55 protein-coding genes, 1 tRNA gene and 1 pseudogene (1 of these 57 only partly in view) are annotated in these 56,343 nt (G+C 67.2%); 29 read left to right on the top strand and 28 right to left on the bottom strand.

Annotated features, from left to right (window positions below):
• Window positions 1-543, top strand: partial view of a taurine dioxygenase gene (gene tauD / locus ON43_RS29330; RefSeq protein ID WP_040812721.1) — the 3' portion only. It extends 381 nt beyond the left edge of the window; the window shows 543 of its 924 coding nt (coding positions 382-924); its start codon lies off the left edge, out of view; its stop codon occupies window positions 541-543.
• 12 nt (window positions 544-555) lie between these two features.
• Here tauD and ON43_RS29325 read toward each other — a convergent pair whose 3' ends face one another.
• On the bottom strand, window positions 556-996 hold the full coding sequence (locus ON43_RS29325) for a MarR family winged helix-turn-helix transcriptional regulator (protein ID WP_040812912.1): 441 nt from the start codon (window positions 994-996) through the stop codon (window positions 556-558).
• Between the two features lie 36 nt (window positions 997-1,032).
• Between ON43_RS29325 and ON43_RS29320 the strand changes: the two genes are divergently transcribed.
• Window positions 1,033-2,142: a substrate-binding domain-containing protein gene (locus ON43_RS29320; RefSeq protein ID WP_245568800.1), complete on the top strand. Its 1,110-nt coding sequence runs from the start codon at window positions 1,033-1,035 to the stop codon at window positions 2,140-2,142.
• A gap of 59 nt (window positions 2,143-2,201) precedes the next feature.
• On the opposite strand, the gene ON43_RS29315 is transcribed toward ON43_RS29320, so the two are convergent.
• A complete protein-coding gene (locus tag ON43_RS29315; protein WP_051179417.1) occupies window positions 2,202-3,887 on the bottom strand; it encodes a purine-cytosine permease family protein in 1,686 nt (561 codons plus the stop codon).
• A 222-nt stretch (window positions 3,888-4,109) separates the two neighbouring features.
• Here ON43_RS29315 and ON43_RS29310 point away from each other — a divergent pair, with 222 nt between their 5' ends.
• The 3 genes from ON43_RS29310 to ON43_RS29300 are packed head-to-tail and all read left to right on the top strand — an operon-like array spanning window position 4,110 to window position 7,552.
• Window positions 4,110-4,388, top strand: a complete 279-nt coding sequence (locus ON43_RS29310; protein ID WP_040812718.1) for an FmdB family zinc ribbon protein — start codon at window positions 4,110-4,112, stop codon at window positions 4,386-4,388.
• A gap of 18 nt (window positions 4,389-4,406) precedes the next feature.
• Entirely contained in the window at window positions 4,407-5,660 is a 1,254-nt protein-coding gene (gene fmdA, locus ON43_RS29305) for a formamidase (RefSeq protein WP_040812716.1), read from the top strand.
• A 53-nt stretch (window positions 5,661-5,713) separates the two neighbouring features.
• On the top strand, window positions 5,714-7,552 hold the full coding sequence (locus ON43_RS29300; protein WP_373283496.1) for an arabinofuranosyltransferase AftB family protein: 1,839 nt from the start codon (window positions 5,714-5,716) through the stop codon (window positions 7,550-7,552).
• Window positions 7,553-7,608: 56 nt separating this feature from the next.
• On the opposite strand, the gene ON43_RS29295 is transcribed toward ON43_RS29300, so the two are convergent.
• The 3 genes from ON43_RS29295 to ON43_RS29285 all read right to left on the bottom strand — a co-directional run bounded on the left by ON43_RS29295 (window position 7,609) and on the right by ON43_RS29285 (window position 9,212).
• Window positions 7,609-7,681 (bottom strand) — tRNA-Ala (locus tag ON43_RS29295).
• Window positions 7,682-7,769: 88 nt separating this feature from the next.
• Window positions 7,770-8,399, bottom strand: coding sequence for a TetR/AcrR family transcriptional regulator (locus ON43_RS29290; RefSeq protein ID WP_051179416.1), 630 nt, complete (start codon window positions 8,397-8,399; stop codon window positions 7,770-7,772).
• An 84-nt stretch (window positions 8,400-8,483) separates the two neighbouring features.
• Window positions 8,484-9,212 carry a uracil-DNA glycosylase gene (locus ON43_RS29285; protein ID WP_040812712.1) on the bottom strand — a complete coding sequence of 243 codons (729 nt, stop codon included), beginning with the start codon at window positions 9,210-9,212 and terminating at the stop codon, window positions 8,484-8,486.
• Window positions 9,213-9,332: 120 nt separating this feature from the next.
• Between ON43_RS29285 and ON43_RS29280 the strand changes: the two genes are divergently transcribed.
• The 7 genes from ON43_RS29280 (at window position 9,333) to ON43_RS29250 (ending at window position 17,101) form a co-directional block, all read left to right on the top strand.
• Complete coding sequence (locus tag ON43_RS29280) at window positions 9,333-10,007, top strand: trimeric intracellular cation channel family protein (protein WP_040812710.1); 675 nt, start codon at window positions 9,333-9,335, stop codon at window positions 10,005-10,007.
• A 138-nt stretch (window positions 10,008-10,145) separates the two neighbouring features.
• Entirely contained in the window at window positions 10,146-10,589 is a 444-nt protein-coding gene (locus ON43_RS29275; protein WP_040812708.1) for a GyrI-like domain-containing protein, read from the top strand.
• Window positions 10,586-11,020 carry an effector binding domain-containing protein gene (locus tag ON43_RS29270; protein WP_040812706.1) on the top strand — a complete coding sequence of 145 codons (435 nt, stop codon included), beginning with the start codon at window positions 10,586-10,588 and terminating at the stop codon, window positions 11,018-11,020. The genes ON43_RS29275 and ON43_RS29270 overlap by 4 nt, the downstream gene beginning before the upstream one ends.
• Before the next feature lie 187 nt (window positions 11,021-11,207).
• The gene (locus ON43_RS29265) at window positions 11,208-12,029 is read left to right on the top strand and encodes a hypothetical protein (protein ID WP_157514232.1); all 822 of its coding nucleotides are present in this window, start codon (window positions 11,208-11,210) and stop codon (window positions 12,027-12,029) included.
• Window positions 12,026-14,167 carry an Rv1355c family protein gene (locus tag ON43_RS29260; RefSeq protein WP_051179414.1) on the top strand — a complete coding sequence of 714 codons (2,142 nt, stop codon included), beginning with the start codon at window positions 12,026-12,028 and terminating at the stop codon, window positions 14,165-14,167. The genes ON43_RS29265 and ON43_RS29260 overlap by 4 nt, the downstream gene beginning before the upstream one ends.
• 16 nt (window positions 14,168-14,183) lie before the next feature.
• Window positions 14,184-16,058, top strand: a complete 1,875-nt coding sequence (locus tag ON43_RS29255; RefSeq protein ID WP_281033358.1) for a putative bifunctional diguanylate cyclase/phosphodiesterase — start codon at window positions 14,184-14,186, stop codon at window positions 16,056-16,058.
• A 164-nt stretch (window positions 16,059-16,222) separates the two neighbouring features.
• Entirely contained in the window at window positions 16,223-17,101 is an 879-nt protein-coding gene (locus ON43_RS29250) for an SDR family oxidoreductase (RefSeq protein ID WP_051179413.1), read from the top strand.
• On the opposite strand, the gene soxR is transcribed toward ON43_RS29250, so the two are convergent.
• Window positions 17,098-17,649 (bottom strand): redox-sensitive transcriptional activator SoxR, encoded by a 552-nt coding sequence (gene soxR, locus ON43_RS29245; RefSeq protein WP_174416506.1) that lies wholly within the window; start codon window positions 17,647-17,649, stop codon window positions 17,098-17,100. The genes ON43_RS29250 and soxR overlap by 4 nt on opposite strands.
• A gap of 28 nt (window positions 17,650-17,677) precedes the next feature.
• Between soxR and arcA the strand changes: the two genes are divergently transcribed.
• Window positions 17,678-18,907, top strand: a complete 1,230-nt coding sequence (gene arcA / locus ON43_RS29240; RefSeq protein ID WP_051179412.1) for an arginine deiminase — start codon at window positions 17,678-17,680, stop codon at window positions 18,905-18,907.
• Between the two features lie 7 nt (window positions 18,908-18,914).
• Entirely contained in the window at window positions 18,915-19,289 is a 375-nt protein-coding gene (locus ON43_RS29235; protein WP_040812701.1) for a GntR family transcriptional regulator, read from the top strand.
• A gap of 3 nt (window positions 19,290-19,292) precedes the next feature.
• Here the strand turns inward: ON43_RS29235 and ON43_RS29230 are convergent, their stop codons facing one another.
• Window positions 19,293-20,909 (bottom strand): dolichyl-phosphate-mannose--protein mannosyltransferase, encoded by a 1,617-nt coding sequence (locus tag ON43_RS29230; RefSeq protein ID WP_373283495.1) that lies wholly within the window; start codon window positions 20,907-20,909, stop codon window positions 19,293-19,295.
• A 439-nt stretch (window positions 20,910-21,348) separates the two neighbouring features.
• On the opposite strand from ON43_RS29230, the gene rsmI reads away from it, so the two are divergent.
• Window positions 21,349-22,203 (top strand): 16S rRNA (cytidine(1402)-2'-O)-methyltransferase, encoded by an 855-nt coding sequence (rsmI, locus tag ON43_RS29225; protein ID WP_040812698.1) that lies wholly within the window; start codon window positions 21,349-21,351, stop codon window positions 22,201-22,203.
• Here the strand turns inward: rsmI and ON43_RS29220 are convergent.
• Window positions 22,167-23,015, bottom strand: coding sequence for an MmyB family transcriptional regulator (locus ON43_RS29220; RefSeq protein ID WP_040812696.1), 849 nt, complete (start codon window positions 23,013-23,015; stop codon window positions 22,167-22,169). The two genes, rsmI and ON43_RS29220, sit on opposite strands and share 37 nt — an antisense overlap.
• A 91-nt stretch (window positions 23,016-23,106) precedes the next feature.
• Here ON43_RS29220 and ON43_RS29215 point away from each other — a divergent pair, with 91 nt between their 5' ends.
• Complete coding sequence (locus ON43_RS29215) at window positions 23,107-24,351, top strand: cytochrome P450 family protein (protein ID WP_051179411.1); 1,245 nt, start codon at window positions 23,107-23,109, stop codon at window positions 24,349-24,351.
• A gap of 200 nt (window positions 24,352-24,551) precedes the next feature.
• Here the strand turns inward: ON43_RS29215 and ON43_RS46880 are convergent, their stop codons facing one another.
• A complete protein-coding gene (locus tag ON43_RS46880; RefSeq protein ID WP_040812694.1) occupies window positions 24,552-25,691 on the bottom strand; it encodes an alpha/beta hydrolase fold domain-containing protein in 1,140 nt (379 codons plus the stop codon).
• A 27-nt stretch (window positions 25,692-25,718) separates the two neighbouring features.
• Here ON43_RS46880 and ON43_RS29205 point away from each other — a divergent pair, with 27 nt between their 5' ends.
• A complete protein-coding gene (locus ON43_RS29205) occupies window positions 25,719-26,372 on the top strand; it encodes a dihydrofolate reductase family protein (protein ID WP_083913814.1) in 654 nt (217 codons plus the stop codon).
• A complete protein-coding gene (locus ON43_RS29200; protein WP_040812690.1) occupies window positions 26,372-27,181 on the top strand; it encodes an alpha/beta fold hydrolase in 810 nt (269 codons plus the stop codon). The genes ON43_RS29205 and ON43_RS29200 overlap by 1 nt, the downstream gene beginning before the upstream one ends.
• Here ON43_RS29200 and ON43_RS29195 read toward each other — a convergent pair.
• From ON43_RS29195 to ON43_RS47230, 10 genes and pseudogenes are all read right to left on the bottom strand, one after another.
• On the bottom strand, window positions 27,127-29,265 hold the full coding sequence (locus ON43_RS29195) for an MMPL family transporter (protein WP_040812891.1): 2,139 nt from the start codon (window positions 29,263-29,265) through the stop codon (window positions 27,127-27,129). The genes ON43_RS29200 and ON43_RS29195 overlap by 55 nt on opposite strands.
• Before the next feature lie 235 nt (window positions 29,266-29,500).
• A complete protein-coding gene (locus ON43_RS29190; RefSeq protein ID WP_040812688.1) occupies window positions 29,501-30,685 on the bottom strand; it encodes a hypothetical protein in 1,185 nt (394 codons plus the stop codon).
• Window positions 30,686-30,719: 34 nt separating this feature from the next.
• Window positions 30,720-31,760, bottom strand: a complete 1,041-nt coding sequence (locus ON43_RS29185) for an SDR family NAD(P)-dependent oxidoreductase (RefSeq protein ID WP_040812687.1) — start codon at window positions 31,758-31,760, stop codon at window positions 30,720-30,722.
• A 16-nt stretch (window positions 31,761-31,776) separates the two neighbouring features.
• Window positions 31,777-32,046: a hypothetical protein gene (locus ON43_RS29180; protein ID WP_040812684.1), complete on the bottom strand. Its 270-nt coding sequence runs from the start codon at window positions 32,044-32,046 to the stop codon at window positions 31,777-31,779.
• Window positions 32,043-33,860, bottom strand: a complete 1,818-nt coding sequence (locus tag ON43_RS43420) for a fatty acid CoA ligase family protein (RefSeq protein ID WP_040812683.1) — start codon at window positions 33,858-33,860, stop codon at window positions 32,043-32,045. Before ON43_RS43420 ends, ON43_RS29180 begins: the two co-directional genes overlap by 4 nt.
• Entirely contained in the window at window positions 33,857-34,786 is a 930-nt protein-coding gene (locus ON43_RS29170; protein WP_040812681.1) for a beta-ketoacyl-[acyl-carrier-protein] synthase family protein, read from the bottom strand. The genes ON43_RS43420 and ON43_RS29170 overlap by 4 nt, the downstream gene beginning before the upstream one ends.
• An 11-nt stretch (window positions 34,787-34,797) precedes the next feature.
• On the bottom strand, window positions 34,798-35,850 hold the full coding sequence (locus tag ON43_RS29165) for a 3-oxoacyl-ACP synthase III family protein (RefSeq protein WP_040812679.1): 1,053 nt from the start codon (window positions 35,848-35,850) through the stop codon (window positions 34,798-34,800).
• A 388-nt stretch (window positions 35,851-36,238) separates the two neighbouring features.
• Window positions 36,239-36,883 (bottom strand): TetR/AcrR family transcriptional regulator, encoded by a 645-nt coding sequence (locus ON43_RS29160; RefSeq protein WP_040812677.1) that lies wholly within the window; start codon window positions 36,881-36,883, stop codon window positions 36,239-36,241.
• Between the two features lie 108 nt (window positions 36,884-36,991).
• Window positions 36,992-37,423, bottom strand: a complete 432-nt coding sequence (locus ON43_RS46415; protein WP_245568799.1) for a hypothetical protein — start codon at window positions 37,421-37,423, stop codon at window positions 36,992-36,994.
• A 3-nt stretch (window positions 37,424-37,426) separates the two neighbouring features.
• A pseudogene (locus ON43_RS47230) lies at window positions 37,427-37,660 on the bottom strand (TetR/AcrR family transcriptional regulator); the annotation flags it as partial.
• A 146-nt stretch (window positions 37,661-37,806) separates the two neighbouring features.
• Here ON43_RS47230 and ON43_RS29150 point away from each other — a divergent pair.
• Genes ON43_RS29150 through ON43_RS29140 form a run of 3 tightly spaced genes read left to right on the top strand, consistent with a single transcriptional unit; the run spans window position 37,807 to window position 40,266 of the window.
• The gene (locus tag ON43_RS29150; protein WP_040812675.1) at window positions 37,807-38,625 is read left to right on the top strand and encodes a helix-turn-helix domain-containing protein; all 819 of its coding nucleotides are present in this window, start codon (window positions 37,807-37,809) and stop codon (window positions 38,623-38,625) included.
• Between the two features lie 7 nt (window positions 38,626-38,632).
• Complete coding sequence (locus ON43_RS29145; RefSeq protein WP_040812673.1) at window positions 38,633-39,460, top strand: MmyB family transcriptional regulator; 828 nt, start codon at window positions 38,633-38,635, stop codon at window positions 39,458-39,460.
• Entirely contained in the window at window positions 39,460-40,266 is an 807-nt protein-coding gene (locus tag ON43_RS29140) for an MmyB family transcriptional regulator (protein WP_040812672.1), read from the top strand. The genes ON43_RS29145 and ON43_RS29140 overlap by 1 nt, the downstream gene beginning before the upstream one ends.
• A gap of 275 nt (window positions 40,267-40,541) precedes the next feature.
• Here ON43_RS29140 and metG read toward each other — a convergent pair whose 3' ends face one another.
• Window positions 40,542-42,101, bottom strand: a complete 1,560-nt coding sequence (gene metG, locus ON43_RS29135) for a methionine--tRNA ligase (protein WP_040812670.1) — start codon at window positions 42,099-42,101, stop codon at window positions 40,542-40,544.
• Between the two features lie 88 nt (window positions 42,102-42,189).
• On the opposite strand from metG, the gene ON43_RS29130 reads away from it, so the two are divergent.
• A complete protein-coding gene (locus tag ON43_RS29130) occupies window positions 42,190-43,017 on the top strand; it encodes a TatD family hydrolase (RefSeq protein WP_040812668.1) in 828 nt (275 codons plus the stop codon).
• A gap of 210 nt (window positions 43,018-43,227) precedes the next feature.
• On the top strand, window positions 43,228-44,355 hold the full coding sequence (locus ON43_RS29125) for a resuscitation-promoting factor (RefSeq protein WP_040812887.1): 1,128 nt from the start codon (window positions 43,228-43,230) through the stop codon (window positions 44,353-44,355).
• Window positions 44,356-44,401: 46 nt separating this feature from the next.
• On the opposite strand, the gene ON43_RS29120 is transcribed toward ON43_RS29125, so the two are convergent.
• Complete coding sequence (locus ON43_RS29120; RefSeq protein WP_040812666.1) at window positions 44,402-44,887, bottom strand: carboxymuconolactone decarboxylase family protein; 486 nt, start codon at window positions 44,885-44,887, stop codon at window positions 44,402-44,404.
• A 164-nt stretch (window positions 44,888-45,051) separates the two neighbouring features.
• On the opposite strand from ON43_RS29120, the gene ON43_RS29115 reads away from it, so the two are divergent.
• A complete protein-coding gene (locus ON43_RS29115; RefSeq protein ID WP_040812664.1) occupies window positions 45,052-46,011 on the top strand; it encodes an RNA polymerase sigma-70 factor in 960 nt (319 codons plus the stop codon).
• 22 nt (window positions 46,012-46,033) lie between these two features.
• On the opposite strand, the gene ON43_RS29110 is transcribed toward ON43_RS29115, so the two are convergent.
• The 3 genes from ON43_RS29110 to acpM form a co-directional block, all read right to left on the bottom strand.
• Window positions 46,034-46,393, bottom strand: a complete 360-nt coding sequence (locus ON43_RS29110; RefSeq protein WP_157514230.1) for a hypothetical protein — start codon at window positions 46,391-46,393, stop codon at window positions 46,034-46,036.
• Window positions 46,394-46,707: 314 nt separating this feature from the next.
• Entirely contained in the window at window positions 46,708-47,160 is a 453-nt protein-coding gene (locus ON43_RS29105) for an SRPBCC family protein (RefSeq protein ID WP_040812661.1), read from the bottom strand.
• Window positions 47,157-47,462, bottom strand: a complete 306-nt coding sequence (acpM, locus tag ON43_RS29100; protein ID WP_040812659.1) for a meromycolate extension acyl carrier protein AcpM — start codon at window positions 47,460-47,462, stop codon at window positions 47,157-47,159. Before acpM ends, ON43_RS29105 begins: the two co-directional genes overlap by 4 nt.
• 75 nt (window positions 47,463-47,537) lie before the next feature.
• Here acpM and ON43_RS29095 point away from each other — a divergent pair, with 75 nt between their 5' ends.
• Entirely contained in the window at window positions 47,538-48,446 is a 909-nt protein-coding gene (locus tag ON43_RS29095) for a MerR family transcriptional regulator (protein ID WP_040812885.1), read from the top strand.
• Here the strand turns inward: ON43_RS29095 and rsmA are convergent.
• Both rsmA and ON43_RS29085 read right to left on the bottom strand, forming a co-directional pair.
• Entirely contained in the window at window positions 48,434-49,315 is an 882-nt protein-coding gene (rsmA, locus tag ON43_RS29090; protein ID WP_040812658.1) for a 16S rRNA (adenine(1518)-N(6)/adenine(1519)-N(6))-dimethyltransferase RsmA, read from the bottom strand. The two genes, ON43_RS29095 and rsmA, sit on opposite strands and share 13 nt — an antisense overlap.
• A 42-nt stretch (window positions 49,316-49,357) precedes the next feature.
• A complete protein-coding gene (locus ON43_RS29085; RefSeq protein ID WP_040812656.1) occupies window positions 49,358-50,518 on the bottom strand; it encodes a lipase family protein in 1,161 nt (386 codons plus the stop codon).
• Window positions 50,519-50,708: 190 nt separating this feature from the next.
• Here ON43_RS29085 and ON43_RS29080 point away from each other — a divergent pair, with 190 nt between their 5' ends.
• Window positions 50,709-52,238 carry an alpha/beta hydrolase gene (locus ON43_RS29080; RefSeq protein ID WP_051179408.1) on the top strand — a complete coding sequence of 510 codons (1,530 nt, stop codon included), beginning with the start codon at window positions 50,709-50,711 and terminating at the stop codon, window positions 52,236-52,238.
• A gap of 15 nt (window positions 52,239-52,253) precedes the next feature.
• Here the strand turns inward: ON43_RS29080 and ON43_RS29075 are convergent, their stop codons facing one another.
• Entirely contained in the window at window positions 52,254-53,411 is a 1,158-nt protein-coding gene (locus tag ON43_RS29075; protein WP_040812655.1) for an alpha/beta fold hydrolase, read from the bottom strand.
• 150 nt (window positions 53,412-53,561) lie between these two features.
• On the opposite strand from ON43_RS29075, the gene ON43_RS29070 reads away from it, so the two are divergent.
• Together ON43_RS29070 and ON43_RS29065 are read left to right on the top strand one after the other, a co-directional pair.
• On the top strand, window positions 53,562-54,329 hold the full coding sequence (locus tag ON43_RS29070) for an SDR family NAD(P)-dependent oxidoreductase (protein WP_040812653.1): 768 nt from the start codon (window positions 53,562-53,564) through the stop codon (window positions 54,327-54,329).
• Between the two features lie 81 nt (window positions 54,330-54,410).
• Window positions 54,411-54,977: a dihydrofolate reductase family protein gene (locus tag ON43_RS29065; RefSeq protein ID WP_040812651.1), complete on the top strand. Its 567-nt coding sequence runs from the start codon at window positions 54,411-54,413 to the stop codon at window positions 54,975-54,977.
• Window positions 54,978-55,034: 57 nt separating this feature from the next.
• Here ON43_RS29065 and ON43_RS29060 read toward each other — a convergent pair whose 3' ends face one another.
• Window positions 55,035-55,844, bottom strand: coding sequence for an NmrA family NAD(P)-binding protein (locus tag ON43_RS29060; RefSeq protein ID WP_040812649.1), 810 nt, complete (start codon window positions 55,842-55,844; stop codon window positions 55,035-55,037).
• Between the two features lie 264 nt (window positions 55,845-56,108).
• Between ON43_RS29060 and ON43_RS47225 the strand changes: the two genes are divergently transcribed.
• Window positions 56,109-56,343: chorismate mutase (locus tag ON43_RS47225; protein WP_218003401.1), on the top strand; the 235-nt coding region annotated here is incomplete at its 3' end.

Below are 56,343 nucleotides of genomic sequence, written 5' to 3'. Positions count from 1 at the left end.
GAGAACGCCTGGCACACCGACGTCACCTGGCGCGAGCGCCCCGCGCTCGGCTCGGTGCTGCGCGCCATCGAGGTCCCCGCGGCCGGCGGCGACACCCTGTTCGCGGACATGGCCGCCGCCTACGACAACCTGCCCGACGACCTGAAGGCGCGCATCGACGGCCTGGACGCGGTGCACGACTTCACCCTGCCGTTCGGCCGCTTCCTCGACGCCGACGAACTCGCCCGCCGCCAAGCCGAATTCCCGCCCGTCGCCCACCCCGTCGTGCGTACCCACCCCCGCACCGGCCGCAAGACCCTGTTCGTCAACGCCGTCTTCACCACCCACATCGTCGGCCTGGAGACCGACGAGAGCGAAGCCCTCCTGCGCCAGCTCTTCCTGCACGCCCGCACCCCGGAGTATCAGGTCCGATTCCATTGGGCCGCAGGCTCGATCGCCTTCTGGGACAACCGCGCCACCCAGCACTACGCCGTCAACGACTACTTCCCCCAGCGCCGCGTAATGGAACGCGCCGCCATCCTCGGCGACCGCCCCTACCGCTGATCCGGCCGACGGTCAGAGCGGGGCGGGCTCGGTGACCGCGATTCGATCCACCAGGGCCGTCAGGGATTTCGTCAACGGAGCGGTGCCGGCGACGAGGCGGGTGAGGCCCGCGGTGGTCAGGGCCTCGGACATGACCTTGCGGGTGAGCAGGCCGCGGCGGGTGGGGTAGACCAGGACGCGGCGGCGGTCGGCGGCATCCACCTTGCGCAGCACCAGGTTGTCGGCGATCATCGCGTCGATCAGCCGGGTGAGTGTCGCCGAGTTGAGCAGGGTGACGTCGACCAGCTGGGACATCGACAGGCCCTCCGACTCGGCGACGGCGTTCAGGACATGCCAACGGCCGACGGATGATTCGCCGAGACAGGTGGCGATGGCCCGGTCCAATTCCTGTGACGCCCGCCGCACGAGGCGGGTCAGATCGTCCAGGGCGGCCAGAGCGGTGCTATCGTCCACCCCAGCACTGTACAGCGCCGTATGAATCATTTTCACTTGCAAGCACTACGGGTGGTGGTGCCCGTGTCGATCCGGGACCTGCGCGCTTCGCGTGACACGGTGGACCTTGCCCTGGTCGTGCCGCTGAGCGGCCCGGCCGGGATGTTCGGTCCCTCCGCGGAGGCCTGCGCCGATCTTGCCCTCGACGACATCAACGCCGCCGGCGGCATTCTCGACCGCCGGGTGCGGCTGCATCCCGTCGATGCCGGGTTGCCGCTGCCGCTGCTGGCCGCGCAGCTCGAGCAGATGGTGGGCCGCGGCCTGATCGACGGGGTCGTGGGCTGGCATCTGTCCAACGCTCGCAAGGTCATCACGCCGCACACCGAGGGCCGCGTCCCCTACGTCTACACCACCTTCTACGAGGGCGGCGAGAGCTCCGACGGCGTCTACATGGTCGGCGAGACCCCCGAGCAGCAGCTTTTTCCGGCCTTGCGCTGGCTGCGGCGGGAATTGGGGGTGCGCCGCTGGTGCGTGATCGGCAACGACTACGTGTGGCCGCGCGAAACAGCCCGCGCCACCGTTGAATTCGCCGCCGGCACCACCGACATCGAGGTGGTCGGCTCGGCCTTCGTGCCATTGGGCGGCCGGGATTTCTCTACCGCGCTGTCCCTGATCTCCGACTCGCCCGCGCAGGGCGTGCTGCTGTTCATGGTGGGTGCGGACTGCGCGGCGTTCAACCGCGCGTTCGCGGCCGCCGGGTTCGACGAGGACCGCATCCGGCTGAGCATGATGATCGGCGAGGACGTGCTCTACGCCGGCGGCGCGGACAGCGCACACGGATTGTTCACCGCGTCAGGGTATTTCGAGAGCGTGGTGTCGCCCGCCGGGATGAGCTTCGGCAGCCGCTACGCCGCCCGCTACGGATCGCTCGCGCCCGCGCTGAGCAATATCGGCGAATCCTGTTACGAGGGACTGCTTTTGTTCGCATCGCTGGTGGAGCGGGCGCGCAGCCTGGACCTGCGCGCCATCGAGTCCAGCGCCTCCCGGGTGACCTATCACGGCCCGCGGGGCGAGGTCCGGGTGCGCGGCACGCACACCACCCAGCCGGTCTACGTCGCGGGCGCGGATCTCCTGCATTTCGATGTCCAAGCGGAGCTGACGGCCTGACGTGGCGGCCCGGCTCGTTCGGGACCGCCACGACGGGTGAGTAGTATTGTGGTACAACGCTATTCGCGTGCGGTCGCCGGGGTGAGATCCAGATCGGCGGCCGCCACCGCATCGGTGTAGGCGGGCGACTGGCAGCGTTCCTCGCAGTTCTTGGTGAGCGTGCAGGTCAGCGAGGAGATCGGGCCGCCGTGGAACGGGCAGTCGTGCACCATGTCCGGCAGTTCGTAGCGCTTGCCGTCCACCACGTCCAGCAGGGTCTGGCCCGCCCAGAGCGGTTCCTTCTCGATTTCCTCGCGCAGCGGATTCGGCCGTGCCAGATAGTATTTGCCGCCGGTGAGCACCGCGATGACCGGCGTCAGCACCACCGCCACCGCCAGCGCCAGGTACGGGGACCAGGCCTCGAGGAACGGGCCGAAGGCGCCGAAGTAGGCCACGATCGACAGCGCCGACCCCGCCAGCATGGAGACGAACCCGACCGGGTTGATCGGATACAGATAGGCGCGCTTGAACTCGATGTAGGAAGGGCTGATCTTCAGAATGCCCTTGTTGATCACCAGATCCGCCACGATCGCGCCCACCCATGCGATGGCCACGTTGGAGTAGAAGCCCAGGATGGTGTTCAACACGGTGAACATGTTGCCGAGCATGAGGGCCAGGGCGATCGCGATGTGCAGCGCCAGCCACACCACCCGACCGGGATGCACGTGCAGCACCCGGCTGAAGAAGTTGGACCAGGACAGCGAGCCGGAGTACGCGTTCGTGACATTGATCTTGATCTGGGACAGCAGCACCATGACGGTCGCGATGGTCAACGCCGCCGCGTGATTGTGGATGAGCGCGCCGTAGCCGCCCAGGAACTCCTCGATGGGCTCGGTGGCGCGGGTGAAGCCGACCTGTCCCGCGACGTAGAACGCCAGGAACGCGCCGCACAACTGCTTGGCCGCACCGAGAATCACCCATCCGGGTCCGGCCGCCAGCACCGCCGACCACCACCGCCACGCCGGGGTCTCCGACTTCTCCGGCATGAACCGCAGATAGTCCACCTGCTCACCGATCTGCGCGATGAGCGACAGCGCGACGCCCGCGCCCGCCCCGACGCCGATCGCCGTCACCCGCTCGGTGCCGCCGTCGCCCGCCCAGGACAGGAAGCCGTCGAAACCGTGCGGATCGCCGACGGCGATCATCACCAACGGCGCCGCGAACAGGATCAGCCACAGCGGCTGCGTCCACACCTGGAACTTGGCCAGCGCCGACATCCCGTACAGCACAAGGGGAATGATGATCAGCGACCCGATCACGTACCCCAGCGGCAGCGGGATGTGGAAGGCCAGCTTCATGGCCTGCGCCATGATCGAGCCCTCCAGGGCGAAGAAGATGAAGCAGAAACTGGCGTAGATGAGGCTGGTCAGCGTGGAGCCGAAATAGCCGAAACCCGCTCCGCGCGTGAGCAGATCCATGTCCAGGTTGTACTTCGCGGCGTAGTACGCGATGGGGATGCCGGTCAGGAAGATGGTCGCCGCCGCCACCAGGATGGCGATGACCGCGCTCGCCGATCCGTGGGTGACGGCGATGGACGCTCCGATGGAGTAGTCCGCGAGGTAGGCGATGCCGCCCAGCGCGGCGACCGCGCAGGCCATCGGGCTCCAGCGGCGGAAGGACTTGGGCGCGTAGCGCAGTGAGTAGTCCTCGATGTGGTCGCGCGCGGCCCATTGCTGGAACCGCTGCCAAGGGGCGGTTGTGCTCATGGCGTCGTTCTCCTTGCTGTCGGGGCGGACACGGCCCCGGAATCCAACGAGAACAGACCCTAGAGTGAATATTTTCAGATGAATATAACTCATTTGAAGATTTACCGGACGGATACTCCGGCTGGATCTGGTAACACGCACTTAATCCGGCGGTTTCACCCAGGAGACGGTGGGCCGTTCGTATAGTAGGCATCTGAAATATCTACAAATGAAAGTAATCCCGTGCCGTACTACGAGTTCCGCTGTCCCAGCTGCGGTGTCTTCGTGCACTCCCATCCGATGAGCGGCGTGCCCGACGCCCAGCCGTGCCCGACCTGCGCACAGCCGGCCCGCCACCGACCCGGCGGAGGCGCACTGCTGCATACCGGCTCGCCCGCCGCGCGGCTGCTCGACGCCACCGCGCGCACCGCGCACGAACCGCCGGTGGTGGCCGGTCCGCCCGCCGCGCAAGGTGCGCGCATCACCCGGAATCCCTTGCACCGCAAACTACCCCGACCCTGATATCCCGAGGAGGCACCGATGCCGGAGCTGATCTTCCCGCTCGATTCCACCAAGAAGTTCGCCGATCAGAAGTTCGTCGGCCACAATCGCTGGCACCCCGACATCCCGGCGGTCGCCACCGTCGCGCCCGGCACCGAGTTCCGCGTGCACGTCCGCGAATGGTTCGACGGCGCCATCCACAACGACGACTCCGCCGAGGACGTCCTCAACGCGCCGCTCACCACCGTGCACTGCCTGTCCGGGCCGTTCGCGGTGGAAGGGGCCGAGCCCGGCGACCTGCTCATCGTCGACATCCTCGACATCGGGCCCATCCCGCAGGAGGATTCGGGCCCGCTGGCCGGACAGGGCTGGGGTTACACCGGCATCTTCCCGACCGACAACGGCGGCGGCTTTCTCACCGAGCATTTTCCGGACGCGTACAAGGCCATCTGGGATTTCAGCGGCCACACCACCACCTCCCGGCACATTCCGGGTGTGAAGTTCACCGGCATCATGCATCCGGGGCTCATGGGCACCGCGCCCTCGGCCGGGCTGCTCGGTACCTGGAACGCCCGCGAGGCCGCGCTCATCGCCACCGATCCCGAACGGGTGCCGCCGCTGGCGCTGCCGCCCGAACCGCGGGACGCCATCCTCGGCAACCTCACCGGCACCGACTTCACCAGGGCCGCGGCCGAGGCCGCGCGCACCGCGCCCCCGCGGGAGAACGGCGGCAACCAGGACATCAAGAACCTCACCCGCGGCAGCCGCGTGTTCTATCCGGTCTTCGTGCCGGGCGCGAACCTGTCTGTCGGCGACCTGCACTTCTCGCAGGGCGACGGTGAGATCACCTTCTGCGGCGCGATCGAGATGGGCGGCTTCATCGACCTGCGGGTGGATCTGATCAAGAACGGCATGACGCTCTACGGCGTCACCGAGAACGCGGTCTTCCTGCCCGGCAACGAAGGCCCCGTCTACTCCGAGTACCTGGCCTTCTCCGGCACCTCGGTCACTCTCGACGGCGAACAGCGTTACCTGGACTCGCAATTGGCCTTCGAGCGAGCCTGCCTGCACGCCATCGACTACCTCACCAACTTCGGCTACAGCCGCGAACAGGCCTACCTACTCCTGGGCGCCGCCCCCATCGAAGGCCGCTTCTCGGGCGTGGTCGACATCCCCAACTCCTGCGCCACCGTCTACCTCCCCACCGCGATCTTCGACTTCCCCTTGGCCCCCACCGCTTCCGGCCCCGTCCGCATCGACCCGGGAATCGGCGCCCCGCACGCCGCCCGCTGACGGCGACCGGCGGATGCCGGAATCGGTGCCGATATTAATGATCTTGAAAGGGGATGTCGCGCCCACGCTTTCTGTGGCCTGCCCGGCCGGGGCGGGGAATCCAAGATTGCGATGTGGGGAATCGTATTGACAGAATCGGTCTGTTCGGTGGAATCGTGCTGGCCGCAGGGCTTTTCGCGATCGGAGGCTGGGAGCGGCGGTGGATCGCCGACGACGGTTTGACCGTGCTGCGTACGGTGCGAAATCTGCTGGCGGGCAACGGTCCGGTGTTCAACGCGGGTGAGCGCGTCGAGGTCAACACCAGCACGGGGTGGACGTACCTCATCTGGGCCGGTAGCTGGGTGACGCGGGCGCGACTGGAGTATGTCGCGCTGGGTATCGGGCTGATCCTGTCGGTGGTGGCCATCGTCATCGCGATGATGGGTACGGCTCGGCTGTGGGGCGGTGGTCGATTACTGCTTCCCGCAGGCGCTCTCGTCTATATCGCCTTGCCTCCGGCTCGCGACTACGTCACCTCGGGGTTGGAATCCAGTCTGGTGCTCTGCTGGCTCGCGGTGCTGTGGTGGTGGCTGATCACTTGGAGTCGGTCGGAAAAGTCCACGCTGACAAGTTCTCTCGGGGTGGCGTTCTTCGCGGGCCTGGCTCCGTTGATCAGGCCGGAGCTGGTAATCGTCGGTGCGCCAGCGGTTTTCATGATCTGCAGTGCGCCACTGCCGGAGACTCGGTTGCGGCCGTCGATATTCCGCGCATCCACCGTGATAGCCGCGGGTCTCGTACCGGTGAGCTATCAGATCTGGCGAATGGGCTACTACGGACTGCCCTATCCGAACACGGCCGTCGCGAAAGATGCGAGCGGCGCGAAATGGCGGCAGGGACTCGCCTATCTCTGGAATTTCGTGGGTCCCTACTGGCTGTGGGTTCCCTTGCTCTTATTGAGCGTCGCCTCGCTGTTCACGCTGCGATCTCGGCTACCCCGCGGCGGCCTCGCCGCATGGCGGCGATCACCCGCCGCAGTGGTCGCCCTCATGGTCGGCGCCGGTCTGCTGTTGACCGCCTACGAGATTCGCGTCGGCGGCGATTTCATGCACGGCCGCATGCTGCTCCCACCACTGTTCTGCCTACTGCTGCCCGTCATGGTGCTGCCACTGAAATCGGCTGCCGAGCCGTCGAACTCGCGCCCGCACCGAATCGCGGCGGCTGCGGCATACTCCGGCATCGCAGGCTGGGCGCTCGTCGTGGCCGACGTGACCGCCATCGAATCCGCCAATGCGATAACCCCCTCCGGCATCGCCGACGAACGCCTCTACTACATCCGCACCACCGGCCACCCCCACCCCATCCGCGCCGAGGACTACCTCGACTACCCACGCATCCGACCCATGCTCCGAGAAGTCGCACGCAACCCCAACGGCGGCCTTCTCATCAACACCCCTTCCTTCCAGGAGTGGCAGACAGTCCCGCCCCCGGCCGCCCCCACCCCGAACACCGTCTTCTTCATAAACCTAGGCATGATCAGCATGAACATGCCCCTCAACGTCCGAGTCCTAGACCCAATGGGCCTGGCCTACCCCCTAGCCGCCCACACCTTCCGCTTCCCCAACGCCCGCATAGGCCACGACAAAAACCTCGACTCCGACTGGGCCGTCGTGGACACAGGCATGGCCACCGCCCACCCCCTCCTCCCCTGGTTCCTAGACGAAGGCTGGACGACCCGAATCCGAACGGCTCTCTCCTGCCCCGAAACCCGCGACCTCCTCGCCTCCACCCGGGACCCGCTGACCTTCGCCCGCTTCCACCGCAACATCCTTCAATCCCTGAATTACGCCGCCTACCGCATCGACCGCGTCCCCGAATTCGAGATCGCCCGCTGCCACCTACCCCCGGCCGCATGATCTCGGAAGCAAAAAATCCCGGTACCTCTGCAGAGGTACCGGGATTTCTCGTGCTGTGGAGCTAAGGGGAATCGAACCCCTGACCTTCTCGATGCGAACGAGACGCGCTACCAACTGCGCTATAGCCCCGCGGGGTCGTTTCCGGCCCGCGGTGGAAAACTTTAGCAGGTGGACGGGGGAGGGGACGAATCGGCTGGTTATCGGGGGTTTTGGGCGGTCAGGAGATGGGTTCGCTGTAGGAGTCGATGACGTGGAGGAAGAGGTCTACTCGGTGGGAGTGGACGGCTGGGTTGTCGGGTTCGAGGAGGCATTGGGCTTGGGTGCCGTCGTTGACGGCGACCAGGGCTCGGGCGAGGGCCGACGGGTCGGGGATGTGGCGGCCGTTGCGGCGCATGAGGGTGACCATGACCGGGATGAGGGCGGCGCCGATGGCTTCCTCGCGGGCGACCATCACCTGGCGGAGGTCGGGGTTGCGGAGGGCGTGGGCGGTGAATTCGGAGGTGATGCGAAACCACTTGTCGTCCACCGGGACTGCGGAGAGGACCTGTTCGATGGCTCGGCGCGGATCGCCCTCCACGCCGCTCGGGGCGTCGAGTACCGCCGCCACCTCGGTCAGCATGCGTGCCGAGCGCTGCTCCCACATGGCGAGGAACAGCTCCTCGAGCGAGGTGAAATTCGAATAGAACGCGCCGCGCGTGAATCCGGCCCGCTCACAGACCTGCTCGACCGAGCAGCGGCCGAAACCCTCCTCGGCGAACGCCTCGAAGGCCGCGTCCAGCAGCCGCTGCCGTGTCTCGGCCCGACCGCGCCGCACCTTCACACCCCCGCCTGACCCCTCGGCGACCATGCCTTCTGGATCGGATTCGCCATCACCCCTGCTCACGACCGCATCGTATCCGGTGGGGCGGACTCATCACCCGCGAGCGCGAAGTCAGGGGAGGTCGGCGGCGTGGGCGGCGTCGCGCAGGACCTGTTCGAGCATGGCCGGGGTCAGGCGGCCGGTGAAGGTGTTCTGCTGCGAGGGGTGATACGTCCCGAACAGATGGAGAGGGGCGCGGTCGGGGCGGGCGGGGGAGAGTTCGAAATGTGCGCCGTGGCCGAACTTGGGCCTGGGTTTGGGGATGGCCCAGCCGGATTCGGTCAGGGCGGGCAGCAGTGCCTGCCACCCCCAGCCGCCGAGCACCACGATCGAGCGCAGGGTCGGGGCGAGCAGGCCCAGCTCGGTGATCAGCCAGTGGCGGCAGTTGTCGCGTTCGGCGGGGGTCGGCTTGTTGTCGGGTGGGGCGCAGTGGACGGGGGCGGTCATGCGGGCGCCGATCAACCGGAGTCCGTCGTCGGCGGAGACGCTGGTGGGCTGATTGGCCAGCCCGGCCGCGTACATGCAGGCGATGAGCACGTCCGCGCTGCGGTCGCCGGTGAACATGCGCCCGGTGCGATTACCGCCGTGCGCGGCGGGCGCGAGGCCGACGATCAGGACCCGGGCGTCGGCCGGACCGAAGGCGGGAACCGGCTTGCCCCAGTAATTCTCGTCACTGAAGGCGGCCCTTTTCTCGTGCGCGACCCGCTCCCGCCAGGCCACCAGTCGGGGGCAGGCGCGGCACGCGGTAAGTTCCGCGTCGAGCTGGGCAATTGTGCGGCACACGAGGAAATTCAAGCGCATCACCGGACGAACCGGGCGGCGACGCGGCGATGTCACGCGCCGACCGGGCGATCTTGGGCGCGAGGCATACTGATCGCCGGTAGCCGAGAGTTAGCGATCTGGAAGGGAACCGGCCACGCAATGAGTGATCTCGTCGAACTCGGCACCGCCGTGGACGCGGCGCAGAGTGCGGGAAACCTGGTGGGCGTGTTCGCATTCGGACTGTCGGGCGCGCTGCTGGCGGTGCGTCGCCGCTTCGATGTGGTCGGCATCGGGGTCCTGGCCATCGCGACCGCGACGGGTGGTGGAGTCATCCGCGATCTGGTCATCGGCCGCACCCCGCCGGTCGCCTTCGAGGACCTCTCCTACGGCGGGGTCGCGCTGCTCTCGGCGGTCCTCATCTTCTTCTGGCATCCGCCGGTGCGGGTGGTCCGCACCCCGCTGATGGTCGCCGACGCCATCGGCCTCGGCATCTTCTGCGTGACCGGCACGGTCAGCGCCTTCCAGCACGGCATGTCGGCCACCTCGGCGGCGGCGCTGGGCCTGGTCACCGCGGTCGGCGGCGGTGTCATCCGCGACGTCCTGGCCGGTGTCACCCCGAGCGTCCTGTCCGACGGCGAGCTCTACGCGGTCCCCGCCCTGCTCGGTTCCGCGGTCACCGCGACCCTGCTGCACTACGGCGAATACACCTACTGGACAGGCGCTTTGGCCGGTGCGGGCGCGGTGGCCCTGCGCCTGATCGCCATGCTCAGGCACTGGCACGCCCCCATGGCCCGCCCGCACCGACGTCGCCGCGACGACAGCCCGCCCGTCTGATTCGCCCGATCCCAAGCCCCGGCGTGTTGTGGAGCAACGCCCCCGCTCGTGTCGCCGAGCACGCCCCGGGGTGATTGATAGCATGGCGAAGGCTTGGCCGACTGGCTGTGAATCACACCTCGAGAGAGTTCCTTACCAATGCAGTTCGAGATCGTCGAGCGGGACGAGACGTGGGTGGCCGGGTTGCCGGTCCGCAGTCCGAAACGTGCCCTCGGTGAACTGCGTGACCATGATCTGGAGGTGGCCTGGGCCGCCGTCCTGCATCAGGAACTCGGTGGCCCGCTGGCTTCCGCCTACACCGACTACGCGGCCGAACTCGGGACCTACAACACCCAGATCGTCGGCTACCAATGCCGTTCCCTGGCCGAGGTGACCCGCGGTCACCTGGTGGCCCGCCTGCCCCGCGGCACCTACGCCCGCTTCTCCTCGGTCGGCAACTTCCCGCAGGTCATGACCGATCTGTGGACCCAGATCGCGTACGCCGAGGAGCACAAGCAGATCAAGCGCATCCACACCGGCGACTTCGAGACCTACCCGCACGCCTACAAGATCGACCTCTACCTGGCGGTCGAGCCGTCATGACCTATTCGATCGTGGTCCGGCCGGGCGGCGTCTACGGCGGCCTGGTGGTCCCGCGCGTGCGCCCCAGCTTCAAGGTCTCCAACAGCGAGCTCATCGAATTCCTCCGCGACCGCCTGCGCGACCGCGACGGCATCGACCGCCCCCTGGCCACCGTCTACGTCCCCGACCCCGCCGGCAACTACAACGTCCTGGTCTCCTACGAATACCCCGATCCGGACGATGTCCCCGTCGGCGACGTCCTCATCCGCGTCCCCAAGGGCGTCTACGCCCGCTTCCGCCCCAACGGCGACTACCACGATCCGGCCGAGGACGTCTGGGCCCAGGTCGACGATGCCACCGCCTCGGCGGAGATCACCCGCGCCTACCGTGAAGAGATCGAGATCTGGTCCGGCCCCACCGAACTGGAGCTCTTCATCTCGATCTTGGTGTGATAGCCATCGGTTAACTAAATGGGAACCGACTGGTCTTGTCATTGCAATTCATGACTGATAGCAATGGTTTGACCTGGGGGGATTTCTGGAGACATATCCGGGTTTCGAGGGGTTTGCCGGATGCCTGGACAATTTGTGTCACCTGACGGATACTCCCCTAGGTGCCGAAGTGGGGTGTGACCGATACATGAACGTATCGACCTCCCCATGCGGCATACGCGCGGCAGACAGTGCAGTAATGGAGTGGGAAGATATGGCAGTCGATCCGATCGCGCTCGTCCCACCGGCAGGTACTGGTGGCGACATGCTGCGGCTCCAGGACGCACCATCCGGGTACACCTTTTGCTACGGGCCGCCGCACGCCGATCCTGCGTTGTGGCAGTGCTACCTCGAGGGCGCCCTGCGCGTCTACGGACATTACGGTGCGGAGAGCGCCGTCGACTACGACCGGGTCATCGATGGCTCGTCAACCGCGCTATTCGCGGTGGCCGTCGATGCCGACGGACATGCCGTCGCCGGTGTGCGGGCCGAGGGCCCGTTCAAGCATGTGGACGAAGCTCCCTCGATCGTGAGCTGGGCGGGCCTGCCGGGCGAGTACGCCTTCCGGAAGATGGTCGCCGACCAGATACCCGAGGGCGTGTACGAGTGCCGGACCGGGTGGGTCGTCCCGAAGTCTCCGCAGCACCCGATGCTGGCGGATTGGGTCGCGCGGGCGATCATCCATTTCATTCCCTTGTTGGGGGCTCGCTATTCGGTAGGCGCGGCGGCCGAGCACGCGCTACCGCTCTATCGCCGGGGCGGCGCCCGCACGGCGTGGTGGATTCCGGCGTCGTCGTATCCGGACGATCGCTACCGCACAGTTCCGCTGTGGTGGGACCTGCAGTCCTTTCGATCGCTCGCGAGTCCGGAGCAGGTGCGTGCGATCGATGCGGAATGGGCGGCGCTCAGTGCCGCCGGCCCGATCCCGCCGATTTCGTGGTTTCCTGACCAGGGTCAGGCGCAGGCATGACGAAAGATCGCTACGCGGGGGACGAGTACCGGCCGCTTTTGCTGGATGAACGCAATCCGGAGGACGCTGCCAAGCTCGCGGAATTGCGTGCGAGCAATGCCGTCGAAATGGTCGATAAGCGCAATTTGCTGCGCGCGGAATTCGCGACTTTGGTCAAGCCTCCCGAATTGTCCGAAGGGGCAGAAGCCGAACGCTGGGTTTATTATCCGTGGCGGCGTGCGGCGATTGCGCTGCCCGGTCCGCAACTCCTGCGGGCGCTTCGGCTCGATCGGAATCGCAACATCCTCACCCCTGCCGAGCAGGCGACGCTCGCCACCCAGGTGATCGGTGTGGTCGGACAGAGCGTCGGTCACACCGTCGCCCACACGCTGGCACTCGAGGGAATCTGCGGCGGGCTGCGGCTGGCGGATTTCGACGCGATGGAACTGACCAATCTGAATCGTGTACCGGTCACCCTGTTCGATCTCGGCGTCAACAAGTCGGTGGTCGCCGCACGGCGGATCGCGGAACTGGATCCCTATCTGCCGGTAGAGGTTTACGACCGGGGGCTGGACTACGACAACATCGATGCCTTCCTCGCCGGACTGTCGATAGTCGTCGAGGAATGCGATTCACTCGACATCAAACTCGCCGTTCGCGAGGGAGCTCGACGGCACCGCGTGCCCTTGATCATGCAGTCCAACGACCGCGGGCTGCTCGACGTGGAGCGTTTCGACCTCGAGCCGGGCCGAAGCCCCTTCCACGGTCTGCTCGGCGATACCCGCGCCGCCGACCTGCGCGGCCTGTCGACCCGCGACAAGGCTCCGCATGTGATCCGAATCCTGGACGGCCGCAACCTTTCCGACAAGCTCGCCGCCAGCATGGTGGAGATCGGCGAGACCATGAACAGCTGGCCCCAGCTGGCTGGCGACGTGCAGCTCGGCGGTGCCACCGTCGCGGCGGCCGTGCGCCGGATCGGGCTCGGGCAGAAATTGCCGTCGGGGCGCACCCGCATCGATGTGGACCGCTGCCTGGACGATATCGCCGAGCCGCCGCCCATCGTGGAACCGCTGCTCGCGGACCAATCGTTCGAGGACCCGGTGCCGGAGTCGGGAGTCGAGAGTGTGCTGTACGCGGCCCAGCGCGCACCCTCCGGCGGCAACGCGCAACCGTGGACGCTGCGGGCCGATCCGGGCCGGGTGACAATTTCTCTTGCGCCGGAACGAACCTCGTCCATGGATATCGGCTACCGCGGCAGCGCGCTGGCGGTCGGAGCGGCGCTGTACAACGCCCGGGTGGCGGCGGCCGCGCACGGTTTGCTCGGTGCCAGCAGCCTGCGGACGGACGGCCCGGCGGACCTCACGGCGGAGCTCGAGCTCGGCGCGGGGACCGATCCCGGACTCGCCCGGGACTATCGGGGGCTCTTGGCTCGCCATACCAATCGGTGCGATGGAACGGGTGCGCAGGTGCCCGCCGCGGACCTCGAGTCGATCGGGGCGGCGGCCGCGCAGGCCGGTGGCGGGCTGCGGGTGGTCACCGATCCGGCCGAGATCGACCAGGCGGGTCGGCTGCTCGCGGAATCGGACCGGGTGCGCTACCTGACGCCGAGACTGCACGAGGAGATGTTCGCCGAACTGCGCTGGCCGGGTGATGATCTGCGCTACGGCACGGACGTGCGGACCCTCGAGCTGCCTCCCGATGAAATGGTGAAACTCGAGGTCGCGAGCCGTGCCGACGTCATGGCCCAGTTGCGGGCCTGGTCGGGCGGCGTCGCCCTGGGTGACGCGACCCGCGACCGGATCCGCACCAGTTCCGCGGTCGCGGCGCTGACCTATCCGGTGCCCGGTGATGCGGATGAACTCACCACCTACGCGCGGGCGGGCGAGGCGCTGCAGCGGGCGTGGATCGAGGCCGAACGGCACGGATTGGCGGTACAGCCGGTCTCTCCGGTGTTCCTGTTTGCGCGACGTTCCGATGAACTCTCTGCTGTTTCCCCGGAGTTCGCCGATACACTAGCGTCACTTCAGGGCCGTTTCCTGGACTTGTTGGGAGTGCCACCGGACGAGTTGATGGTGTTGGTGCTGCGCCTGAGCTATGCGGCGGAGACCAAGGTCCGTAGTCGTCGGCTCCCGGTGCTACAAGCGGGCCTGTTCGGCTAGTGCGATCGGAGACAGAGTGCCTCGGCAGACGCTCGACTCGCTGGTGACTCAAGTCGCCTCCGAGCTGATGGGTGTCGACGCCCATACGATGGTGGCGTCGAGTGAGCGGGTCTTGTCATGGCTGGTCTCGCACTTCGACGTGGACTTCAGCTATTTGCGACATACCGACCTCGAGCGGCGGGAGTCCGTCCTCATCGCCGAATGGCCGCCGCGTGAGGTGATTCCGGATCCGGATCCGATCCGGGTTGCCAAATTCGACGATTCCGATCCGGTGTTCGCCAGCCTCGAGCACGCCACAGAGCCCTTCCTGGTCCGGCCGACGCCCGAGTTCGAGGAGTATCAGCGCACCATCCGCGACTCTTCGGGACTGTCATCGGTATCGGTCGCCTCCGTGCCGCTGGTATCTCGCGGTTTGCCGACCGGAGTGCTCGGCTTCGTCAAGGAGGGCGACCGCGAGTGGAGCACGCGGGAACTCAACGTGCTCAAGGCGATCGCCGCGTTGTTCGCGCAGCTGCAGGCCCGGGTGGTGGCCGAGGAGCGGTTGCGGTTCATCGCCATGCACGACGATCTGACCGGACTGGCGAACCGGCGGGCATTGCTCGAGCATATGGACGAGCGGCTAAGGCTGGGTTGCGCGGGACCGGTGGCGACGTTCTTCCTGGATCTGGATCGGCTCAAGGCGCTCAATGATTTCCTCGGGCATACGGCCGGGGACAATTTCATTCGTACGCTCGCCAAGCGGTTACGGGAGAACCTGGATGCCGGGGATGTGATCGCGCGGCTGGGTGGGGACGAGTTCGTGATCGTGCCTGCCAAGCCGATGGATGCGGCGGCGGCGGAGCGGGAGGCTACGCGGATTCAGCAGTTGATCGCGCGGCGGGTGACTGTGGGGGAGGAGACTGTCAGCCGCGGGGCGAGTGTTGGTGTGGCGCTGGGGATTCCGGGGGAGACCACGGTCGCGGACGTATTGCGGCGGGCAGATCATGCGCTGCTGTCGGCGAAGTCGAGTGGTGGGAATGGCGTTGCGGTGTTCACCGATGCCATGCGGGCGCAGTTCGAATTGCAGGATGACGTCGAGTTGAACCTGCGCGGGGCGGTGTCGGACGGGTCGCTGGTTCTGCACTATCAGCCCGAGGTGGATTTGCGGACCGGGCGGGTTGTGGCGTTGGAAGCGCTTGTGCGGTGGCAGCATCCGACTCGGGGGCTATTGCCGCCGGGGGCTTTTGTGGGGGTGGCCGAGGCGACCAATTTGGCGGGGGAGTTGGGGCGCTGGGTTATTCGGTCGGCGGCGGAGCAGTTCGCCGGTTGGCGGCGGCGGGGGTTGGCGTCGAATGTGGTTATTCGCATCAATGTTTCGCCGGTGCAGCTGGTGAGTCTGGACTTCGTGGAGACCATGGAGGGGATTCTGCGGCGGTACGGGATCGATGGGTCGTCGGTGTGCCTGGAGATCACGGAACATGTTGTGGTGCAGGATCTTGCGCGGACGCAGGTGACGTTGCGCGGGCTCAAGCGGATGGGTGTGCAGATCGCCATCGACGACTTCGGGACCGGGTATTCGTCGCTGTCGCATCTCAAGGCGCTGCCGGTGGACGCGGTGAAGATCGACCGGGGGTTCGTGCAGCGGCTGGGCGCCAGCGCTGATGATCTTGCGATCGTGAAATCGATTGTGGGGCTGGCTGGTTCGTTCGGGCTGGGCGTGGTCGGTGAAGGGGTGGAGACCACCGTGGCGGCGCGCACGCTGGTGGCGCTGGGTTGCTATCGCGCGCAGGGGTTCCTGATCGCGCGGCCGATGCCGGCCGAGGAGGTCGAGGAGCATCTGGCGGCGGGGCGGATCGCCCTGGATCTGGATCTGCCGGGAACCAGCCGTTCGGTTCTGCCCGGCCCGTCCTGACATCGATCCCCTAACTTTCCCGGCCGCGGCGCGGAATCCGGGTTTGGAGCGCGTGTGCCCAGGAAAATAGGGGCGTAACGGGTACTCGCCCGACTCGCGAACACTACTGTTCGCGTAGTAGCGTGCGGTCTGACAAGGCTGTCAAATTCGAGGATGGATCCGGCGTGCGTGATCATGGCCTGAGCGGCAAGAAGACCCTGATAACCGGCGCGGCGAGCGGCATCGGCCGGGCCACGGCGCTGGCCGCCGCCCGCAAGGGCGCCCGGCTGGTGCTCACCGACGTGAACTCCGACGGGCTGGACGCGACCGTCGAATCCATTCGCTCCGGCGGCGGCATCGTCGAGGTGGCCGTCGCCCTCGATATCAGCGATTACGACGCCGTCACCGCCTTCGCCGAGAAGGTGCACGAGCAGATCGGCTCGCTCGATGTGGTCATGAACGTCGCGGGCATCTCCACCTGGGGCACGGTGGAGAATCTGGAGCACCGGCACTGGAAGCGTCTCATCGACGTGAATCTCATGGGTCCCATCCACGTCATCGAGAACTTCATCCCGCCCATGATCAAGGCGAAACGCGGTGGCGCGCTGGTGAACGTCTCCTCCGCCGCCGGTCTGCTCGCCTTCCCCTGGCACGCCGCCTACAGCGCCAGCAAGTTCGGCCTGCGCGGCGTCTCGGATGTGCTGCGCTTCGACCTCGAGCGCCACGGCATCAAGGTGCACCTGGTGGTGCCGGGCGCGGTCGACACGCCGCTGGTGCAGACCGTGGACGTCGTCGGCGTGGACCGCGAGGATCCGCGAATCCAGGCCTGGATCAAGCGCTTCCGCCGCCACGCCAAGTCCCCGGACGAGGTGGCCGAGATCATTCTGAAGGGTGTCGAGAAGGGCACGTATCTGATCCACACCCAGTTCGACATCCGCTTCGGCTACTGGTGGGCTCGCAAGTTCGCCTGGCCGTACGAGTTCGTCATGCGCCGCGCGAACGACCTGTTCACCACGTTCCTGCCCCGGGAGGAGCCGGTTCCGGCCAACGGCGCGCCGGACTAGGCGGTGTCGGGGGCGCAGACCCCCGGCTTCTTGCAGTTCTCGGCCGCGTGCGTATCCAGCACCCGCGCGCCGGGCCCCTCGTCGCCCAGATGGTCGTGCGCATTGAAGATCTTGCACACGCCCAGCGACAGACATCCGCAGCCGATGCATCCGGTCAGGTTGTCGCGCAGCCGGATCAGCTGTTCGATGCGGTCGTCGAGGTCCTCGCGCCAGGTGGTGGACAGCGTCTCCCAGTCCCGCCGGGTGGGGTTGCGGCCGTCGGGCAGATTGTCGAGGGCGCGGCGGATCTCGGCCAGCGGAATGCCGACACGCTGTGAGATCCGGATGAAGGCCACCCGGCGCAGGGTTTCCCGGGGATAGCGGCGTTGATTGCCACTGGTTCGACGGGCTGTGATCAAGCCCTCACGTTCGTAGAAATGCAAGGCGGACACCGAAACTCCGGCCCGCTGGGCCAGCTGACCGGGGGTCAGCTCCTTCGCCTGCCACGACGCGGTCTGCACAACCCGAACATTACTCCAGGTTTTTCGCGGGTGCGAATTGCATGCCATCCGGGGCGCGGGGAACTACCGTCGTGTCATGGGAACAAAGGCCGCACCCACGGCGCGACCGTTTTCCGTGACCTCGGAGGTCGGCGCACTGCGCACGGTGCTGTTGCACCGTCCTGGCGACGAGCTGCGCCGGCTCACCCCGCGCAATAACGACCAGCTGCTCTTCGACGCCATTCCGTGGGTCGAGCGCGCGCAGCAGGAGCACGACATCTTCGCCGGGGTGTTGCGCGGTCGCGGGGTGGAGGTGCTGCTGCTGGCCGATGTGCTGACCGAGACCATCAAGGCCAGCGGGGCCGCACGGATTCAGGGCATTTCGGGCGCGGTGGACGCGCGTCGGCTGGGACACGTGCTCGCCGACGAGCTGGCCGCGTACCTGCGCGGGGTGGCCGCCGAGGACCTGGCGCAGATCCTCATGTCCGGCATGACATTCGACGAACTACCCTTCGGTCCGGACGCCACCTCGCTGGTGCGGCGCATGCACCACGGGCACGACTTCGTCATCGACCCGCTGCCGAATCTGCTGTTCACGCGTGATTCCTCGTTCTGGATCGGCCCGCGGGTGGCCATCACCTCGCTGGCGCTACCCGCCCGTGCGCGCGAAACCTCGCTCACCGACCTGATTTACGCCTTCCATCCCCGCTTCCTGGGCGTGCGGCGCGCCTACGAATCGCACACCGCCCCCATCGAGGGCGGTGACGTGCTGCTGCTGGCGAAGGGCGTGGTGGCGGTCGGGGTGGGGGAGCGCACCACGGCGGCGGGCGCGGAAGCCTTGGCGCGCAGCCTGTTCGAGGACGATCTGGCGCACACCGTGCTCGTGGTGCCGATCGCGCAGACCCGTGCGACCATGCATCTCGACACCGTCTGCACCATGGTGGACGTCGACGCGGTGGTCATGTATCCGGCCATCCAGGATGAGTTGTGCGCCTTCACCATTCGCAAGGAGGACGGGGGCGGCGTGCACATCTCAGGCCCGGATCCCTTCCTGCGCGTGGCGGCCGAGGCCATGGGCATCGGCAAGCTGCGGGTGGTCGACACGGGGCTCGACGGTGTCACCGCCGAACGGGAGCAGTGGGACGACGGCAACAACACCCTCGCCCTGGCACCCGGTGTGGTGGTCGCCTACGAACGCAATGAGAACACCAATGCGCGGCTCGAAGACGCCGGAATCGAGGTGCTGCGCATCCCCGGCTCCGAGTTGGGTTCCGGCCGAGGCGGTCCGCGCTGCCTGTCCTGCCCGCTCTCGCGTGACGAGGTGTGATGAAGCCATGCTGGACATCCCGGTCGACCACCACTCGACGGTCCCGCCCTATGAGCAACTGCGCCAGGGCATCATCGCCCGGGTGCGGTCCGGCGAGCTGGCCGCCGGGACCAAGATCCCCACGGTCCGGGCGCTGGCGGCGACGCTGAAGCTGGCTCCGAACACGGTGGCGCGCGCCTACCGTGAGCTGGAGCAGGACGGCGTGCTCGAAACCCGCGGGCGGCTGGGATCTTTCATCGCCTCGTCGGGCGACCCGACCCGGGATCTGGCCGGGCGGGCGGCGACCGAGTACGTCGCGGTGATCCGTCGGCTGGGCCTAGATGACGACGCGGCGGTGCGGTACCTGCACGCGGCGCTCGGCGAAACCCGAACGGTCAGTTAGCCGTCAACGCCAGCTGGGAAGCCACAAATGGTCATGCCAGCTGCCCGGAGTAATGGGCATCGCCGTCAGGATCGGCCACAGCCAGATGAAATTGGCGATGACCAGCGCCAGGTAGAGGCAGACCAGTAAGAGCCCCAAGCCTTGTCGCTCACTCGGCGGCAGGAAGCCCTGCCAGGCCGAGACTCCCGGGGCTCCCGAGAGTCGCCTGCCGCTGGGCGGGGCGTGGCCGAGGATGTCGCCGAGCGCCAGTGCCACACCCATGGCCAGGAACGGCGCGAGCGGCACGGCGTAGAAGAAGTACATCTGCCGGTCCAGATCCAGGAACCAGGGCAGGATGCCCGCGCCGTAGCCGACCAGCACGGCGGCGTAGCGCCAGTCGCGGCGCACCGCGCTGCGCCAGATGGCCCAGGCGAGCATGGGGAAGCAGACCCACCACAGCGCCGGGGTGCCGATCGCCATGACGGCCTTCACGCAGGAGGGCTGGCCGCAGCCGGTGACATTGGTGTCGGCGTAGTAATAGAGCATCGGCCGCAAGCCCATGAACCAGGTCCACGGCTTGGATTCCCAGGGATGGTGATTGCCCGCGGAGTTGGTGAGCTCCTTGTGGAAGGTGAGCACCTCGCCGCCGTAGTACCAGAGTCCGCGCAGCGCGCTCGGCACCCAGGAGAAGTCGCCGCCGCGCCCGACCCGGACCCCGACCGCGTACCGGTCGTAGCTGGTCTCGCTGGCGAACCAGGCCCAGAACGAGGCCAGGTACACGAGGACGGGGATCACGCACAGCGCGTAGATCGTCGGCCCGAGATCGCGGACCGCGAGTCCCGCCCACGGCCGCCGCACCCGGTAGCCGCGCCGGGCCGACAGGTCGAAGGCCAGGGCCAGCACGGTGAAGCCGATGATCCAGTACGCGCCCGACCATTTGGTGCCGCAGGCCAGACCGAGCAGCACGCCCGCGCCGAACCGCCACCAGCGCACGCCGAATCGCGGCCCGTATTCGCTGTCGTCGATGCGGCCCTCGGCGGCGACGCGGGCGATTCTGGCCCGGACGTCGTCGCGGTCCACGACGAGGCAGCCGAAGGCCGCGGTCACAAACAGGGCCTGGAAGATGTCGAGCATGCCGATGCGCGAGGACACGAAGGTGAGCCCGTCGCAGATCAGCAGGATCCCCGCGAACGCGCCGATCAGCGTGGAGCGGGTCATGCGGCGCACGATGCGAATCGTCAACAGCACGATCAGGGTTCCGGAGATGGCCGCGGTGAACCGCCACCCCCACGGCGTGTACCCGAAGATGGCTTCCCCGAGCGCGATCATGTCCTTGCCGACCGGCGGATGCACGACCAGCCCGTACCCCGGGTTGTCCTCCACACCGCCGTTGGTCAGCACCTGCCACCCCTGCGGCGCGTAGTGCTTCTCGTCGAAGACGGGCGTGTGCAGATCCGTCGGATAGTTCAACAGCAGGAATCGGGTAATGGCCGCGATCCCCGTCAGCACCAACGTGACCACCCACCCCCGAGCCCAATCCGTCGGCCCGAAATCGGGTGAGGGCACCAGCGGAGCCGGACTCGACACCGCCGCCGTCTCCGCCCCCACCGCTGCCGGTCGCACGTCGGTCACCTGGGTCACGCCCCCGATCGTAAGCGCTCCCACCCCCAAACCCCCTCCCCACCGCCCACCCCACCCCCATTTCCGCCGAGTGGCGCACCACCGAGCCGAATCCCGACAATTCCCCTCACTGGTGTGCCCCTCGATGGACCGGTCCGCCACCGACCACGCGTCGGCGGCGGTGTTGCCACGCGCCTCAGCCCGATCCGCCGGAAGCTCATCGGAGACGTCGAAGGTCGAGTCGTGTTCCGAATCCGCCCGCAGCCCCACCCCCATTTCCGCCGAGTGGCACACCAGCGCGGCCAATCCGGGCAAATCCCCTCGCTGGTGTGCCACTCGGCGAACCATGCCGCTGCGCCGGGCGGGTCGGGCTCGGCGGGGAGGTCGTGGCGTCGGGTGGTTTCGAGGGCGTCGATAGAGTCGGGGGACGAGTTGGGTGGAATCGAGGCGGAGGAGTCACATGAGTGCGGAGCCGAGTACTGGCGGGCGGCTGGTCTTGGCGGCAACGCCCATGGGTGACATCGGAGATGCCTCGCAGCGGTTGCGGGATGCGCTGGGGACGGCGGAGATCGTGGCGGCGGAGGACACGCGGCGGACGCGGTCGCTGGCCAAGGCGCTGGAGGTGGAGATCACCGGGCGGGTGGTCAGCTTCTACGACCACGTCGAGACTGCTCGGATTCCCATGTTGCTCGAGGAGATCCAGGGCGGGCGGACCGTGCTGCTGGTGACCGATGCGGGGATGCCGTCGGTCAGTGATCCGGGATATCGGATGGTGGCAGCGTGTGTGGAGGCCGGGCTGCCGATCACGTGTCTGCCCGGGCCGTCGGCGGTGACCACCGCGTTGGCGTTGTCGGGATTGCCTGTCGAGCGGTTTTGTTTCGATGGGTTCGCGCCTCGGAAGTCGGGGCAGCGGAAGGAGTGGCTGCGGACGCTGGCGTCGGAGCCGCGGGCGGTGGCGTTCTTCGAGGCTCCGCATCGGCTGGCCGATTGTCTTGCCGACGCGGTGGAGGTGCTGGGGCCGAATCGGCGGGCGGCCGTATGTCGGGAGCTCACCAAGACCTATGAGGAGGTCGTGCGCGGCAGTTTGGCCGAGCTGGCCGCGTGGGCCGTAGAGGGTGCGCGGGGGGAGATCACCGTGGTTCTCGAAGGGGCGCAGCCGGTTTCGGCGGAGCCTGCCGATCTGGTGGGGCAGGTGGAGGCGTTGATCGAGTCGGGGTTACGGCTCAAGGATGCGTGCGCCGAGGTTTCCGCGGCCACCGGCGCGTCGCGTCGGGAGCTTTATGACGCGGTGCTGGCCGCGCGATCGGCGGGATAGAGCCGCCCGCGGGATCTGGTGATCGGCAGGTGGTGTTGCAGCTGCCAGTTCTCCATGATCATGACGTAGTCGCCGTCCGGCTTGCGGACCAGCGTTTCGGCGCTGAGGGCTCGGGCATAGGCGACTTCGACGTTCTCCCACTTCTTCCGGAATTCGGGGAACTCCCAGAGCCTGCGGTGCTGTTCCTGCGCCCAGTCGGTGTGGCCGTAGCGGCCGATCATGCCGCGATGCCAGGCGACGCCGACGTCGGCCTGGTCGTCCCAATTGATCATCACCTCCTTGGCCTCGTCGGTGAACGACCACTCCAGCAGGTAGAGACCGGGCTCGTGGGTGGGGAAGGTGTCGTAATAGGCCTGGTTGGCGGCCAGCAGTCGCCGCTGCGGGGTGTAGAAGGACACCAGATCGCCGGTGGCCTCGGCCATTTCGGTACGCATGATCGGCGTCAGCGCCGCCTGGAACACCTCGAGCGAGGGCATGTGCGAGGCCGGATCCAGGCCGGGCCACACCGGATACGGTGAGGCGTACCCGGCGAGATCGCAGGCGTAGCGCCATTCCTCGTCATTGGCCCGGTAGGTGTCGGTGAGCTGACGCAGGATCCCGATATCGACCCGCCCGACCTCGTCCCGCTCCAGTTTCGTCAGGTAACTGGCGGTGATGTGGGCTTCGCCGGCCGCCTTCTCGCGGCTGAGCTTGCGGTTGCGGGGCAGCGTGCCGGCGTCGTGGCGGCGCTGTTCCTCGCGTTGCCGCAGGAAGGTGAAAAACCGTCCCAGCGTGGGGTTTTCGGGTTCGTGCATGGTGTTCGTGGTTCGCATTCTGCCTAGTGTGTGCACTGCGAGTGTATGCAGTGGCGGGGGTGGTCGACGGCGGGACCGGTCCGGCGGCGCACTGTTAGAGTCGCCGATCATGGGGCATGAGACCGCCGTCACGGCAAGCGAATTGGCGACCGAGCCGTTCGCGCTGACCGAGGACTTCTACCAGGACCCCCACGCCGCCTACGACGAGTTGCGCGGGCGTGGCCCTGCGCATTTCGTGCGTTTTCCCGACGGCGCCACCGGCTGGCTGATCACCGATTACGAGGTCGCCAAGGCCGCGTTCCTGGACCCCACCGTCAGCAAGGCCCTCAAGTCGAAGGGCGCGCGGGCCACGCTCGCGGGCGACGGCGCGGGCGGGCAGGTGGCCAGCGCCATGTTCGGCGACATGATGGTCTTCTACGACCCGCCGGAGCACACCCGCCTGCGCACCCTGGTGAACCGGGCCTTCAGCAGCCGAGCCGTGCGCGAATTGGCCCCGCGCATCACCGAATTGGCCGACGCCCTGCTCGCGGACCTGGCGGCGGACGCCGGGACCGACCAGGATCTGCTGGACCGCTACGCCTTCCCGCTGCCCATGCTGGTCATCTGCGAGCTGCTCGGGGTGCCCAACGAGGAGCGCGACAATTTCCGCGCCTGGTCGACCACCCTGGTCTCCAATGACGAGACCATCGAGGCCCGCACGGCCGCGGTGCAGCAGTTCGTCGGCTATATCGACCAGCTGATCCGAGCCAAGGGCAGCGAACCCGCCGATGATCTGCTGTCGGAACTCATCTCGGTCAGCGAGGACGGCGACAGGCTCTCCCACCGCGAGCTGATCAGCATGGTGTTCCTGCTGCTCGTCGCCGGTTTCGAGACCACGGTCAACCTCATCTCGAATGCGGTCGCGATCCTGTTGAACGACAAGGCCGTTCGCGCCACCCTCACCCAGGATCCGGACCGGGTACCGGATTTCGTGGAGGAGGTGCTGCGCTACGAGTCGCCGGCGAGCGAGGCCACCTTCCGCTACACCACCGTCCCCGTCACCCTGGGCGGCGTGGAAATCCCGGCGGGACAGCGCATTCTGGTTTCGATGGCCGCGGCCGACCGCGACCCGGCCCGCTTCGCCGATCCGCACACCGTCGACCTGGATCGCGCCGACAAGAACCACCTGGCCTTCGGCTACGGCATCCACCGCTGTGTCGGCGCGCCACTGGCCCGCATGGAGGGCGGGGTCGCGCTGACCCGCCTGCTGGCCGCCTATCCCGACCTGGAACTCGCCGCCGATGCCGAGCTGTCCTGGCGCAAATCCCTGATCGTGCGGGGTCTGACCGGTCTGCCGGTACGACTCCGCCCCTGAGGCCGGGCGTCGGCCCGCCGAGATGCGCGCATGACGAAGGGGGTTGTGCGCTCATCTCCGCGGGCCGACACCAGGTCCGGATCGCGGGTACGCCGCGTTCAATGGCGAACGACGGCGATCCGGTGAGGCGCAGCTGTGTGTCCGCGAGCGATATGCCACGGCACGCAGCTGCGTCACCGGATCACGCGGCGTCCACCGGATCATCGGGCGCGCAGGAATTCTCCGATCTGCCGCACCGCCTCGGCCGCTTCCGGATGGAATGACCAGTACAGCTGGAAGGCGTGCCCCTCGACCGGAAAGACGTCGTGCCGCACCGCGACTCCGGCCTCGCGCAGCCGCGTGACCAGCCTGCCGATGCCGCGGCCCATCTCGTCGAATTCCGCCGATTGCACCAGGGTCGGCGGCAATCCGTGCAGATCCGCGCACAGTGCGTTGGCCTCCGGATCGTGCGCCGGACGCTGCCCCAGGTAGGCGGACTGGAACCGCAGATGCAGTTCGACCTCGGCGGGCGCGGACTCGGCCGGGGCGAAGAAATCGACGGCGGGACAGAGCAGCACGGCCGCGCGCGGCATGGGCAGACCGTCCTCGCGGGCCCGCAGCAGGACAGAGAGCATCAACATCGCGCCGGTCGAATCCCCGATCAGCGCAATCTGTTCCGGCGCGTGGCCGGAATCCAGCAGCCAGCGGTACACGGTCAGCACATCGTCGCGGGCGGCGGGGAATGGATGCTCGGGCGCGAGCCGGAATTCCGGCGCCAGCACCCGGGCGTGGGCCGACTCGGCCACCGTGGCCGCCATCCCCCGGAAGCCGTAGGCCGACCCCATCATGAACCCGCCGCCGTGCGCGTAGACCGCGACCAGCTCGGAGGCATCGGCGGGCACCAGCTGAATCCCGGGCACCCCACCGGCATTCACCGGCTCCAGCAATACACCCTCGGGCGCGGGGAACTGCGCGAGCATGGCCTCGAACGCGGATCGCATGGGCGTGAGGTCACCGTTGAAGGTCTCCTCCACCGGACTCCAGATCCGATCCATGCGGGCTGAGAGCTCACCACCGGCCGCTTGCGCCGCGGTCAGCGCGGCATCCAGATCCGCGAGCACGTCCCGAGTGCGATCCAGCAGCGCCGTGCCCGCGGCGGTGAGGCTCACGCTGCGGGTATTGCGGTGGAAGAGATCGCAGCCCACCAGTTTCTCGAGCCCCCGGATGGTCCGGCTGAGCGCGGGCTGGGTGACGTAGAGCCGCTGCGCCGCGCGCCCGAAGTTCAATTCCTCCGCCACCGCGACGAAGGCGCGCAGGTGCCGGAGTTCCACGCCCTCCGGAGTCCGGGCCGGCTCGACCATGCGCCCGAGTATGCCCGCCCGGCATTGATGCCGCAGCGGCATCGGTGTCTTGTGATCCCGGCAATTCCCCGGACCCGCCGCAGCTGCGACCGTAGACGCATGGGAAAAATAATTGCAGGACAGTATGTTTCACTGGACGGCGTGACCGAGAGCGGCTGGACCGGTCTCGCGCCCGCCATCTCTCCGACAGATCCGCACACCGGGTCGTATTTCAACGACACCGAGGTGCAGCAGGCCGTGGGCGAGATGATGGCGGGCAATGACGCCATGCTCATGGGCCGCCTCACCTACGAGGGGCTGAAACCCTTCTTCACCAGCCAGTCCGGTCCGTACTTCGACGCTGTCAACGCGCTGCCGAAATACGTGGTGTCCACGACCATGGAGTCCTCGGACTGGTCCAACACCACCGTGCTGCGTGAGAACTTGGACAAGGAGATCGCCGCGCTCAAGGACCGGCATCAGCACATCGGTGTCGGCGGCAGCGGCACCCTGGTGCGGTACCTGATCGCCGAGAACCTGCTCGACGAATTGCAGCTGCTGGTGTTTCCGCTGATCCTGGGCGGTCCCGGCGCGCGGTTGTACGCCGCGGACCAGTCGCCCGCCGCCTTCGCCCTGACCGACTGCCGCACCCTGGATTGCGGCGTCGTGAAGTTGGTCTACACCCGTCAGGAGGGAAACTGATGGACGCGGTCAAGGGATTCGTCGACTCCAAGGACGGCACCCGCATCGCCTACACCCGATACGGTTCGGGCCCGGCGGTGGTGTTGGTCGACGGCGGGCTCGCCGCCCAGGATTTCGGGCCCAACAAGTCGCTGGCCGAGGCGCTTTCGAGCCGGTACACCGTCTTCACCTACGACCGGCGCGGCCGGGGCGGCAGCGGCGACAACCTCCCGTTCGACGTGGAACGCGAATTCGAGGATCTCGACGCGGTCTCCGATCTGGCCGGGGAATCGGTGATGCTGTACGGCATCTCATCGGGCGGCGGCCTGATCCTGGACTATCTGCGCAGCGGCCGTTCGGCGCGCAAGGTCGCCCTCTACGAGGTGCCGTTCGTGATCGACGACGGAACCCGGCCGCCCGTGCCGGACGATTACGTGGAGCACGTGAATTCGCTACTGGCGCAGGGGAAGAACGGCGATGCCATCAAGTACTTCATGCGGGTCGGCGTCCGCTTGCCCGCACTCATGGTGGCGGCATTCCCGCTGTTCCCGGGTTGGCGTCACCTGAAGACGGTCGCGCCGACCTTGGCCTACGACCTGCAGTACATGGCGCAGTTCCAACGGGGGCACAAGCTGCCCGCCGATCGATGGGCCGACTTCGATGTGCCGTTCATCGTCATCGCGGGCAGCAAGAGCCCGGCCTGGATGCGCAATGCCAATGAGGCACTGGCCCAGGCGATTCCGGGCGCGACCTACCGGGTCCTGCCCGGCCAGACTCACCTGGTCAAGGCCCCGGTGCTGGCTCCGGCGCTGATCGAGTTCTTCGGCTGAACCTTTTTCCGATTGCCCGGGGCCCACCAGTTGGCGGGCCCCATCAGCTTGACCAGCGCCGGGACCAGCAGCATGCGGACCAGGGTGGCGTCGATGATCAGGGCGATCACCATGCCGAGGCCGAGGAATCGCATGGGGGTGAGCGGGGACAGCGTGAATGCCCCCGTGATGAGCACGAGAAGTGTTGCGGCGGCGGTGATCACGCGGGCGGTCTGGACGTTGCCGATGCGCACGGACTCCTCGGTGTCGGCACCGGCGTTGTGCGCCTCCACCATTCGCGAGAGCAGGAACACCTCGTAGTCGGTGGACAGCCCGAAGACCACGGCGATGATCAGCACCAGCATGCCCGCCGACAGCGGGCCGACGCTGATGTGCAGTGTGCTCGCCAGGTGTCCCTGGTCGAAGATCCAGGTCAGCACCCCGAAGGTGGCGGTCAGGCTCAGGAACGCCATGAGTACGGCCTTGAGCGGCAGCACGATCGAGCGGAAGGCGAGGGCCAGCATGACCAGGGTGACCGCCACCATGACCGCGATCATGAGCGGCAGCCGGTCCAGCACGGCGGCAATGCTGTCGACGGTCGAGGCGCTCTCGCCGCCCACCTGGAGCTTCAGCCCGTCCAGGCGCAGGTCGCGCAGGTCGTGCACGATGTCCTGGGCGCGCGGTGACCGGTCCGGGGCGGCCAGGGCGGCATGGATGACGGTGGTGTTGTCCTTGGTGTCGAGGGCGGTGGCCTGGCGCACGCCCTGCACGCCGCCGATCTCACGCAGCGCCGTGCTGATCGCGGCCGAAGTCGGTGCACTACCGTTGGTTTCGCGCAGCAGGATGGTCGCGCCGCTGTTGGCGGCCGGGAAATGCGCGCTCAATTCCTCGACGGCGGTGCGGGTTTCATTGCCCGCGGGCAGGGCGGTGTGGTCGATGTCGCCGAGCCGGACACCGGTCAGAGGCGCGGCGAGCACGAGCAGGATCGCACCGACCGCGATGGCCACAGTGCCTGGCCGGCGCATGACCGCGGTGACCACCCGGCCCCAGAATCGTTGCGCCCGTTGCTCGGAGCGTTCGAAGGCGTCGGCACGCCAGCTCCACTTGCCGATGCGCGGACCGAGCAGCGTCAGGATGGCGGGCAGCGCGGTCACCGACAGCAGCGCGGCCAGCCCGACCGCCGCGATGGCCCCGATGCCGAGCGAACGCAGCACGGCCAGCGGGAACACGAAGGTGCCCGCGAACGCGCACATGAGCAGCGCGGCCGAGAACAGCACGGTGCGCCCGGCGGTCTGCAGGGTCCGGGTCACCGCCTCCTCGGTCGAGCGCCCCCGCCCCAGTTCCTCGCGGAACCGGCCCACGATGAAAAGCCCATAGTCGATGGCCAATCCGAGCCCCAGCAGCGACACCACGTTCATGGCGAACACACTGACCTCGGTCAACCGCGCCATGATCCCGACCGTGCCCAGCGCGCCCACCACCGCCAGCGTGCCGATCAGCACCGGCAGCGAGGCGGCCACCACCCCGCCGAACACCAGTACCAGCACCAGCGCGGTGAGCGGGATCGAAATCGATTCGGCCAGTACCAGATCGTGCCGTGACTGCTCGCTGATGGTGTCGGCGAGCGCGCTGTACCCGGTCAGCTTCGTCTCGAGCCCCGGAACCCGCAGTGCGGCAGCGATCTTCGGATACTCGGCCACCCGCTGATTGTCATCGCCCGCCGAGAACACCACGGCCACCGCCTGGCGACCATCCGAAGACCGCAGGTAATTCGATCGCGGGCTGTTCCAATAGCTTTCGACCGGCCGATCCAGCAGCGCGGCATCGATGCTGCCGATCGCCGCCGTCACCCGCGGCCCGATATCACCGAGCGTCTGCCCCTCCGGCGCGGTGTAAATCGCGATGACATCCGGATTCTGCGGCCCCAGCCGCTGGGTCACCCAAGCATCCACCGACGCGGATTCACCATCCGGCACCACGAATCCCGCCGCACTCACCCGCTGCTGCAGCCCGGCCGCGAACAGCCCGCAGGCCAGCGCGAACAACACCGCCACCGCCAGCACGGTCTTGGGCCGCGCCACGACCACTCGGCCCCACCAGGCCATCAGACCGAGCGATTCCACTGTCCCGGAGGGAGATTCGATCACCCGGGAGGGAGTTTTCACCGCACTCGGGGAGGTATCGATGTCGGTCATGGCGTGCTCCGATCAGTGTGCGCGAGCGGTTCGGTGTGTGCGCTGAGCACACCCACTAGTCATCCCGGCATGCTTTTGGCCGGGATCCACACCAGTGGGGGGATTCCGGCCAAAAGCGCGCCGGAATGACGAGTTCGGGCGAAGGTCAGCGCTTTGCGTCTGAGTTCGTCGGCGTGAGTTCGGATTCCAGGGTGTGGACGATGCGGTCCAGCAGGGCGTCGAGGCGTTCCGGAATGCCGCGGCCGTTGCGGACGGAGACGGTCAGTTCGGTGCGGCCGCCGCATTCGGTCATGCCCATGAGCAGCGGCATGGCGACGCTGTGCTGGGGCATGACCTTGATGGCGGTGGGGGTGAAGCCGGGGACGGCGAGTTCGTCGAGGTCGTAGCGACCCATGTGGGAGACGGTGGCGGAGGCCAGGTTCAGGCCGGTGCGCGCGCCCAGCAGGTTCAGGGTGCGCAGCAGTCCGCGCCCGGCCGCCTGCGGGAGGTACTTCAGGCCGCCGTTGTCCATCTGGTTGAGTTCGCGGTTCTCTTTCAGGCCCGCACGTTTGATCTCGTTGAGCTGCTTCCAATCCACGCCCGGCCGCACGTCCAGGAACAGCGGCAACGCCAGATTCGCGGTGGAGCGCAACGCCGGATCGTGGCGGCGGATGTCGACGGGAATCATGATGCGCGAGAGCGGCCCGCCCTCCTCGGCGAGCAGCGCCGCGACCCGCATGAGCGCGCCCGGCCCGGTCGCGTGAATGGTGCGGGTGCGCAACAGGTGCCGGTGCTCACCCGGCTCCTGCCGCCCGTGCCCGACCGCCGACCGGAACCGCGGCAGCATGAGCGTGGGCCGCCCGGGCGCGCCGACCTTGCGCACCAGTTCGGCGTCGGCGATCGGGTCGGGCGCGCCCACCGGCTCCTCGCCGCGCAGGACGCGTAGCACGTCGGTGGCCCACATGACCATGCCCATGCCGTCCATGACGCCGTGGAAGACCCGGAACACCAGGGTGGTGGGTGAGGCCGTGAGCAGCAGCACCTCGACCGTGGTGTCCGGGGTCGGCCCTATCGGGCTGGTCAGCACCGGATCCGCTTCCAGCGCAGGGTATTCCAGCGCGTGGTCGACCACCCGGACGCTCGGCGCGACCCCGCTGTCGACCCAATCCTTGCCGTCGCGCACCAGCCGCGCGCCCGGATTCGCCTCGGCGGCCCGGGCGACCGCGCGCCGCAGTGCCTCGGCGTCGATGCTGCCCTGGCCCTCCACCACGAGCTGCATCAGGAACGGCGGAGCCAGATCCCGCATCGGGAAATAGATGAGTTCGGTGGGGGAGATGGGACGGCGGAACATGCGCTACCTGCCTAAATCTTCTCGTTCAAAGCGACTAGATCTGCTCGTTCAAAGCAGTGATGCCACCCTGGGTTTCGAGCCAGGCCAGGAAATCCGCCAGCCCGGCGTCGCGGTCCACGATCGGGTGATAGCCGAAATCGCGGGTGGCGGCCGAGGTGTCGTAGGTGGCGGTGCGGGTCATCAGCGCGACCACATACCGCGACAGCGGCGGCGACCACCGGGTCGCGACGAACGGTATGCGCCAGACGGTTTCGATGGCGGCCACGATCGCGTTCAGCACCCGCCGGTTCGGCTGCCGGGTCGGTTTCGCGTAGCCGAGACCGGTGGCGACCTCGCCCAGGAAGCCCCAGACATCGGTCTGCTCGGCATCGGCGATGAAATACGCCTTGCCGCCGATGTTTTCGGATCGCGCCGCCAGCACGCACGCCTCGACGATGTTCTCCACATGACACAGCGAGGCCTTGACCTGCTTGCCGTACGACAGATCCGGCAGCGTGCCCTCCGCCGCGCGGCCCAGCAGCCGCACGATCGGCCCGGACCGGTCGCCCGCACCCCAGATGGCGCGTGGCCGCAGCGCGCAAGCCTGGAATTCCGCTGTGTTCGAGGCCAGTACGAGCCGCTCGGCTGCGGCCTTGGTCTCGGAGTACAGGTTCAGGTACCGCCGCGGGTACGGCACCGACTCGTTGACGTTCACCTGGTCGCCGCCGTCGCGGTCCATGAGCGCGCTGGGGCTGGAGATGAACACGAACCGCGAGGTGCCGTTGCGCTTGGCCGCCCGCACGAGATTCTCGGTGGCCGTGACGTTCTCGGCCACGAACTGCTCCCGCGTACCGCGGTCATCGACCCGCGCCGCGCTGTGGAACACCACGTCCACACCCTTGGTGGCGCGTTCCAGCGATACCTGATCGGTGAGATCGCCGGTGATGACCTCGACCCGGTCGATCACCTCGGCCAGGTCGCGCAGATTGCTGGTGGCGCGCGCCAGGATCGCCACCTCGTAGTCGCCGTCGCGGACCAGGCGGCGCACCAGCGCTCCGCCCAGGAATCCGGACGCGCCCGTGACAAGTGCCTTCACGCTCTACCCCTTCCGGTCATGCGGCTTCCTGCGTCTTCCACCAGGTGATGCCGAAGATCTGAGTCATGGCCGCCGTCTTGACCGCCGAGTGCTCGGTGCCGGCGGTGGCCTTCAGCGCGGCCGGGATCTGCGCCGCGTGCACCACGATGCTGAGGAACGCGTCGATCCAGAACACCGCGCGCAGCAGCCGGTTGGCGGGCGCGCGATCACCCGCCGCCAACAGCAGGCCGAGGGCCAGGTACAGCCAGCCCAGCACCGGAATCGCGCGCAGCACAGTCACCTTCATCGTCCATCTCCCTTGTCGAGCCGCTCAGCCGCCCAGACCGCGAGCTGTTCGCGGCCGATCTTGGCATTGTGGCGGATATCGACCGGGAAGCCCGGATGGAACAGGAACGTGGAAACCGGTGCGGTGACCTCGAATTCGGCGGCGCGCTCGCGCAGTTGCGTCACCAGCTTCGCCGTATCGGCGCCAGGCTCGGCCTCGACGCAGAGCACCGGAAGTTGTGTGCCGCGCGTTCCGACCCCGACCAGCGCCGTCCGCGCGACCCCGGGCACGGTATTGAAGACCTGCTCCACCTGCACCGAGAACATAGGCCCGTCGGCGGTCAACAGTCGCTGACTCTTGCGTCCGCAGAACCAGATTCGGTTCTCGTCGTCGATCCAGGCCAGGTCGCCGGTGCGATGCCACACCGTCTCGCCGTCGCGGATCTTGCCCGCCAGGTTCGCCGACTCCGGCCAGTAGTACCGGGTGCTCACATTCGGCCCCGACACCACGAGTTCACCGATGCCCCGGGGGCCCACCAACTCGGATGCCCTGGCCTCGGCCTGCTCCCAGGTCGGGATCGGGTCATCGGTGATGGCGACCAGCCGCGCCCGCACGCGTTCGGCCGGGCGGCCCACACAGGTGCCGTCGCCCAGATGCGCCCGCTCCACCAAACCGCCGAGCAGTTCCCGGGATTCGATGGTGGACATGGGCAGCGCCTCGGTCGAGCCGTAGCCCGCGTACACCTCGGCGTCCTCGGCCAGCACCTCCCGCAGCCCGGCAATGCACCAGTCCGGGACGGGCGCGCCGCCGGAGAAAATGCTGTGCAGGGTGGGCACCGGCGTCTTGTGCTGTTCGAGATGCCGCAGCAGCGGGATCAGCACGGCGGGCGAGGCGAACATGGTCTTCACCCCGAACCGGTTGATGGCGTCGACCACATGCGCGGGCTCGGTCGAGCCCACCTTGCTCGGCACCAACGGCGGTAGCACGCAACGGGATCCGAGCAGCATGTCGAGAATCCCCACCAGCGGCAGGGTGATCAGCGAGGTCCCCGGATCCACATTGCCGCGCGCGGCGTGCACCTGCTCGACCATGGAGCTGAGATTCCCGTGCGTCATCTCCACGGCCTTGGCGGGCCCGGTGCTGCCGGTCGTGTACGCGATGAGCAGCAGCTCCTCGGCGGGCGCGGGCACCCGTTCCTCGAGCGTGAACGCGTCGAACGGCGCGCGGTGCTCGCTCTTTCGCGATTCCAGCGTGGCCAGCAGCTCGTCGAGCCGCGCGGCCACCTTGGCGCTGGCGGGACCGTGCGTCCCCAGTTCGGCGCTGAGCCGGTTGCCGAGGCGGCCCGAGGTCACCGGCGCACCCCACCCGCGCAGTGTCGGGCCGCCCCAGAACCAGCGCGGGCCGACGGTGAGAGTCACCCGCACGTTCCGGAAGTACTTGCCGAACAACACCCGCGCGGCGTGCGCCTGCGGAATCCCGATGAACGCCTCGGCATCGGCGGCGCGCAGGCAGTTGAGCATCTTGCGCAGGCCCATGCCCGGGTCGATGACCACCGGGACCGCGCCGATCTTCAACAGCCCCAGCATGATCGCGTACAGCTCCGGGCTGGGCAGCACCAGCACGATGGTGCGGGTGCCGCGGCCCACGCCGTCCGCGGCCAGGTGCAGGCCGATGGTGTCGGACCACTCGTCGAGCTCACGGTAGGTGAGATGGCGGTAGTCCGGCAGGCCGGAGGCGGTCTTCCCCGCGGGGTAGATCACCGCCTCACGGTCCGGATCGGCGGCCACCACCGCGCGGAAGCGGTCGATGGCCTGCCAATAGGTCGCGGTGGTCACGCCCAGCCTTTCCCGCTGCGCAGGGCTCCGGCGAGGGCCGGGAGCCGGTAGACGACCGCGGCGGCCGAGGGGCCCGCGCCCGCCGCCACGAACAGCACATCGCGGTAGGCGGCGAGCGAATCCGACTCGGCGGCAGCGTGATACGCCAGCGGCAGGGTGGCGGTGTGCGGGTCGCCCTGGGACAGGTCCGGGGTGAAGACCGCCTCCGACGCGATGCCGAGCTCGGCGGCCAGCAGTGCCGGGAACTCCCCGCTCGGCGTGGAAGCGATGAGGGCCGTGGTGGTCTCGTCGATATCGCTGCCCGCCAATGCGGCGCGGGCGGCCTCGGCGGCGACGACCAGCAGCCGGTCCAGGTAGTCCGGTTCCCGCTCCACGGTCATCAGCCCGCGGCCCCGATTGCCCATGGTCTCGACATCCACGTAGGACTCCAGGCCCGGCGTGCCCTCGGCGGCGCGGGTGTGCACCCGGCCGAAGCCCTCCGGCTCATCGGTCTGCTCCAGCAGGAGCGCGGCACCCGCTGTGGCGTAAGGGAATTCGTCATCGGCCGCCGAACGGGTCAGCGACGGATGGGTATCACCCGACACGATCAGCACGTGCTCCGCGCTCCCGGTGGCCAGCACCGCCTGCGCCACCTGGACCGCGTTGACCACGCTCGTGCCCGCGTTCATCAGGTCGAAGGAGAACGACCGCGGGTCCTCCTTCACATAATCCAGTCCGATGCCCGCGGCCTTCTGGATCAGCGCGGACACCGCCGGCTCGACGGTATTGCTGTCGCGGAAGATGCCCGCGTTGATCATGACCCCGACCTGCCCGGGCTCGATACCCGCGCTCTCCATGGCCCGCCGTGCGGCCCGGCCGCTGAGCTCCACGATGCTGAAAGTGTCGGTGTCCCGGCTGATTCCGGTGGATTTGATGCGCACGCCCATGTTCGTAGACCTCAGACCTTCAGCGACGAGATGGTGGTGGACAGGAAGCCGCCGACCACGCCGGAGGCGGCCGGGATCATCAGCAGCTTGGATCCGCTCGCGATCGCCTGCTGGCTCAGCTGATCGTGCAGCACGATGAAATGCGAAGTGCTGGAGGTGTTTCCGTACTTCTCGATGACATTCAGGTCCGGCGGCATGGGGTGCCGGAACTCGCGCTCGGCAATGGCGTTCATGAACGGAATCGCCGCCGCGCCGAACTGGTGGTGAATGATGTAGTCGAAACCCTCTGCACCGAAATCGATTCCGCGCTCCTCCATGAAGTTGCGCTGGGTGTCGGTCCACAGCAGGAACCGGGCCTCGTTGTGCATCTTCCGGTTGTCGGTGTAGAGCGCCACGCCATTGGTCTTGTCGCTGGGCATGCCCAGACACAGGTGCGAGAACTCCGACGCGGTGGTCAGCTCGATGTAGTGGATCTTGTCGTTGTCGTCGACGGCCTCGTCGAGCACCAAGCAGGCGCCGGAATCGCCGACGGTCAAAGAGGCGAATTGCAAATCGTATTTACTGGAAATCTCGTTCACGGCCGTTTCGGCAATGGGCGTGATCGCCTCACCGCTGACCACGATGCCGCGTTTCACCGCACCGCTGCGAATCATGCGGTCGAGAATGTAGACGCCACTCATCATGCCCGCGCAGGCATTCGAGAGATCGAAGGCGATGACGTCCTCGCGGGCGCCGATCGCGCGGCCGATGGCTCCGGCGAAGGACGGCTCCATGTACATGCGGGTGCCGTGCTTGCTGCGCGTGATGGAGGTGGAGATGATGACGTCGAGATCGCCTGCGGCATAGGATGACCTGGACAGACTGTCCTCGACGGCCTTCATGGCGAGGACGAAAGAGTCCTCGCGGCTCTCCGGCCGGTTGTCGCGGAACCGGCGCTCCTTGACCCCCGTGATTCGTTCGAGATCGAACTCGGGGACTTCCTTCAATTGCGAAAGCAATTCGGCTGTGGTGACGCGCTTCTCGGGTAGATAAGCGCCGATCGACTCGAATCGAGATTGAGGCACGGCGAACTCCTGATACTGGGAGGCTGAAACAGGAAACTGAAATGATCGTCGAACTCCGATGCGATGAGGCTACCGGAGAGTAACTAGCTTGGGGAACTGGAGCGTTCCGTGTAGCTGTCTGAGACGAATCGTGAACGGCTGCTTAGTGTTACGCCGGGTTCGGTACAGCCGGGGCGTCCAGCTTGCCGCGGCACCAGCGGTCTGAGGTGGGGGTACGAGAAAGTACTGGATGCTGGTCAACGCCTGGCTATCTCGCACTATGTGTCATCCGTATGGCCCGAGGATGACGAACCGAGGGTCTCCCTGTGAGTGAGTTCACCCGAGCGCGTCACATTCTCGGGCCTGTGGCGAGGTGATCCGCAAACTGTCTGAGCGGCAGTCGATTTCGCTAGTCGAGCGGCGGCAGGCCCAGTACAGCGATGACGAATTCCACGAACAGCGGCGCCAATTCGGGCACCCGGTGCGCACCCTCGGCCACGATCACCCGCCGGGTCCGCTCGCCGATGGCGTCGGGAATCAGCGCGAACAGTTCGTCCGCGATCACCGGCAGGCTCGGATCGTTCTCGCGCGCCTGGGCGTAGAAGACCCGGTACAGATCGGCGAAGCGATCCACCGCCAGATCCCGCAGCGCCACCGACTCCTGATCCACCTTGAACGCCTCCACCAGCATGAGGCGCGTGAAATCCGGTTCGGAGGCGACGGTTTCGCAGAACGTCACCACGATCGACTCGATGCGCGCGTGCGCTCCCGCGTCGGTCGGCAGCTGGGCCAGCTCCTCGGCGATGCGGGTCGCGATGATGTCCGATCCGGTGCGCACCGCCTCGACGAAGCACTGCTCCTTGTTGGTGAAGTGCTCGTAGAAGGTGCTGCGCGACACCCGGGCGCGCCCGACGATATCGGTCAGCGTGGTGGCGTTGTAGCCCTTGGCCTCGACGCATTCCACCATGGCCTCGATGAGCCGGCCGCGCTGCGAGGTGAGGACCGCGTCGCGGGCCGCGCGATGCCGTTCGTCGAAGTTGGTGCGCTGCAGCATCCATTCCCTCTCGTTGAACCGCGGTCGCTTCAGATGGTCATTATCGGTGGGCGGAGCGGATTGTGGTGGATCGGCATTGCGGGCAGGTGACCTCAGTCGCCCCGTTCTTCATGCCCGCGGCAGGCGCAGCACGGCGAAGGCGAAGGCCTCCAGGTCCGGAATCCGGTCCGGCAACTGCTCGATCTCCCCGCGCTCGATCAGCCGCCGGGTCCGCTCGGCAATGGCATCGACGATCAGCGCCAGCTGATCCTCGCTGATCTCCGGCACATCCGCGAACTCGGCCCGCGCCCGCAGATGAAACTCCCGATAGAGCGCCGTGAACATATCCAGCGACGCGTCGTGCCGCCGCACCGCCTCCCCGCCCGCCTTGAACGCCTCCACCAGCACCAGCCGCGCCAACTGCGGCTCCGCCACGATCACCTCGCAATACGTCCCCAGCGAATTCGTCACCATCGCACGCACATCCGGATGCTCGACCCGCCCCATCTCCTCCGCGATCCGCGTGAACAACAAACTCGCCCCCGCCTCCACCGCCGCCACAAAGCACTCCTCCTTGCTCCCGAAGTGCTCATAAAACGTGCTCCGCGAAACCCGAGCCCGCCCCACAATGTCCGTCAGCGTCGTCCCCCCATACCCCTTCACCTCCACGCAGTCGCTGATCCCTTCCAGCAGTCGCCCCCGCTGCGAGATCAAAATCGCCTCCCGTGTCACCCGGTGCCTATTCGACCGACCAGTCTGTCTCAACGAGGACTCAGAGCTCGTGTCGAGGGGATTCATATGCACATCGTTGCATTGCGGCTGCAACTACTGGATCACGGATCCGGCGTCGCGGCGGTCGATGCACGTCCGTACGCTGACGACACCGGAAAATTGGATCCTCACTGACCATTTCGGTAGAAATTAGCGGGAGGATTGCTGGAGAGGTGGTCGGACAGGTGGTCGACGGGATCGAGCCGATTCCCGAGCAGCCGTTGCTCGGGATGTACATGCGGTATCGGCGGGAAACCCTGGGCCTCACGCAGGAGGAGACCGCCCGGCGGATGTATGTCAGCGTCTCGCTCTACCGCAAGCTGGAGAACGGCGAGCGCGCGCTGTCCGTGGACCGCCTCGGGGACTGGTGCGTTGCCATGGACGCGCCGGTGTGGATGCTGGAGAAGGTGATCTCGCTGATCATGCCGAAGGTTTCCACGATCGCCCGCGGCGCCTGGCCGCCCGCCCTGCGCCAGGAAGACATCGACCACCTCAACGCGCTGCCGTATCCCGCGTACTTCCACCGCTTCCCCGAATACGAGGTGCTGGCCGCCAATCAAGCGGCGAGCGGTGCGTTCCCCTGGCTGGCGCCCTCCAGCCCGGATGCCGAACGCCCGGTGAACGTCATCGAACAGTTCATGACCATCCCCGAAGCTCGGGAACTGCTGGTCAACTGGGACACCATCGTGCATCGGTTGGTATTCGGCCTGCGGGTCCTCTCACCCGGAGTCGTCGCGCCCGAGCGGCTCGCCCAGATCATCGAAACCTGCAGTGTGAACCCGGAATTCGCGCGCATGTGGAACACGCCCATGGACGAGAAGGTGTTCAACGACTCCCTGGTCCTGGTTCGCAATCCGGTGACCGGCGAGAACGTGCCCCTCACCATGCGCTCCTACAACCCCTACCACCCGCACGACTGCTCATATCAGCTCTTCATGCTGACGCCCCGCGCACCGGGCACCCCCACCGTCGACCCCTTCGCTGAAAAGTAGGCAGTCTGTGGCGGAAGCACTCGATCTCATTCTCGAACAACCGCTGGTCGGGGTGTACATGCGCTACCGGCGGGAGACGCTGGGTCTCACGCAGGAGGAAGTCGCCCGACGAATGTTCATCAGCGTCTCGCTCTACCGGAAGCTCGAGAACGGGGAGCGGGCCATGTCCGCCGACCGGCTCGAGGACTGGTGCGCGGCCATGGACGCGCCGATGTGGATGCTCGAGAAGATGCTGTCCATGGCCATGCCGCGGCTGTCCCGGTTGGCGGTCGGAAGCTGGCCGCCGGCCCTGCGCCAGGAGGATCTAGAGCACCTGGAAGCGCTCCCGGTGCCGGCGTTCTTCCATCGATCCCCCGAGCAGGATGTGCTGGCCGCCAACGGGATCGCGCTCTCGGGCTTCCCCTGGCTGGCGCCCGCGAGCCCCGATGCCGAGCGGCCGGTGAACGTCGTGGAACAGTTCATGACCGTCCCCGAAGCCCGGGAGCTCATCGTCAACTGGGAGACCGTCGTGGCCCGCCTGCTCTTCAGCGTGCGGGTGCTGTCGCCGGGTCTGGCCGAGCCCGCGCGGATCGCCCAGATTCTGGACACCTGCCGGACCAATCCCGACTTCGATCGGCTGTGGGCGCTCGGCGAGACCATGAGCGAAGAGCTGTACAGCGATTCGTGCGTGCAGGTCCGTTTCCCCGGGACCGGCGAACTCCTGAGCTTCACCATGCGCCACTACAACGCCTTCCACCCGAAGTGCGGCTACCAGCTGTTCATGCTCACGCCGCGGTCACCCGCCACCCCGACGGTGGATCCCCTCGTGCTACCGCTCGAAGGGCAGGCGCCGTGATGTTCGGTGCTGTGCAGGCCGTTCCGGAACAGCCCTTGCTCGGGATGTTCATGCGGTATCGGCGTGAGGCGCTGGGGTTGACGCAGGAGGAAGTCGCGCGGCGGATGTTCGTGAGTCTGTCGTTGTATCGGAAGCTCGAGAGTGGGGAGCGGCCGATGTCGCCGGATCGGTTGAAGGACTGGTCCAGGGCTATGCAGGCTCCGGTTTGGCTGTTGCGGAAGATGGCTTCGCTGGCTATGCCGATTCCGTCGGCGGTGGAGGCGGGGGTGTGGCCGCCGGTGTTGCGGGCGGAGGATATCGAGCATCTGGAGGCGCTGCCGTTTCCGGCGTTCTATCACCGGACGCCCGAGTACGAGATTCTCGCGGCGAATCAGGCTGCGCGGGAGGCATTTCCGTGGCTCATTCCGGCGGATGCGGATGCCGAACGGCCCGCGAATGTCATCGAGCAGATGATGACGGTGCCGATCGCGCGTGAGGTGCTGATCAATTGGGAGCTGATCGTGCATCGGCTGCTCTTCATCCTGCGAGTGAACGCGCCGGGGACCGTCGCGCCCGAGCGGCTGGCGCAGATTCTCGATACCTGTCGGTCGAATCCGGATTTCGAGCGGTTGTGGACCACCGATCTCAGCGAAGAGGCGTTCAACGACTCGCTGGTGCTGGTTCGCGATCCGGAGTCCGGCGGCCAGATCTCGCTGACCATGCGCTCGTACAACGCCTGGCATCCTGACAACTGCCCGTATCAGCTGTTCATGCTGACCCCGCGGGCCGACCCGAGTCCCTCGGTGGAACCGCCCATCGCCCGCTGATCCGTCACGCGCGAATAATTTTCCGCCAGGATCCGCTGGTGGGAGTTGGTGCCCCAATTCGTGCCGGTTCTCCGGGTTGACCGGGGGCGCAAGGGGATCGGATCCTTGTTCGGCGAGATCAACTGCTGCCCGATCCGATTCCGCGGATCGGGCAGTGGTGTGTTCACGGCATTCCCGTTCCGATGGTGGAGTTCGGAGGGGAATCTCCACCCGCGATCTACGGGTGTGACTCGGTGGCCGCCCGCCGAAGGGGGGCGGGCGGCACCGGACTCTTCTTACGCCTTGGGGGCGACGTACTTCGGGAAGACCACTTCCGGCTCCGGCAGGGCCGCGCCCGGGACGAGGGGGGTGGCGATGTCGGCGAAGGTGCGGTCGGTGGCGCCGAGCAGGTCGAGGATCTTGGCGGCCGAGGCCGGGATGACCGGCTGGACCAGGATCGAGACGATGCGCAGCACCTCCATGGTCACGTAGAGGATGGTGCCCTCGCGGGCCACGTCCTCCGGCGTGCCGGACTTGGCCAGCGTCCACGGGGCCTGGGCGGAGAAGTAGCGGTTGGTCTCACCGAGGGTGAGCCACAGCTGTTCCAGGCCGAGATGGATCTGCTGCTGGTCGAATTCGGCGCGGACGTTCGCCAGCAGGTTGCCAGCGCGTTCCAGCAGCGCCTTGTCGTCCTCGGTGAACTCACCGGGAGTCGGCACCACGCCGCCGAAGTCGCGGCCCACCATCTTCAGGCAGCGCTGCGCGAGGTTGCCGTACTCGTTGGCCAGATCGGAGTTGATCCGGCCGATGATGGCCTCCTCGCTGTAGGACCCGTCCTGCCCGTAGGAGATCTCGCGCAGCAGGAAGAAGCGCACGGCGTCGAGCCCGAAGGTCTCCACCAGATCCATCGGATCGACCACATTGCCGACCGACTTGGACATCTTCTCGCCCTTGTAGTTGACGAAGCCGTGCACGAAAACCCGCTTGGGCAGCTCGATTCCGGCGCTCATCAGGAACGCGGGCCAGTACACGGTGTGGAACCGCGAGATGTCCTTGCCGATGATGTGCAGATCCGCGGGCCAATACTTCTGGAACGACGCCGAATCCGTGTTCGGGAAGCCCGCGCCGGTCAGGTAGTTGGTGAGCGCGTCCACCCACACGTACATGACGTGCTCGGGATGCCCCGGCACCGGCACACCCCAGTCGAAGGTGGTGCGGGAGATCGACAGATCCTTCAGCCCCGCCTTCACATAGGAGACGATCTCGTTGCGCCGGGTCGCGGGAGCGATGAACTCCGGATGCGTCTCGTACAGCTCGAGCAGCTTGTCCTGGTACTTGGACAGGCGGAAGAAGTAGTTCGACTCCTCGGTCCACTCCACCGGGGTCTTGGTGTCGGTGGAGATGCGGGTGCCGTCCTCGAGGACGGTGGTCTCCTCCTCGGTGTAGAAGGCCTCGTCGCGCACCGAGTACCAGCCGGCGTAGGTGTCGAGGTAGATGTCGCCCGCCTCGACCATCCGGTTCCAGATCGCGACCGACGCGGCGAGGTGATCCTCGTCGGTGGTGCGGATGAACCGGTCGAAGGAGATGTCGAGCGCCTTGTCCATGGCCTCGAAGACATCGGAGTTGCGCGAGGCGTACTCCTGCTCCGGGAGACCGGCGGCCTTGGCGGCCTGCTGCACCTTCTGGCCGTGCTCGTCGGTGCCGGTCATATAGAACACATCGAAGCCGTCCAGCCGTTTGAAGCGGGCCAGGGCATCGGAGGAGATGTACTCGTAGGCGTGCCCGATGTGCGGGGCGCCGTTCGGGTACGCGATGGCCGTGGTGAGGTAAAAGGCGGGGCGTTCGGATGCGCTCATGGTGTGTCTACTCTATCTGCGTGTCCTTCGTCGCTCGCGTGAATATCCCCGTGGCAAGTGTCGCCCGCCGCTCTTCCGGAGTGCGCGCATGAGCGGCCGCCGACCCGCGCCCGAGCCGCCGCAGCCGCTGTCGCCGCTGATCGACGCGCACACCCATATCGACGCCTGCGGGGCGACCGATCCGGAATCGGTTGCGGCGCTGGTGGAGCGGGCCCGTGCGGTGGGGGTGCGGGAGATCGTGACCGTCGCCGACGATCTGGAGGCCGCGCGCTTCGCGGTCCGGGCGGCGAACTGGGACGATCGGGTCTACGCGGCGGTCGCGCTGCACCCGACCCGCGCCAATCACCTCGACGATGCCGCCAAGGCCGAGCTCGAACAGCTCGCCGCGGACCCGCGCGTGGTCGCGGTGGGGGAGACCGGTCTCGACTATTACTGGCCCGGCAAGCTCGACGGCTGCGCCGAGATCGAGGATCAGGTCGAGGGCTTCCGCTGGCATATCGATCTCGCGAAGCGGCTCGGCAAGCCGCTCATGATCCACAATCGTGAGGCCGATCACGATCTGCTGACCGTGCTGCTGGACGAGGGCGCGCCGGAGACCGTGATCTTCCACTGCTTCTCCTCGGACGCGAACATGGCGCAGGCCTGCGTGGAAGAGGGCTATGTGCTGAGCTTTTCGGGCACGGTCAGTTTCAAGAATGCGCATGAATTGCGCGAGGCGGCGAAACTCGTTCCGGACGAACTGATTCTGGTCGAAACGGATGCGCCATTCCTGACCCCGCATCCGTTCCGCGGCGCGCCCAACGAGTCGTACATGCTGCCGTTCACCGTGCGCGCGCTCGCGGAACTGCGCGAACAGGATCCGGTGCAACTCGCCAAGATCACCACCGCCAACGCCAGGCGCGTCTACGGAATCTGATCTCTCGCACGTTTTTTCGCGTTCGCACCATTACTGCGTGTCCGCGACACGAGTTGTGATGGTGTGGCATGGCTCACTATGATCTGCCGCGATCGTGATTTACCTGCGGTTCGATATCGGGTCGTAATTTTCGTCCCCGCAGTTCCGCCGGTAGTGGTTGTCAATCCCTGACCCCCTCGTTATCGTACTGTGACCATGCCGGGATTTCCGATGCACGCTTTGGCGAAGATCAACTCGTCGCGTTCCCCGATGTTGTACGGGGCCATCGCGGCGATGCTCGTCACGCTCATCGCCGGGGCGGGCCTGGCCATCATGAGCAAGAAGCAGGTCACCTTCGTGGTCGACGGCAAGAAGTTCGTCGAATCCACCATGCGCGGCGATGTGCGGGGCGCGCTCAAGGACGCGGGCTACCTGCTCACCAATCGCGACGACGTATCGCCCACCGCCGGAGCACATATCAGCGACGGCGAGACCATCACGCTGAACCGCGCCCGCGAGGTCTCGCTCATCGTCGACGGCACCCCGTCCAAGGCGTGGACCACCGCGCTCACCGTGGCCGAGGCCGTCACCAAGCTGAACTTTCCGGGCGATGTCTTCACCTCGCCCGCCCGGCCCAGCCCGCTGCCGCTCGAGGGCGCGCAGTTGCTGATCACCAATCCGCGCACGGTCGAGTTGTCCGACAACGGAGTTCCCGCCTCGCTGGTCCGCCTGGCCGCGCCGACCGTCGGCGAACTGCTGCAGGTGCAGGGCCGCCCGCTGGTCAATCAGGACTTCGTGCAGCCGGCGGCGAACACGCCGCTCACCGACGGCATGAAGATCACCGTCACCCGCAAGGTGGTCGAGAACCGCACGGAGCGGGTGCCATTGGATCCGACGGAGAACATCATCGAGGATCCGACGCTCAATATGAGCCGCACGATCGTCGAGAATCCCGGCGTACCGGGCACGCAGGACGTGACTTTCGCGGTGTCCATCGTGAACGGGCATGAGGCGGCCAAGGATCCGCTCAAGTCCACCGTGATCGTTCCCGCCCAGCCCAAGACCGTCCGCAAGGGCGCGAAGCCCGGCACCGAGGTGCCCGAGGTTCGCGACGGCTCCACGTGGGACGCGCTGGCCAAGTGTGAATCCGGCGGCAACTGGGCGGTGAACACCGGCAACGGCTACTACGGCGGCATCCAGTTCGACCAGAGCACCTGGGAACGCCAGGGCGGCACCAAGTACGCCCCGCGCGCGGACCTGGCGACCCGCGAGGAGCAGATCGCCATCGCCGAGGTCACCCGCGCCCGCCAGGGCTGGGGCGCCTGGCCGGCCTGCACCTCGCGGCTCGGCATCAGCTAGGCACCCCGGCACCCGTCGTGATGGCGTCTCAGTTCTCCATCGCGTCTCAGTTCTCCATCGCCTCGAAGGTTCCGGCCTGATAGGAGCCACCCTTGGTCTCGGTGATCACCAGCAGTCGGTTGGCGGCATTGATCATCGCGATCAGGTAGACCAGCGCGGTGATCTGCTCGTCGTCGTAATGCTTGCGCACCAGCTCCCAGGTCCGGTCCGAGACACCGTGATTCGCGTCGGCCATTCGGGTGCCCTCCTCGGCCAGCGCCAGGGCGGCCTGCTCGGCCTCGGTGAACACGGTGGATTCGCGCCAGGCCGCGACCAGGTTGATCCGGACGGCCGGTTCGCCCGCGGCCGCCAGTTCCTTGCTGTGGGCGTCGACGCAGTAGCCGCAGCCGTTGATCTGACTGGCCCGCAACTCCACCAGCTCCATCAGTGATTTCGGCAGGCCCGACTGCATGATCGCCATGCTGGTGTTGGCGAACCGCTTGCCGATCTTGGCGCCGAGGGCGTTGGCATTGAGGTCGATACGGGGTTCCATGATGTGGTCCTTACTCGCGGTGCTGAATCGAACGACCACAAGACGGCGAGACCCCCACTGCCGTAACAGCGTTCGCGATGTGACGTGAACCACTGCCATTCGGTGTTATGCGATGGCTGGTTCCGGCGTCTGGTGGGGGAGATCGCAACAGACCAGGAGCCACCATGTCCGCAATGCCGCAGACCACACCCGATGATCGCGGCGGGGACGAGCACCGCCGCGGAGCGGATGGGCACCGTCCCGGTCGGCCGGACCCCGCCACCGAAGCCTTTGTGGCGCACCGCAATCTGCTGTTCACGGTGGCCTACGAGATGCTCGGTTCGGCCGCCGACGCCGAGGACGTGCTGCAGGAGGCATGGCTGCGCTGGATCGGCGTCGACCTGGCGACCATCGCGGACCCGCGCGCCTACCTGGTCCGCATCACCACCCGCCAGTCCCTCGACCGTCTGCGCACCCTGGGCCGCCGCAAGGAGTCCTACGTCGGCCCCTGGCTCCCCGAACCCCTGCGCACCGCCCCCGACGTGGCCGACGACATCGAACTCGCCGAAAACCTCTCCATGGCAATGCTTCTGGTCCTCGAAACCCTCGCCCCACTGGAACGAGCCGTCTTCGTCCTCCGCGAGGTCTTCACCCTCGACTACGACGAAATCGCCGAAGCCGTTTCGAAAACCCCCACCGCCGTCCGCCAACTCGCCTACCGAGCCCGCTCCCACGTCGCCGCCCGCCGCCCCAGAGGCGTTGTCTCCCCGGCAGATACCCGCGATGCGGTGGCCGCCTTCCAACGCGCCATAGAAACCGGCGACCTCCAACACCTCGTCGACATCCTCGCCCCCGACGTCGTCTTCCTCGGCGACGGCGGCGGCATCGCCCAAGCCGCCCTAACCCCCATCATCGGCGCCGAAGCCGTAGCCGCCCTCCTGTCTGTCGGCCTCTCCAACCTGGCCTCTCGTTCCCTGGAACCGGCCCAAGTCAACGGCCACCCCGCCCTGATCCTCCGCCTCGACGACGAGATCGACACCATGCTCGCCGTCCGAGTCGACAACGGCCTCATCACCGCCCTCTACTCCCTCCGCAACCCCTGCAAACTCTCCCGCCTCCACACCGAGACCCCGCTCCACCGCTGAAACAGATGGGGGTCCAGGGTTATCAGTGATCCAGGTGCATTGGGGCGATCCCGGCGCAGTCCTCGGGTCCGCCGGGACGGACCTCGATCCTGATGGACTGCTCAGCGCCGATCTGCACGGCGTGCACCAGGTGCGAACCAGCAGTGTGCGGCGTCCAAGTGGCGGCGACGAAACCGTTGTCGCCGGCCTCGATCGCGCTCGGCGGATCGAATTCGCCGTCCTGGCTGTCGTAGAAGCTGACGTACGCGCCGGGCTCGGTCGTCGCCTGCGCGAAATAGGTGCAGCCTGCGACGAAGACCCCCGGATCCCAGGGCGCCGTCACTTTGAAATCTGTGATCCCGGCAGACGCGGTGGGGGCGGTCAGCACCAGGGCGGCCACCATCGCGCCCAACGTAGAAATCGCGGCCGCCGCGGGCCTGCGCGATCGCAGCATGAGGAATCCCTTCGAATGACAGCGAACAATGAACCGCCACCGACGCTATCGATCGGCCCGCGCTGCCGGGAGTCCCATAAATAGGGGCGCTCCCGCAGCCAGGTTAGGGATTACGGCAATTCGACGATTCGGGCGTCGATCGCGTCGATCTTGCCGCGGGTTTCCTCCAGGGACTGAACCTCGATCCTTTCGATACCGAGGCCGCCGGCGCGCCAGCCGGGGATGGGTATCGGCTGCCGTGGGCGGCGGATACCCATGCGCGGTCAGGGACGTCGTTGGTGGATCACCTCGATCAGTTTCGGCAGGACTCGGCGCTTCCAGCTGCGTTCGGTGGCGTTGCGGATCATCTTCTGGCGGCGGTCCTCGATGTTGAAACCGGTTTGGGTGAGGAGGAGTCGGGTGCCGTGGCCCTGGGGGTGGAGGGTCCAGTCGATGAGTAAGCGGACGGGGTCGATGGATTGGGGGTGTAGCCAGGTGTAGGTGAGTTGTTCGTGGGGGCGGGCGGTCAGGACCTCGCAGAGGATTTCGTCTATTGGGGACTCGGGGGTGGTGAAGCGGAAGTGGGTTCCGGGGGCGGCGGTGAAGCCGGTGGGGCGGAGTAGCCAGCGTTCCAGGAGGTCCGGGTCGGTCAGGGCGCGCCAGACGGCTTCCCGGGGTTGGGGGAAGTAGGTTCCGAGTTCGACGGCGGCGGGGTTCAGGTGAGTGTCGGCGATCATTCCGGTTGGGCTTCCTTGAACTTGGCCTCCATTTCCGCTGCGAGTTGGGGCTTTTCGGCTTCCATCTTCTGGACGTAGGTGACGGCGTCGCCTACGGTGCGCAGGCTGGCGAGGTCTTCGTCGGGGACCTTCACCTGGTATTTGTCCTCGAGTTGGACGGCGATCTCGACCAGGGAGAGGGAGTCGATGTCGAGGTCGGTGACGAAGGATTTCTCGAATGTCACCTCGTGGGCTTCGATTCCGGTGACCTCCTCGATGATCTCGGCGATGCCTGCGACGATTTCTTCCTGCGTGGTTGCCACGGGTTGGCCTTTCCTCGGTGGACGAGTTGTTCGCAGTACGCTAAAAGCTCCAGTGGGGTGGAGGTTCAAGACGTTGTGACCGAGGACACACAGGCGCGGGTGTTGGTGAGCATCGGGGAGTTGGCGCGGGCCACGGGGCTTTCGGTGCGCACGATCCGGTTCTATTGCGACGAGGGCATTCTGGAGTCCCAGCGCAGTCCGGGCGGGCATCGGATGTTCGATGGGGACAGCGCCACCGAGCGATTGCTGATGGTGCGGCGGTTGCGGGCGCTCGGTCTCGGGCTGGAATCGATCACCGAGGTGCTGCGCGGCGAGCGGTCGATCGAGGAGGTGATCGCCGCCGAAAGTGCCCGGCTGGACATCGAATTCAGGTCGCTGGCCTGGCGGCGCGCATCGGTGCGGGCCGTGGAGGCGGCGGCCCCGCTGCAGCGGGCGGAGCGGCTCGGACTGCTGGCCGCCGCGCAAGACGGTGGCGCGGTGCACGATTGCCTCGTCCGGTTCTGGCAGCGCATCCTGTCGCCGATTCAGCATCGCGACTGGGTGTGCTGGAATGTGCCTGAGCCGCCCGCGGATCCGACTGTCGACGACGTTGTCGCATACGCCGAACTAGCCGCGCTGGCCGCCGATCCAGAGATGAAAAGCGCTGTCCGACGGCAATTCTGGCGGAATCAGCCGGATCTGATCCGAGACCCGCAAGGGCTGTACGCCGAGGTGGGTGACGTCATGACCGAGGTCGTGCCACTCGTCGCGGCGGGCGCACGCCCGTACTGCGGAGGCGAACTCGACCGATACGTCCGTGCCCACGCGGGCGCGCGAGGCTTCCGCGATTCGTCGCGATACCGCGAGCAATTGCTGACCGGCTCAACCGACACCGACCACCGGATTCTCCGCTACTGGGCGCTGACGGATCAGTTCTTCGGAGATCGCGTCACGGTGGGCCAGGCCCACCACTGGCTGTACGACGCGCTGACTCAGTCCTGCTGAGCCAGCCGGACGAAGGCGGCGGTATCGAGGGTCTCACCCCGGGCGGTCGGCGCGATTCCGGCTGCGGTGAGCCGTCTTTCGGCCTCGGCGGGCGAACCCGCCCACCCCGCGAGGGCGGCCCGCAGGGTCTTGCGGCGCTGCGCGAAGGCGGCGTCGACCACGGCGTACACGCGCTGCCGGAACGCTTCGTCCTGCGGCCACGGCGATTCCGCGAATCGATCGATGCGGACCAGCCCGGATTCCACCTGCGGCACCGGCCAGAAGATCTGACGGCCAACGGTTCCGGCGCGCCGGACGGTGCCGTAGAAGCCCGCCTTCACGCTGGGCACGCCGTAGATGCGGCCGCCGGGCGTGGCAGCCAGACGGTCGGCCACCTCCAGCTGCACCATGACGAGAGTGGTTCGGATGCTGGGGAATTCGGCCAGCAGGTGGAGCAGGACCGGGACCGCCACGTTGTAGGGCAGATTCGCCACCAGCGCGGTCGGCTCGGCCGGAAGATCCGCGTGGGTGACCTTCATGGCGTCCATGGGGACGACGGTCAACCGGTCGGCCAGCTCGGGTGCGCGCACACTCACCGTCTCGGGCAGGTGCTTCGCCAGCGTCGGATCGATCTCGACCGCGATCACCCGGTCCACCACATCCAGCGCGGCCAGCGTCAGCGAGCCCAGGCCGGGCCCGACCTCCAGCACGACGTCATCGCGGCCGACGCCCGCGGTGGCCACGATGCGGCGCATGGTGTTGGCGTCGTGGACGAAGTTCTGTCCGAGCTGCTTGGTCGGGCGGACGCCGAAGCGCTCGGCCAGCTCACGCACTTCGACGGGGCCGAGCAGGGCGGCTTTTCCACGACCGGCGACTTCGGGTTCGGACATTCTGAAAAACCTATCAAGCTGGGCGAACCGGCCGACAACCGGTCACGGCACAGTGGGCGCGGCGAAGATGCGATTGGTGAAGGCGTCCATGGCCGCCCACATCTGCGGATTGAGCTCGGTGTGGCCGCCGGTGCCGATCACGGACTCGTAGCCGACGCCGTTCGCGGCGAACTGCGCCATCAGCGCGGCGTGCAGCGGCGAAGGCACGGTGGTGTCGGTGGCATTGACCAGCAACAGGATCGGCGCGTCGTAGCCGCGGGTGGCGACGGTCATATAGTCGCGCAGTGCCGCGGGAAACGGCCCCTCCGAGAGCGGGCGGGACAGGATCGCACCCGCGGTCACGCCCGCCATCTTGTCGGTGAGCTCGCCCAGGCAGTCGTACTGGACGCTGTCGAGCAACTGCCGCCCGTAGTCGGTGAGGTAGCTGTCGACCTGTGCATCCGGCCGGGCCGCGCGCATGCCGATCAGGATGGACACGAAGAAGGCGTCGGTGTCCTGCCCGGACGGTCCGGGCAGCGCGGGCACCCACGGTCCGGCGATCGGCAGCACCTTCTCCACATCGGAGGCCGGGTCGATGGCGACCGTGCCGCGGAAATCCAGCTCGGGCGCGCTCCGCACCTGATAGCTCGAACTGCCCAGCGCCGCATGCCCGCCCTGGGAAGCGCCGCTGACCGCCCAGGTGCGCGAGAGCTCGGGCTTGGCGGCGCGGGCGGCCTTGACCATGTCGATGGTCGCGCCCGCCTCGGTGCTCAGTTCGAGGTAGGGGTGCGGCCCGGTGTCGAAGAGCCCGAGTCCCACGTAGTCGGGTGCGACGACCGCGTAGCCCTTGGACAGGAAGAACCGCATGATCGCGTCTTCCTCGCGGCGCCGGTACGGCAGCACCTCGCGTTCCGGGTCGGCCTGGCAGCCGCAGCCCGGGCCGAGTCCGGTGGTGCCGTGATCCCAGGCCATGATCGGCCATCCGCCCGCGGGTGGCTGCCCGGCCGGAACGAATACGGCTCCGCTGGCCTTGACCGGCTCACCGTTGGAGCGGGTGGTCCAGTACTCGACGGCAGACCCGCCCCAGAGGTTGTGCCAGCCGTCGGGCTGACTGGTTGCTGTAATGAGCGATCCCGCCGGTTCGGCCTGCGCCGACCCCGGAACGCTCAGCAGCACACCCGCCACCGTCGCGACGGTCAGAGCAAAAGCACCTGCAATCCGCATGATTCCTCCACGGGGGCGAAGGCCTTCGATGGGCGCAAAGTCTATCCATCGCGATCGCCAGAGATTTGCTGGCCATTGCGATGGGCGTGGCGGCGGCACGCGTCGCCGACCAAATCCGCCATCTCCCACGGTTTTTCACCCGGCTGCCGGGTAGCGTCGCCCCTCGGGAACCAGACCGTGAGGAGAATGCATGCCGGCTCAGCGGATTCGACGGCTCGTCGCTGTAGTCCACGCCACCCTGGGCGCGACCCTGCTCACCTCGGCGGTCGTCCTACCGGCGGGACCGGCGAGCGCGGACGCCGCCGCGAGCTTGGACCGGTTCTACCACCAGAACCTGGACTGGAAACCGTGTGACATCCCGGCCCTCGATGCCGCCGGTGGGCTGTGCTCCGGCGTGCGGGTTCCGCTCGACTACGACAATCCGGACGGACGCACGCTGACCGTCGCCATCTCCCGGATTCCCGCCTCCGATCCGAGCCGGCGGCGCGGCATCCTGCTGTCCAATCCGGGCGGTCCGGGTGGGCAGGGCCTGAAGTACTCGGGCAATCTGTCCAACGAACTCTTCAGTCCGGACGTCCGCGCGCAGTACGACCAGATCGGCATGGATCCGCGCGGCATCGGCCGCTCCGATCCGGTCAGCTGCACGATTCCGGTGCCCACCATGCTGTTCTCGGCCGGATTCGATCTCTTCGGCTACGCCCGCGACACCGCGGTCGCCGCGGCACTGGCCACCGCGTGCGTCGGCACCGACGCGGAGAAGGCCCGGCACATCACGACTCGCAATACCGCTCGCGATATGGATGTCATCCGAGGCGTTTTCGGGGAATCGAAGATCAACTACTTCGGGGCGTCCTACGGCACCTACCTCGGGTCGGTCTACAGCCAGATGTTCGGCGACCACGTCGACCGCATGGTCTTCGACAGCCCGGTCGACCCGGAGCGGTACTACGTCGGGCTGTACCAGGACATGGGCCCGATCAATGAGTACGCCCTCGACGACTGGGCGAAATGGGCCGCCCGCCACGACGACGAGTACCACTTCGGCGCGACCCCCGAGCAGGTGCGCGGCTTCATCGAGGACCTCATCCGGCGCGCCGCGGGCCACGAGATCTACGGCAGCGGTTACCTCGTCGACGAGCACACGATTCCCATGATGCTGCTTGCGCTGCTGCCGAATCCGAAGCTGAACACCAACCTCGCCGACGTGGTGCGCATGGTGGATTCCGGGGTGTCCGGCGGGCCCATCGATATGGACGCGCTGAAGGCGAAGATCATTGCCGCGGTGCCGTTGGACGCGGCGGCCATGGCCGCGATCATGTGCGGCGATCGCGCCGCGCCGCGCGATCCCGCCTGGTACTACGCGAATGTCGAGGCCGCGCGGCCGAGCCAGCCGGTGTTCGGGGCGTTCGCCAACAACATCACCGCGTGCGCGTTCTGGCCGGATCCGATCGAACCGGCCACCGAGATCCACAACGCCACACCGGTATTGATGGTGGCGAACGTGCACGACACCCGCACCGCGTATGCGGAAGGGCTTGCGCTGCATCGGGATCTGCCGGAGTCGCGGCTGGTCACCTTGGCGGACACCAGGGTTCACGGTGCGTTCCGCCCCGGGCTGAGCCCGTGCGTGAACGGCATCGTGAACACCTACCTGGCGACCGGAGTGCGGCCCGCCGAGGACCTCACCTGCGAGCCCGACTTCTCCTGGTTCCCGCAGTAATTCGCGGGTTCGAGGTTACTGCGCGGGCGTGGCCAGGATCCGATCGCTGAACGCGCCGATGGCATCCCACATCTGCGGGCTCACCTGGGTGTGGGTGCCGGCGCCGACCACGGTCTGGAAGTCCACGCCATTGGCGGCGAACTGCGCGGCCAGCGCGGCGTGCAGCGGGGACGGCACGGTCGTGTCATTGGTGTTGACCAGCAACAGGATCGGCGCGTCGTAGCCGTTCACCGGCACGGTCATGTACTCGCTCATCGCGGCCTGGAAGGTCGGGTCGTTGAGCGGCCGCGACAGCATGTCACCGATACTCAGGCCGTCGACCACCTTCATGATGTCGAGGAAGCACAGGCTCTGCGAGGCGTCCACGGCCTGCTTGCCGCGCGGGGTGAGGTAGCTGTCGAGGTTCACCTCCGGGTGCGTGGCGCGCAGCCCGGCCAGCATGCTGACCACGAAGCCGTTGACCGCGGTGCCGGTCTGGCCCGGAATCGCCGGTACCCAGGGACCGATGAACGGGGTGATCTTCTCCAGATCGGATTCCGGATCGACGGTGATGGTGCCGCGGAAGTCGAGGTCGGCGGCGGTTGCCGACTGCAGGTGCCCGGTGCCCAAGGCGGCCTGGCCGCCCTGCGAGAAACCGATCACCGCCCAGGTGCGCGACAGGTTCGAATTGATGGAGCGGGCCGCCTTGACCAGGTCGATGGTCGAGCCCGCCTCGGTGCTGATCTCCAGGTACGGGTGCGGGCCGGTGTCGAAGCGGCCCAGGCCGAGGTAGTCGGGGGCGACCACGGCGAAGCCCTTGTTCACGAAGTACTGGATGACTTCGTCTTCCTTGGGGCGGCTCATCTTGGAGGTGTCGGTCTGCCCGCCGCAGCCGGGACCCATGCCGGAGGTGCCGTGGTCGTAGGCCATGATCGGCCAGCCGCCCGCGGGCGCGGGGCCCTGCGGAACGAACAGCGCGCCACTGGCTTTCACCGGTTCGCCATTGGATCGCGTGGTCCAGTAATCGACGATGGTGCCGTTGCTGAGGCCGCGGAATCCGTCCGGTGCGGGGGTGGTGACGATGGTGGTGCCCGCCGTCTCGGCGTGTGCCGGAGTCCCCGGCATGACCAGCAATGCACCCGCCGACGCTACGGCCGCCGTGAAAGCACGCGTCCGCCAACCAACCAACCGCATGAATCCTCCATCAGGTTTTCCCGACCCGAATAACCAGTCGTTTACGGGGCTAGAGCTTAACTAATTGAACAGCTGACCAGTATGAGAACACTCTGGCAATTAGCTGGATCGGCCGTTGACTGCGTTTGTAACTTGTTCTAATTTCTCGTCATGTCGAGCAGATTTGAAGGCCGTCGCGTCATTGTCACCGGAGCGGGATCGGGTATCGGACAGGCGGTCGCCGTGCGACTGCTGGCCGAAGGGGCGCAATTGGTCGCCGCCGACGTCAACGAAAGCGGCCTGGCCGCAACCGTTGATGCCGTGCCCGCCGACCAGCGTGAGCGCCTGCGCACCCTGACCCTCGACATCTCCGATCAGGACGCCGTCCGGACCGTCACCGCCGCCGCCCACGAATTCCTCGGCGGCCTGGATGTTCTCGTGAACGCCGCGGGCATCCTGCGCGCCGCCCACACCCACGACATGCCCCTGGAATCCTGGAACAAGGTCATCAATGTCAACCTGACCGGCACTTTCCTCATGATCCAGGCCAACCTGCCCGCCCTGATCGAATCCGGCCACGGCGTGATCGTGAACTTCTCCTCCACCGCCGCCTTCGGCTCCAACCCGTACATGGCCGCCTACTCGGCTTCGAAGGCGGGCGTGAACGCCCTGACCCACTCCATCGCCCTCGAATACGTGAAAAAGGGGCTGCGCGCGGTCAATATCGTTCCCGGCGGCATCAGCACCGGCATCACCTCCGGTCTGGAACTCCCCGCCGACGCCGACTGGTCCCTCATGGCCCGCCTCCCCGGCTGGATCGAAGGCGGCGCCCTCGGCAAACCCGAGGACATCGCCGGCGTGGTCGCCATGGCCGCCTCCGACGACGGCCGCTACATGACCGGCACCGAACTCCGCGTGGACGGCGGCGCTCTGATGTAGCCCGCCCAGACCGCGCGGTGCGTTCGACCCGCGAAATTCGTGGTACCCGCTGACGGACTACGAGTTTCGGAGGAGCGAATCATGCGAGATCTGATCGTCACCGAGAACATCACCGTCGACGGGGTCATCGACGCCACGGGAGGCTGGTTCGGCCCCGCCGATATCGAGACCGAGGCCGACCAGGTGGAGGCCGTGCGCGAGCAATTCGAAGCGGCCGACGCGGTACTGTTCGGTCGAGTCACCTTCGAGGAGATGCGCGGCTACTGGCCACACCAGACCGACGACCCCACCGGCGTCGCCGACTACCTGAACAAGGTGACCAAGTACGTGCCGTCGCGGACACTGCGAGATCCGCAGTGGGACAACACCACTGTGCTGCGCGGTCCGCTGACCGCGGAGATCCGCGACCTGAAGGTCGAGCCGGGCGCGGACATCGTGGCCACCGGCAGCATCACCCTGGTGCACTCGCTCATGGCCGCGGGCCTGGTGAACGAGTATCGCCTGTACCAACATCCGGTGGTGCTCGGCCGCGGCGCCCGGCTGTTTCCCGACGGAATGCCCCTGCCACCACTGCGCCTGGCCGAGGCCCGCGCCTTCCAGTCCGGCGTAGTGCTCCTCCGCTACCGCGCATCGACCAGCCGCAACTGATTCGATGACGAATGGGCCTATTTCCCAACGATAGTAGGCACCCGCGACACAAGCGGACTACCGGAAGCGTTCCGCGTTCCGCACGGCCCAGTCTCGGAAGCTGGTCCCCGGTCGCCCGGTGATATCCCGCACGCTGGTGACGGGCAGCCCCTGCGGTTGCGGGTCGTAACCGGCCAGCACGTTGTCGACGTACCAGGTCGCGGTCTCACCCATGTCCGGTGCGAGCGCCGCAATGGTCTCCGCCCGCGAGGAACGCCGGAACCCGAGCTCCCGGCCCAGCGCCGCACCGAGCTGCCGGACCAGTTCGGCCCGGCTCAGGATCTCCGGCCCCGCCAGTGAATACGCCTGTCCCGCATGGCCGTCGCCCAGTAGCGCGGTCGCCGCTACGGCGGCGATGTCGTCCATGGCGATGGGCGCGCTCGCCGCCTCCGGCCGCGGTTCCCTGACCTCACCGGTGGCACGAATCTGAGGTGCCCACATCAGCGTGTTCTCCATGAAATCGGCGGGCCACAGATGCGTCCACTCCGCACCGCACCCTTCCACCGCCGTAGAGACCGTGCCCCACCAGCTCTCGGCCTCTCCGGACAAGTCCACGATATGCCGCACGCCTGCCTCCCTGACCAGCGCCAGCACCTCACCGATGCTCTCCGGCACGGGCGCCAGATACATCCGCTCGACGCCGGCCAACGCCGCAGGCAGACTTTCGGGCCGCCGCAGATACCCTTGCGCCACTTGCACTCCGGCGGGCAGATCAGCCCGCGCGGGATCGGTGGTGAGGGCCCGCACATCGGTGGCGCCCAACGCGAGCAGATGATCGACAACCTTGCGCCCGATATTGGCGGTAGCCCCGGTTACCAGGATGGTCATTGGTCCCTCTCCGCTCGGAATCACTGAACCATCCATCATGCCAACGAGATTCGCCGCACCACGAGAATGCACTGGGGCAGGGATCTTCTCGACGTTTGCATGCCCAGACGCATTCTCGTCGACGGTCCGGGATTCGGTGGGAGCGGGGGTTGGGATCGGGGGCGATCCTCGAGGGGCGGGGGTGGGCGGGTGTGTGATTTGATGGCGGGGTGATGTTGGTGGCGCAGTCGTGGTGGCCGGGGTTCCGGCGTCTCTGACTCGCGCATGCGTATCGGCCGTCGCTCGTGGCAGCCGATATCCATCTGCGGCTGGCGCACCGGCGGCCTCGAATCGAAAGGATCGGGGTTCATGTCCCTGGAGGAAGTTCGCAGCCAGATCGACGCGATCGACGGCCGAATCGTCGAATTGCTCGGAGCCCGGCAACAACTCGTCTTTCAAGCCGCCACCTACAAGCGCAACCCCGACGAGGTCCGCGCCCCGAAGCGGCGCGAACAGATGA

It is taken from the genome of Nocardia concava NBRC 100430 (assembly GCF_000308815.1).
GTDB classification, from domain to species: Bacteria; Actinomycetota; Actinomycetes; order Mycobacteriales; family Mycobacteriaceae; genus Nocardia; species Nocardia concava.
This window is presented reverse-complemented; position numbering and strand designations above follow the sequence as displayed.

Excerpts from the sequence above, each read along its gene's own strand:
- ON43_RS29315 (WP_051179417.1), bottom strand. The coding sequence starts at position 3,887 with ATGAGCACAACCGCCCCTTGGCAGCGGTTCCAGCAATGGGCCGCGCGC.
- fmdA (WP_040812716.1), top strand. The coding sequence starts at position 4,407 with ATGCCGGAGCTGATCTTCCCGCTCGATTCCACCAAGAAGTTCGCCGAT.
- ON43_RS29300 (WP_373283496.1), top strand. The coding sequence starts at position 5,714 with ATGTCGCGCCCACGCTTTCTGTGGCCTGCCCGGCCGGGGCGGGGAATC.
- ON43_RS29290 (WP_051179416.1), bottom strand. The coding sequence starts at position 8,399 with ATGGTCGCCGAGGGGTCAGGCGGGGGTGTGAAGGTGCGGCGCGGTCGG.
- ON43_RS29285 (WP_040812712.1), bottom strand. The coding sequence starts at position 9,212 with ATGCGCTTGAATTTCCTCGTGTGCCGCACAATTGCCCAGCTCGACGCG.
- ON43_RS29280 (WP_040812710.1), top strand. The coding sequence starts at position 9,333 with ATGAGTGATCTCGTCGAACTCGGCACCGCCGTGGACGCGGCGCAGAGT.
- ON43_RS29275 (WP_040812708.1), top strand. The coding sequence starts at position 10,146 with ATGCAGTTCGAGATCGTCGAGCGGGACGAGACGTGGGTGGCCGGGTTG.
- ON43_RS29270 (WP_040812706.1), top strand. The coding sequence starts at position 10,586 with ATGACCTATTCGATCGTGGTCCGGCCGGGCGGCGTCTACGGCGGCCTG.
- ON43_RS29265 (WP_157514232.1), top strand. The coding sequence starts at position 11,208 with ATGAACGTATCGACCTCCCCATGCGGCATACGCGCGGCAGACAGTGCA.
- ON43_RS29260 (WP_051179414.1), top strand. The coding sequence starts at position 12,026 with ATGACGAAAGATCGCTACGCGGGGGACGAGTACCGGCCGCTTTTGCTG.
- soxR (WP_174416506.1), bottom strand. The coding sequence starts at position 17,649 with ATGGCATGCAATTCGCACCCGCGAAAAACCTGGAGTAATGTTCGGGTT.
- arcA (WP_051179412.1), top strand. The coding sequence starts at position 17,678 with ATGGGAACAAAGGCCGCACCCACGGCGCGACCGTTTTCCGTGACCTCG.
- ON43_RS29235 (WP_040812701.1), top strand. The coding sequence starts at position 18,915 with ATGCTGGACATCCCGGTCGACCACCACTCGACGGTCCCGCCCTATGAG.
- rsmI (WP_040812698.1), top strand. The coding sequence starts at position 21,349 with ATGAGTGCGGAGCCGAGTACTGGCGGGCGGCTGGTCTTGGCGGCAACG.
- ON43_RS29220 (WP_040812696.1), bottom strand. The coding sequence starts at position 23,015 with ATGCGAACCACGAACACCATGCACGAACCCGAAAACCCCACGCTGGGA.
- ON43_RS29215 (WP_051179411.1), top strand. The coding sequence starts at position 23,107 with ATGGGGCATGAGACCGCCGTCACGGCAAGCGAATTGGCGACCGAGCCG.
- ON43_RS46880 (WP_040812694.1), bottom strand. The coding sequence starts at position 25,691 with ATGGTCGAGCCGGCCCGGACTCCGGAGGGCGTGGAACTCCGGCACCTG.
- ON43_RS29205 (WP_083913814.1), top strand. The coding sequence starts at position 25,719 with ATGCCGCAGCGGCATCGGTGTCTTGTGATCCCGGCAATTCCCCGGACC.
- ON43_RS29200 (WP_040812690.1), top strand. The coding sequence starts at position 26,372 with ATGGACGCGGTCAAGGGATTCGTCGACTCCAAGGACGGCACCCGCATC.
- ON43_RS29195 (WP_040812891.1), bottom strand. The coding sequence starts at position 29,265 with ATGGCCTGGTGGGGCCGAGTGGTCGTGGCGCGGCCCAAGACCGTGCTG.
- ON43_RS29190 (WP_040812688.1), bottom strand. The coding sequence starts at position 30,685 with ATGTTCCGCCGTCCCATCTCCCCCACCGAACTCATCTATTTCCCGATG.
- ON43_RS29180 (WP_040812684.1), bottom strand. The coding sequence starts at position 32,046 with ATGAAGGTGACTGTGCTGCGCGCGATTCCGGTGCTGGGCTGGCTGTAC.
- ON43_RS29170 (WP_040812681.1), bottom strand. The coding sequence starts at position 34,786 with ATGGGCGTGCGCATCAAATCCACCGGAATCAGCCGGGACACCGACACT.
- ON43_RS29160 (WP_040812677.1), bottom strand. The coding sequence starts at position 36,883 with ATGCTGCAGCGCACCAACTTCGACGAACGGCATCGCGCGGCCCGCGAC.
- ON43_RS29140 (WP_040812672.1), top strand. The coding sequence starts at position 39,460 with ATGTTCGGTGCTGTGCAGGCCGTTCCGGAACAGCCCTTGCTCGGGATG.
- metG (WP_040812670.1), bottom strand. The coding sequence starts at position 42,101 with ATGAGCGCATCCGAACGCCCCGCCTTTTACCTCACCACGGCCATCGCG.
- ON43_RS29130 (WP_040812668.1), top strand. The coding sequence starts at position 42,190 with ATGAGCGGCCGCCGACCCGCGCCCGAGCCGCCGCAGCCGCTGTCGCCG.
- ON43_RS29125 (WP_040812887.1), top strand. The coding sequence starts at position 43,228 with ATGCACGCTTTGGCGAAGATCAACTCGTCGCGTTCCCCGATGTTGTAC.
- ON43_RS29120 (WP_040812666.1), bottom strand. The coding sequence starts at position 44,887 with ATGGAACCCCGTATCGACCTCAATGCCAACGCCCTCGGCGCCAAGATC.
- ON43_RS29115 (WP_040812664.1), top strand. The coding sequence starts at position 45,052 with ATGTCCGCAATGCCGCAGACCACACCCGATGATCGCGGCGGGGACGAG.
- ON43_RS29110 (WP_157514230.1), bottom strand. The coding sequence starts at position 46,393 with ATGGTGGCCGCCCTGGTGCTGACCGCCCCCACCGCGTCTGCCGGGATC.
- ON43_RS29105 (WP_040812661.1), bottom strand. The coding sequence starts at position 47,160 with ATGATCGCCGACACTCACCTGAACCCCGCCGCCGTCGAACTCGGAACC.
- rsmA (WP_040812658.1), bottom strand. The coding sequence starts at position 49,315 with ATGTCCGAACCCGAAGTCGCCGGTCGTGGAAAAGCCGCCCTGCTCGGC.
- ON43_RS29085 (WP_040812656.1), bottom strand. The coding sequence starts at position 50,518 with ATGCGGATTGCAGGTGCTTTTGCTCTGACCGTCGCGACGGTGGCGGGT.
- ON43_RS29080 (WP_051179408.1), top strand. The coding sequence starts at position 50,709 with ATGCCGGCTCAGCGGATTCGACGGCTCGTCGCTGTAGTCCACGCCACC.
- ON43_RS29075 (WP_040812655.1), bottom strand. The coding sequence starts at position 53,411 with ATGCGGTTGGTTGGTTGGCGGACGCGTGCTTTCACGGCGGCCGTAGCG.
- ON43_RS29070 (WP_040812653.1), top strand. The coding sequence starts at position 53,562 with ATGTCGAGCAGATTTGAAGGCCGTCGCGTCATTGTCACCGGAGCGGGA.
- ON43_RS29065 (WP_040812651.1), top strand. The coding sequence starts at position 54,411 with ATGCGAGATCTGATCGTCACCGAGAACATCACCGTCGACGGGGTCATC.
- ON43_RS29060 (WP_040812649.1), bottom strand. The coding sequence starts at position 55,844 with ATGACCATCCTGGTAACCGGGGCTACCGCCAATATCGGGCGCAAGGTT.